This is a genomic window from Vibrio sp. QJM3NY_15, from assembly GCF_057785995.1.
On sequence record NZ_CM173518.1, the window covers coordinates 115344 to 173014 of the forward strand.

Below are 57671 nucleotides of genomic sequence, written 5' to 3' on the forward strand. Positions count from 1 at the left end.
TAAGCCGCTGTTCCAACGTGTGGGTCGTCGTGTTGTTCTCAATGCCGCAGGTAAGCGATATTATCGAAAAGTCGCACCCGCACTGGAACAAGTAATAGAAGCCACAGAAGAACTCGCCAAAACGCCTAACGACCACCGCATCACCCTCAACATGGTGAACTCACTCGCCATGCACTGGTGGATCCCGCGAGTTTCGGAATTCCAAAGCTTTGCTCCCTCTCTTGATATTCGTATATCCACGTTAACGGGCACTTTCGACATAGAACAGGAAGGTGTGGACATCGCGCTCGTACACGGCAAACCGAGCGAGTGGGACCGATATTACAGCGAAAAGCTTGGTGACGATGATCTGGTATTGGTGTGCAGCCCGGCACTATTGAAAAACCAAATGGGATTGAGCGTTGAACAACTGGTGAAACAAAACCCAACCATTGGTGTCTTCAACCCAAGAAGACAGCATGACTGGCAGGTGTGGTGCGACCATTACCAAATACCCATGCCGACGTTCCACAGTAACTTGACGTTCGATGTCTCGATTCAAGCCGTACAAGCTGCCATTCGTTCGCTTGGTGTATTAGTCACTCACCGCTTGTTTGTGAAGGATGACATCAGCCATGGTATGTTGGTCGAAATTAGTGAGCCAGTGGCTAACCCCCATCAAGATTTCTATTTCGTTTGTCCAAAAAACAAATTAAAACAAGAAAGTGTGCTAAAACTGAGAACATGGTTGAGGCATGAATTCACTCGCTCAGAAACAAAACTCAGCGAGTAATCAGTCACCTAGTAACCAATCAACGAGTAACAACTCATCTAGTAACCAACCATCTAACTTACAGAGGCCACTATGATTATTACCACCACACAATCTGTCGAAGGCAAACGCATTGTCGATTACAAAGGAGTTATTGCCGGAGAAGCCATTCTCGGGGTTAACGTATTCAAGGATATGTTTTCAGGTATTCGCGACTTCGTCGGTGGACGTTCTGGCACCTATGAAAAGGAACTGGAGAAAGCACGTAACTACGCATTCAAAGAGCTAGAGCAGAAAGCGATTGAAGCGGGTGCAAACGCAGTGGTTGGTGTCGATATCGATTATGAAGTCTTAGGTACAGGTAATGGCATGTTGATGGTATCAGCCAGCGGCACAGCGGTTGTCGTCGCTTAATCGAATCTGAAATCATGTGATTCAATAAATGCTTATTCCAACCTTCGGTTTGTTTATCACCAGCAGGTTGGAATAACGATAAGCCGTGGCTGAAGCTAATTTAACTCGTTCTGCCTTCTTGCTCAGAGATGATCTCATCAAAAGAGGCAATTCGAGTAAGGAACGCCCCCTTGTCCTTCGGTAATATAGAGCTTGCCAAAGGCAGGTCTGCCTTCATCGCGTCGACCGCCCTTCCACGTACCAACACTTCAAAATGTAAGTGAGGCCCTGTCAAACGGCCTGTTGCACCCGACAACGCAATTTCCTGACCACGCTTAACCTGTTGCCCTTTCTTCACCAAAAAGCGGCTCAAGTGTAAATAACGTGTTTTGTAAACGCTGTTATGCTCTATCACCAGATACTTCCCTGCGTAAGGGTGGTCACGAAGCGCCACAACCCTACCGTCTCCAGTTGAATAAACGGGTGAACCCACAGGTGTTGCGAAATCAGTGCCATTATGTGGTGATATACGCCCTGTCACCGGATGTTTGCGGTACGGATTAAATGGTGAAGTGATTCTTCGGAACTGTTTGTCTATTGGGTATCGGTTAAAAGCTTGCTCAAGGCTATTCCCTTCTCGGTCATAGAAACGTCCATCCGCAGCAAGAAAAGCCGCCACTTCCCTGTTTCGTAACTTGATGGAGACCCCTTGTACTTCTGTCTTACCCGTTAAGTGATCTTCCGTGTATTGCTCTTTAACCAAAACATTAAAGCTGTCGCCAGCTCTGAGATCTTTGGAGAAGTTAATTTTATCTTTCAGCGTTCGAGTGATATTGGCTATCTGGGCACTGGTTAAACCCGCCTTGTAAGCTGACGTGGAAAAACTACCCTGCACCGCACCTGAGTACAGTTTTTCTTTCCATTCCCCTGGAGTCTCTATGAACTGATAACTAAAACTACCGTCATCATTTTCTGTGTAGACAGCCTGCTCAACCAAGCTCTCATGGTAAATCAATTCGACTAGCTGCTTAGATTCACTATCCAACAACAACTCTAGATGATCGCCAGGTTTGATCGTGTCCAGTTTCAGTGATTCTAGATCGGCCTCAAGTATCTTTTGAGCCGTTCCGTAAGGGAGTTTCCAAGAGGTAAATACATTGCTGAGTGTATCCCCAACTTTGACAAAATAATGAACTCTTACCAAAGAACTTGACTCAACGTCTGAACTCGATGGCTTCTCATCAGCCGAAACTGCACCTTGATAAGGTGTAATTTTGATAGCAATGTCTTCTGGTGGTTCAGGCGAAAGAGAAAGATATAAAGCAAGTAAAAATGCGCTGATAGCAGTCACTATCAGGCCAGTGCGGAGGAACTTCATAAAAATACTTAACGGTTATTACAATGAATTTTTAAGATGTTATAACATAACAATTGATTCAATAAAATAAGCGAAATGTAAGAAACCGTTCCGTAAAAACGATTAAAAGCATGGTGAGCGTGCGAAGCTCACCATGTCATTAAATAATTACTCTTCACATAGAGCTTCAAAGCGGTCTAAACCTCTCAACATCTCAAAATCAGGCTCTTCTGCCAGAAGTTCTCTCATTGAACCACTGGCTTCGATAGATCGCTCTAAGTCGTCTATCGCCTGACCTTCTGCACCTAACCTTGCGTAGGCACAAGCACGTTGATACAAAGCGTGAGCATTTTGGTCATCAACTTCTAATACACGGTTACATAAGCTCATTGCCCAGTGGTACTCTTGCATATCCATCGCCGCATCCGCTTTATAAGTGAGCGCCTCTAAGTCCCCCGGACGAACCTTTAAGATCTCATCGTAAATCTCAATTTTTTGCTCAGCCGTCTGTGCGTTTTGCGCTCTTAACCATAAATTATGAATCTCATTGATGATCTCAATCTCTCGATTATTTTCAGAGATGATTCGAGTTTTCCTTTTAAGATCCCTTTCAAGTACATTAAATTTCTTTTCGTACTCTTGAGCGATAGAATTTAATCGCTGGTCAGCCATTTCTTTGGTTGTGTGCTTGAGTTCTTTCAGTGATTGCCACCCGACCAATGCGATAAGTGAAGCAACGCCCGCAATAATGTAGAAGAAATAAGTTACCGTCACGTTGGCGTAGTTCAATGATTTATCCGCAACAGAGAGTTCACGATCAGTCATTTGGATCGTTAAACGTCTTTCGAGATCTTGCTGCTCCATACGTAATTGCTTCAACTCATCCAAGATATAACGTTCCATCAATGGTCTATCTAAATACTCTTGATCTGAGTACTTAACCTCTTCGTTTGCAAAACTCATGGTTGTGAACATTGAGATAACTGAAATCAATAAGATTCGAAGCATTATACATTCCTTATATATTTAGCTTTAAACTAACTGTATCTCGTTATAGGCATACAAGCTAGGAAGTCGGCAAGTTTGCCCTGTCTGTATTGGAATTAACACTCTAAAACATCATTGATAATTATAAAACACCTGAAGCAACATCATTAATTTATAATTAAGGAGAATACGGAGTATTACTGTTCGATATAATTAATTCGCGATGCAAATATACTAATAACTAGTTTTGGGCATCTATTTGAAAATTATTGTTATAACGATCAGAACGAGGTTAATTTGAATAATCCACGATACGATTTACTAAGCCGTGTGCTGCACTGGGTGATGGCTTCTGTGATCATCTATGCAACCGTCGCAGGCTATGTGATGCACTTTGTCACCAGTAAGCCCGAGCTATTTTCTTTCCTGTCAGTGCTCAACATGTCGTTGGCTACTGTCGCTACTCCTTTGTTAGCGATTCGATATATATGGAGTCATTTTAGAGCCACACCACCCATGCCTTCCTCTGTGGCTGCCGGTCAAATATGTCTTGCCAAACTCGCCCACTCACTCATGTATCTCGTTATGTTCATGGTTTTCAGCACCGGTTATTTAATGCTTAAAGAGCCCTATTCATTATTTTGGCTAACAACCGTCGACAACCTAATAACCGACCCTGCAATCAACAGCTTCTTTTTCTATTTACATCGTACCAGTTGTATTGCCCTTGCTTGTTTAATCTTATTGCATATTAGTGCAGCGCTTAAACATCACTTCGTCTCTAAGAATTACGTGTTGAAGATGATGATCTAGGTTTAATAACTCGAACTTTTGAGCACAAACAAAAAAGCCACAGCGTGTAAGCTATGGCTTTATTCAATCTACTTAATTGCTCAGTTTTTTTGAGTATCTAGCATCACTTGCCAATATTCACATTTGGCTAAGAACTCTTTTAAATAGAGCTCTGGATTCTCTAGTTTCTCGCCGCCTTTTACATCAGCGCCAGTCACACGCCAAAAGCCACGAGTGACCAAGTTTCGATGATAAATAAAATCGTTGAGTTCATTAGCCTTCATAGGAAGTTGCTCACCAAACGTATTTTCGTAGTGGCTCAGAGTCGAGGCTTGCTCACTTGGCTTCTCTCTTAAAAAGGTATCCAAGTCCAAGCCTAGTTGATGTTGCGCTTCCTTTGGTAAGGCTTTAGCTAACTTAGAGATCACACTAAACAGAGCCAACTCAACTTTTTGAGACGCTAATAACGCTGCACCGAGAAGCGCATGTTCATTGGAAATATGTTGCTCTGTTGATGAAACTGTTGCTGTTGTCACTGTGTTAACCTCAAATAATCATAACGGGTGTTACTGAACTGGATAGAGTCTTTTCATTACGCTGAATCTTATTCTTGGAATTAAAAAGAATCTTTTAGCTAAGCAGAGTCTTGCAGTTAAGCAGAGTCTTTTAGCAGAACACGTTCAGCATCAATAATGGTGAAGCCCGATGCGTCTTCATTCTTCTCGACTTGCACTAAACCTTTAAAACCGATTTGCGACAACTTCTTCGCAAGCTGATCCGGCGCGGTTTCAAACACTACATTCATAAAAGGCAAAGATTCAGCATCAACAAAACCATGCTCGTTAAACAGTTCCATTGCTTGAGATAAATGGTCTGAGTCGGTTAATTCAATAATTTCTACAACTTCTTCCAACAACATCTTCGATTCCATATTCGCCAGAAAGTGACTGACACAAGCAAGTTCGTCTTGCTCGCATACATTCCGATGCCCTAAGACACCCCTTTAGTAGTAAGGAGATCATAACATATTAATAATCGTAAAATATGTTTATTTTCCCTAAGCCACTGGGGATAACAGAAAAGAATAGAAACTGATTAAGCATAATCAGCAGCAATTTATCTCATCGAAAACGGTAAGTATGACTTGATATGATTAGGCTACCGTAGCTTGAGAATCGCTCGTTTCTACAATCGATTCTTGCAACAAACCGGCATAAATACCATTGTGTGCGACCAATTGTTGATGATTGCCTTGTTCAACGATTTCGCCCTTTTCCAGCACCAAAATAGTGTCAGAGTGACGGACGGTACTCAGACGGTGCGCTATCGCAATCACGGTTTTTTCTTTAAAAAGGCGCTGCATCGCTTTTTGGATAAGGTCTTCGGTGATTGAGTCTACTGAGCTAGTTGCCTCATCAAGCATCATCAGCTGCCCACCTTGTGCGACCGCTCTTGCAAACGAAATGAGCTGCGTTTGTCCCACAGATAAATTTGAGCCATTCTTTTCTAAATGGAAATCATAGCTTTGTGGCAATTGCTCAATAAACTTATCGGCGTACACATAGCGCGCTGCTTGTTCAACCTCAGCTCTAGTAAGATGCTCCTTACCCAAAGCAATATTGAACTGAATCGTCTCTTCAAATAAGTGCACATCTTGCATCATCATTGAGAACAAGTGAGCAGAGTCTTCGCTTGAGATTTGTGACAACTCAATGCCATTCAACAAAATGCTGCCTTCATAATCTTGATAAGTTTTAGAGATCAGACGCAGAATCGTCGACTTACCAGAACCCGTTGAACCGACAAGTGCGATTTGATGCCCTTTCCCCAGTACAAAAGAGACATTCTTTAGAACATATGGAGAGTCGTCTTTGTAGCGGAAACTCACATTTTTGAACTCAAGACTGACAAACTTTTCGAGCTGGCTTTTGACTTGATCAGATGGCAATAAGTTACGCCCTTCCTCTTCTGTCGGCTCGACAAAAAGCTCTTCAATATGATCAAAGGCCGCAAACGAGCTTTGAATAGAGGCAATCTGAGAAGTAAAGTCACGAATTGGCACAAACACCTTTTCGAGTGTGTTGATGAATGCGATCAGCACACCCAATGTCAACGCACCTTCAATGACTTGCTCTGAACCGTACCAGATCATAATCGCGATGGTGATTGAAGTGATGCCCGAGATAAACGAGAACAAAATCGCATCGTACTTATTGATCTTCTTTTGAGCTCGCAAAAACTCATCCGTGTAGCCTTGGTATCGTTGCTCGACTTGCTCCTCAGCGCGATACATCTGAACGGTTTTCATGCCAAATAGCACTTCTTGTAGGAAGCCAATACCACGCGCCAGTGTTGAGCGAGTAACCTTATACATCGCGCGGAGACGATTACGCACATAGACCGTCAAGTACATCACGGGAGGCATGATAATCAGCACAATCATAGTCAACTGCCAATCAATGAAGAGCATCATAATAAGCAGAGCAATGGTGTTGATGCTGTCTTTAACCAATCCAACGACAGATTGAATAAACGTCTCGCCTATCGTTTCTAGATCGCTGGTCAGGCGCGAAAGAGTCACACCAATCGGTGTATTATCGAAATAGCTACGAGGCAGTTTAAGCACACGCTCAAACAGTACTGAGCGCATGTCGGTAATTGTGTATTGGCCTGTTTTTCGCAGATTATACGAATAGGTAGTGTCGACCACATAACTGGCAATCAAGACAAGAACTAAATAAAAGACATACTCAAGTAACCCGTCCATATCACCCTTGCTCAAATGCACGTCTATCACTTGAATAATCAACCAAGGGAACAGCAGGCTTGTGATCACCGACAACGGAAGCATCGCAACACCCAGAATTGCTGAGCGTTTGTATTTCTTAGCAAACTTAAAAAAGTGCTTTAGATACTTAACATCAACACCCTTTAACATGCCGCTGCCTCCGTTTCATTCTGTTGTAATTGCCAAGTGTCGTAATAGTAAGCACAGGTTTTTAATAAGGTGTCATGGTCACCTTTCGCGATCACTTTCCCTTCGTTCAGAACAATGATGTCGTCCATATATTCAAGGGCATTAACACGATGCGAAACCACCAGCACAGATTGATTTTTCAATCGATTGAACAGGCCTTCTAAGATCTTTCTTTCCGTTTCATAATCGACTGCTGACAGAACGTTATCCATGATGATTAAATCTGTAGGCTCTAATAAAGCACGCGCAATACTTAGGCGTTGCTTCTGGCCACCCGATAACATGATCCCTTTTTCACCGACTAAGGTTTGATCGCCGTTTTCAAAACGAGTGACGTCATTCGCTAGTTGGCTCAACTCAAGAACTTCATCAACCTGACTCTTTGCGAGTTCAGTATCCAAACTGCCAAAACGAATGTTGTCTTCAATCGTTGCTGAAAACAAATAAGGATCCTGAGTAACCGTTTTGACATAACGGCGTAGATCACTGCGTGAAAAGCTTGTTACGTCTGTTTCCCCGAGAAAAACCGTTCCTTTAGGCACATCTAGATGGTGATTCAAGCAGTTAACCAACGTCGTTTTACCCGAGCCAATTCCTCCTAATACACCGATTTTCTTACCTGCTGGAATATCAAAACTGATGTTATCAAGAATGAGTCGCTCCTCACCTTCGTATTGAAAGCTCAGGTTGCGCACAGAAAATGCCTTTCCCTTGAGGGATTCAACGTCGACTTCAGACAACTTCGCGTCATCCAATTCTGGAACTTGCGCATTAAGAATAGTTTGTGCGCTTTGAATTCCCACTATGCCTCGCTGATAAATGGTCGCGATTCTACCGAGTTGCATCAAAGGCATAGCGAGTAGAACAGAATAAGTCAGGAAAGCGGTTATTTCGCCTAAAGTAAGCTCTTGCCGCATTAGCATAAAGCCACCAAGTCCCAGAATGATGATTTTCATTAAGTCGTTGGCATAATCGAGAACAGGCATGAAGAAGACTTGAATACGAGTGATCTTAAGGCGACATTCAAGCAGTCGCTGATTGAGCTTTTCGGTTTCGGCCTTCACCCAAGGCGACATCTGCTGACTCTTGATCAGATCAATCCCTGATAGGTAACTCATCAACTGAGCAGACAGATTCTGTAAACGCTTCATATGTTCTAAATGCAGTGTCTTCATTCGTTTAAAACCAACTCGGAAAATCACAAAAGCGATTGAGATAGGAATAATCGAATACATCGTAAGCTCTGGCGATATGCGCCACATGTAGAGCGGTGTTAATGACAGTGCCAACAGGGCATTAAAGAACTGCAGAAAGCCCACACCAAACAGCAAGCGAATGCCACTGAGGTCATTATTGATGATGGAGATCAGTCTGCCTGAAGCAAACCTCTGGTGAAAACTGTTAGGTAGACGGTTTAATTTTTGGAGAAGTGTCGTCTTAAGAGCCGCCTCTGTAATCCGCCCAGGGTTAAGCGCATAGATACGAGATAATATACGCACCACAACCATGGCGACCGACATGCCAACCACAATCCAAACATAGGTTTGAAGCTGCTGATGGCCACTTGAGGAAGCATCATCAATCAGATCTATCGCCAATTGGATATAGCGTGGTATTTCAACTTGAAGCCAATTTACGAGAAAAATGAAAACTATCGCCAACAAATAAGAAGTGCGATTCATACGCAAATAGTGGGCAATAAACTGTCTTTTATTCATGGAGTTCTTTCTTTGAGGACGGGTTCGCGGCTGTACCATGGATTCATCAGGAGCTTGGTACATTCTCAGGTTTAAAGGTACACCAAAAAGACATAGTTGACAATATCAACCAAATTTATATTTTAATCGTTCCGTTATTTTTCAAAGCTACAAAAAGAAAATTTGCCGCCAAAATGGCGGCAAATATTTAAGGTTTGTTAAATGATGAGATTTAAAGGACGACGTCTACCTGCCCGTTGTTGATGTCCACTAAACGCTTCACTTCACTTCCCATTGCTGATGGATACCATACTTCTACCCAAACCTTATCAACATGATTTGGAAGAAGCAGTGTCGTTGAAAAATCAATATCCTCATTGATCGGCGTTCTCAACACTTGAGAGGTGTAATCGACAACCTCTCCATTAAAATCAGTGTAGATGCTCATAAAGCCTCGGGAACTCTGTGAACTTGCCACATCAACGCTCACGGTAACTTCCCTTTCAGTCGAAAAATCAAAGCCTTCCGGGATAGAGAGCTCTACCGAACTCAAAGATTGTTGTGCAGGAGCAACGCTAGAGGTAACCGCGCTGCTGCCTCCAGCAGGTGCACTACTTGGTGGAGTCACAGAGCTTGGAGCTGAAGCGCTACTGCTACCACCACCTCCCCCGCCACCACAAGCTGAAAGGAAGACAAGAGACACGCTACTCAGTATTAGTTTGATTGTTTTCATAAATCCTCCTTGATTAGTCTTCTGTTGACCAAGTTTTGTCTGAAGTCGGGTTTTGGTACCAGGTTGGTTTCGCTGAACCTCCTGAGGTCGCCCATTCGGCAAAATCAGGATACGCCTCACTGATATCAATGTACTCTGCCGGGTGGTTCCAAGGAGATGAAATTAATATTCCCCAAGGCATATTTTGCGTAGTTCGATAATATTTATTGCTCGACGGGTCAGAGTCATCCTGCGCAATTCCGTAGAAATCACTAACTAACGTACCGCGAGTTGTCGGTGGGAAATCGGCAGTATGAATCTCTAAGTCTTTACCCGGAGAGCTAGTGAAGCTATCACCATGATACTGACCTTCACCCGGCCCAAAGATGAACGGGTCAAAGCCACTTAACGGCACCAGTGAACTCACTGTTGGCTCACTTCCAGAAGCAAATGGTAGAGAAATGCTGAACGTCATTTGTTCAGACTCCAACGACGGACTACAAGAAGGGTTGGTGCGGTGGAACATACACTCAGCATTGATAGGTAGATCATTTTTTAGATTTAAAGAAGCAACGACGACTAGGTCTCCTCCTGGCGATGCAACTTCTTTGTCTTCCCCAGTAAACGGAGAGATATCAGCGCGAGTTACACCGTTTCTTTGCACTCGAGCGGTTTGAAGATCAATATCTGACTCGTCAAAGCCATTAAGCTTCCAACCTAAACCGTTGCCGTAAGAGGCACCATAGGCCATTATCGTTCCTGTAATGTCCATTCGAAGAACCACATCGTCTTTACTTAGAATGGTCGTGCGGTAATAGACCACAACATCATTTAGATCAAAGTCGCCAACTTCTGGCCAATTATCTTCGAACGCCGCTGTGTAGTAATTTGAATGTTGGATAGTGGTTCCTGGGTCAGTTACATTGAAAACATAATCCTCTACTTCGCCATCGCCTACATAACCATCACTTGGAATGTTCGGGCTACTTGCTAGGCGGAAGCGAGTTTGAACGACACCAACAACTGCATCATCACCAACACGAATCGGAACAACTTGACTACCATCCACTACTGCATGATTTGTTAGTATTTGCTCGTCGTCAGCGAATGCCCCATCCATGTCCCAATCAGCCCACGCTTGAAGATAACCACTTCCCACAACATTTACGTTGATTAGGCTATCCAGCCCTATCTCTAGGTTAGATAACAAAGTAATACCGTCGTCATCATTCCCGCCAATATCCAAATCATCGCCATTTGATGACGTACCGGGTTGTCCATCGGTATCTGCATCAATACTCGCGCCTAGATATAGTATTGAAGAGACCGCGTGCTCAGCACCATTACTTGCCTGCAATGTGCCGTAACTATCAGGAGCGTCTCCGAAATCAGATTCATCGGAGCTTTCAATTGGAGTGGTGAATCCGGAGAGATCCCAGTTGCCATCGAAAGCGGAAAAGATGGGATTTGGGAAACTACTACCGCTTGTCGTCACCGTTTCAAATTGTAGGGTGACAATCGAGGTGTTTTTGAACGTAAATTTAACCGCCCCTGAAGTATCGGTTTCGGAGTAATTTGTACCCGGCCCACTGAACAAAACCGAATCTCCATCTTCGCTTTCCTCAGCGGTTAAGCTCGCGCCTGCAGAACCTGTTTGATAGCTGTAAAAACCTTCACTTTTAAACACACGAACTTGCTCTGATTGAACGGGTTCGCCATCAATGTCATAACCAATCATATCGAACTCTGGAACGGTATAAGGTTCTGAAAACGTGCCAGATAACCCGTCGGTTCCATCATAAAATTCGAACGTATAGATAAGACCCGCTGCGCCAGCAGAATTCGTTTGATAAAGGAAACCAATGTCTCCGTCTGGCTGATCCGGGCCTTCTTTATAATCGGGAGTGTGGAATAAAAACGTAGCATCACCAAAAACTTCACTGGTCACTTTCGCATCTATCGTTTTTCCATTGTGTGTGCCCACATTCAAAAAATGAATGACCGTGCCATCGTAAGAAGGGCCCGCCCAAGTACTCAAATTTGTTGATTCAATATGGTTAGAAAAGTCTAGATCAACGGACGTTGCATAGAGAGGGGCACTGACTGCCGCTGTGATAAGGGAAATAACCTGTCTGTATTTCATAATAAACCTCTACTTTATCTTCGCTAAGGCGAATTCCTTGAAAAGTACTTGAACTCAAAACGGCAGATTAAATAAACGTGATTCAAACAATTAAATGGTGGAACGAATCAAGTGCTGGTCTATTAGTGTTGATGCCGAGTAAACAAGCTGCATATTCAATAAAGCAAAAGGGAAGCCAAGTTTTCGAGCAAGTGAAAGATAAGGATAAGAACATGAAAATAAAGGTTAATTTGTTTTTCTAACTTTTAAAACAGAGGCTGATGAGTCATATGTTCAAAATAGGAATCAATTTGCTCAAATGTTTAGTCAATTTAAAAGCCAATGGTTTGATCTATTCTTTATGCCAACATAAATCGCACGAAACACGAACTAAACTGGGTTCGAAACAGCAACATTCAATTAGATGTATAGAGAGCTGATGGGCACCTAAGAATAAATTAAGCACATAAAAAAACCGCCTAAAAGCACACAGCTTTTAGGCGGTTAGATATCAACTAGATTAACTAGATAAGTTTGAGGTAGAGATGCTTAAAAAATCGAAAGTATCTGCGTCTAAAGCATCTCTTTGGCAATCAAATGCAGTAAGAAGGTTTCACGCTCAATGCTCATGCCCTTTTTAGGGCTCTCAGCCATGGTCTTCTCGTTATGAGCAATTGCGTCATGAATGTTAATCCAAACCGGTTTCATCCCATTTTTCACTTCATAATCTTCGTAAGCCGTTTCACCAAGCTCACGATCGATCTTGCATGAGTAGCAGTAAGAGATCATGTGCATCATATCTGCGTCGTCTTTATACCAAGGACGAAACTCTTCAAAAATGCCGAACGGCTTGATGCTATGAATGTTTTTTGCACCGGTTTCTTCTTCGAGTTCACGAACCATACCAGCAATCACATCTTCACCTTCATCCAAACCACCACCAGGAATGGTGTAATCGTGATAGCGCTCGGTGTACAGCATCAGAATGTTTTCACCATCTAAGACAATTGCACGGGCAGCGTTACGCTTGTATACGGTTTTATTGTCTAGGTGATCGATATCAGGGTGAATTGTGGTTTTTAGATGTCTCATGATTCTGACTGCTCAACTGAATTTGGGCGGCATCATATCATAATAGAGAATAGATTCGAGGCTAAGAACAAGTGACACAACATCAAACACCACGCTCTTTAACCCAGTTTATGCATTGCCTTGAAAGAGTCAGTTCCGCTTCAAAATCCTCAGCTGTCCGTGTACTAACCTCGTAATACCATGGCCTCTCTTAGCTTGATCTAACACCCAAAAAGCAGCTAAACATGAAGAAATATCAACCTATTTCAATATCTTGACCAAATTAGGACAACCTTTTCTGAAATCTAAAATATACTAATTTCATAGAGCTTCTCATTTGGTTCTGTAGAACTTAACGCATTCGATTATAGAGTTATCACGTAGGAGATAAACATGAAAAAAATTGGTTTGATGGCTGTATTTGCCGTTGTATTAGGCGGTTGTGCAAACGACTATGCAGAATATAGCGAAGGCCAACGTGTTTCAGTCGCTAACCCAGCTGCGGTTTATTGTGTTCAGCAAGATGGTGAATTAGATACGGTGACTGAAAACAATCAACGTACCACTTACTGTGTATTCGATGACGGTGAGCGCATTGAACAGTGGGAGTACTACCGCAATAACCACGAGCAAGAAGCTGAAAAGTAATCACTTCGACTGCGAGTTTCTAGCCTCACCGCTGTAAGACCCCGCCCCAAAAATTCTAGTACGTTACGTAAACTGCCTGCCTCAAGGCAGCGGTTTACCGTATACACACACCAATTGAACAGTGTTTTATTACTGACATTTCCATGACATTGTGGAGACACTCGAAACGATAGAATGCCAGCCTGTTACAAAATATTACAAGCCGTATTGATATGAAAAGCCAATCTAAAACCAAAGAACAAACTCATATGTCACTTGAGCTCCCAGAGTTCACGCTGTCGCAATCAACTTCTCAAGTGATCTATAAACGATGCCAGACAGCGTTAGTCGTATTGGCGATCAGCATCGTCGCAAACCTTGCACTTCGAATTGATTTTGTATTGCTAAATGGCAATGTTGGTGAGATCTCAGTAACTGAGATGCTTCAACAGATTCTGCTTGTCGTAGCGTCTGGGTCTTTTGCTTACCTAGCAAGAGAGAAGCGTGAAGTTAAACATGCGGCTCTGCTCATCAGCGCATTCTTCGCGGTGATGTTTATTCGTGAAATGGATTTTTGGTTCGACAAAATAGAGCACGGAGCATGGGTTGTCCCTGCTCTATTGATTGCAGGCAGTGCCATTTTTTACGCAATCAAGAATGGTAAACGAACCATTGATCAGCTTGCGCTTATTCTTGCCTCTCCACATATGAACCTTCTGGTTACTGGCGTGATGCTATTGTTGGTGTTCTCTCGCCTGTTCGGTATGGGCAGCTTTTGGCACAATGTTATGGGCGATGATTATGTTCGCGTGGTTAAAAACATCGCTGAAGAAGGCACAGAGCTTTTAGCTTATTGTTTAATTGCTTTCGCTAGTCTAAAGACAGTTCATGGCATCACGAAAAAGAAATAACCGTTTATCGCCACCAGCGCTGAGTCTTATCTTGCTCTGGGTCTAAATATCGATTTAAGAAAGTCAGGTTTGTGTCTAGTAAAGCTAGATACTCCCTGGCTTTTTCTATATCTGAACCAACTGGAGTTTGAAGAATACAACGCTCCAATACCGGAATGAGTGTATCCACAATATCAAAACGGGGAGATGATTCTATCCAACCTCTCGCTTTCACTAACGCTTCAATAGATAACCTTTCTGGTTCTTGCCTTACGGATTCTAGATCTCGCTCAAAAGACCCTGCCACGACACCTTCGAGATAAACTCGATAAGTGGTCAGTACATCCATGAGCAAAAACAATTGCCCTTGAGGGCCTTGATGAGGATATTGCACCGCCACATGAGCCTCTAACTTACGATCTATTTGCAAATCCACACCAAGCGTGGAACACCTGTCAACAAGCACTTTAAGCAGACCTTGCTCATCCATCAGCGATTGAATCTCGAAAATACGTTGTAAATGGTAGTCATTCGAAACGAAAGTTACTTTGACACTCTGCCCACGAGTAAACAGCCCACTTGCAATCATTTCTGAAGCCAAATTCTGGATGTTCTCGACCGTGTTTGTCGAAAGCTGCTCAAGTAAGATAGCACCTAACATAAACGGAGCTTCACGCTGACTTTCAAGCTTACGAAAATATTGGTGCATTGCATCAGCTTCGGAGGTGTTTTGCCCTTGCGTAACCCCACCACAAAATGCGACCGCAGTTTGCTGGTTCGCTCCCACCATTAAATACTCAACTAAAGCATCAACACGACTGATTCCCTCATCAGTCAATTTATTCTCATTAAGTCGCTTACCCAGCACAATAAGGAGGTGATTAATGCTCATTTTATGTTCAAGTCTCGTTTTAGTGATTAGATGAAGTGAATTATGTATACAATAGTTGTTAACAAAAGTATTTTGAAATTCTTATATGTTGCTCGCAATAATGCTCACTATTCATAGCGACACATAGGTAATGCAAGAATAGACGTGCCGCTTTTAAGCAAAAATAACACGCTCATGCATTTCATTGCTCTACGTTTGCTAACACAAGCCTCAATAAAAGAGACGTTTAAAACAAAGAGCAAGCTCAATCAAAACTGTTTCAACCAAGGTCTGTTTTCACTAAAAAGTGAAACGCACAAAATATAAATTTTATACAGAGTTCGTTCATCGAACCGTCTTCACAGGAAGTTACTATGCTGTCTATTTTTGACATTTACAAAATCGGGGTTGGGCCTTCCAGCTCCCATACAAATGGACCAATGATCGCTGGGTTTAATTTTACCCAAAGAATTGAATCGGTACTTGATAAAGTTACCCGCATTCAAATAGACCTATACGGCTCATTGTCACTAACAGGTATCGGTCATCACACCGATCGTGCAACCCTATTAGGTCTTCTTGGTAACCGCCCTGACACCATCAAAATCACCAGTGCAAATTTAGCAATGCGTAAAGCGATTGAAGACAAGTCGCTATTAGTGAGCGGTAACCATGAAATTCACTTCGACGTAGACAGCGACTTACTGTTTCATAAAACCAACCTACCACTTCACGAAAATGGCATGACTATCTCAGCCTTTAACGCGAATGGTGAACTGTTGGACATGGAAACATACTACTCTATCGGTGGTGGTTTCATTGCAACCGCTGATGAACTGCAAAATGGCAAGCAGGAAGCAGAAACACAAGTTGAATTCCCTTTTACTTCTGCCGACCAATTGCTTGAATTGTCTGAACAACAAGGGCTTAGCCTTGGTGGCTTAATTCTGCGTAATGAAGTGTCTTTCCAAGACATGGATGTAATTGACCAAAAAGCTGACCAAATTTGGAAGGTAATGTCTCTGTGTATGCAGCGTGGTTTTGATACTGAAGGTATTCTTGATGGCGGACTAGAAGTCACTCGTCGAGCGCCAGCTCTTTTGAAAAAGCTGGAAGCGAATGCTTCGATTGAAAATGATCCAATGGAGATCATGGATTGGATTAACCTGTTTGCCTTCGCCGTGAGTGAAGAAAACGCAGCGGGTGGTCAGGTTGTGACATCACCAACTAACGGTGCTGCTGGCGTTATTCCTGCAGTATTGATGTACTACCATCGCTTCATCAAAGAGCTAGACACCAAGCAGTTAAAAGACTTTTTAGCAGTATCTGGCGCTATTGGCATTTTATACAAAACCAACGCTTCAATTTCTGGTGCAGAAGTGGGTTGTCAGGGCGAAGTTGGCGTATCTTCTTCAATGGCAGCAGCTGGCCTAACCGCCCTACGCGGTGGCAGCAACGAGCAAATCTGTATTGCAGCTGAGATCGCAATGGAGCACTCACTTGGCATGACATGTGACCCAATCGGCGGGCTTGTTCAAGTACCGTGTATTGAACGTAATGCAATGGGCGCGATGAAAGCAATCAATGCATCACGTATGGCGCTGAAACGCACCAGCAAGTGCCTTATCTCGTTAGACAAGGTTATCGAAACCATGTACCAAACGGGTAAAGACATGAACAAGAAGTACCGTGAAACATCTTTAGGTGGCTTGGCCGTGATCCACATGGCGCCACCTTGTGAATAACAGACAAGAACACGAGTTCAGAAAGCCCCTGTAGAGATGGCATTCTTGCAAACTTAGTTTTCAACATCAAAACAAAGCCAGCCGCCAAACTGGCTTTTTTATTGGCTAAAACCCAACGGCCAATTGAAAATGGTATTCACTTGAAAAACTTTACAAGATGAGCGTCGATAACTTTCCCTTTATTTGTTCATTACTTAGCCACAAATAAAAATGGTTGAATTTCACACAGCCATGCATCCACTAGCAAAATCTAATATTGCAGATTTCATTCATGAGAAATATCAATGTACTCATAAGAAAAGGTATATCGAGTAAAGTTCTGTTTGGGACAGATGTTTCAGTTTATGTATTGCTATTAATGATATTATAATTGGGTAATTACACTACATATCAACACAAATGTGAGAATAAAATAATGTGGAATAGATTAAACAAATCAATGATGTTCTGCCAAATGATGTTCGGACTTTCGTTCTATGGCGTCATGGTGATCTTGACTCGTTTCTTCCTTGAAGATCTGAACTACAATGAAGCCGATACCATGATGGTTGTTGGTGCTTTCTCTGCAATCGGACCGCTGTTTGCTATCGCAGGTGGCTTCATCGCCGATAAATTTTTAGGCGCATACCGATCTTTGACTATTGCCTTTTTAGGCTTCGCAAGTGGTTATGTTTTACTGGTACTCGGTGCAGCTGCTACCAATGTACCGATGGCATTATGTGGTATCGCTTTAGCAAGTTATGCACGTGGTTTGATGTCCCCTTCTTACCCTAGTCTTTACAAACGCACGTTCAAAACTCAAGAAGATTTTGAAAACTGCTACCCGATTAACTACTCAGTAAACAACATTGGTGCGTTACTAGGCCAATACTTGTTCCCAATGCTAGTGCTTGTTGTTGGTTTCCACGGTGGTTTCCTTCTTTCAGCTGTTCTAGCGGGCGCAGCGCTGTTAATGATGATCTTTGTTCGCAAAGGCCTTGTTGAAGCCAGTGCTGAAATCGATCAACAACCAGTAAGCACTAAGAACTGGGCAGCCTTCCTTGGTCTTTCTGCAGCAATGATTGGCTTGGTATTCTTCATGTTCTCTAACATGGATATTGGCCAAAACATCGTATACGCAATTGGTGGTGCAGCGATCGTCTACTTTGTTTCTTTGATGCTGAAGTCGAAAAAATCAGACATGCTGAAAATGGGCACTATCCTAATCATCACATTCCTGACCACCTGTTTCTTCGTGTACTACGGTCAAATGATGACGTCGATGACAATGGTAGCGATCAACACAATGCGTGGCGACCTATTCGGCTTTATCCCCGTAGCACCTGAAGCTTCAATGGCAATGAACCCACTGTGGTGTATGGTTGCTGGCCCGATCATCGCAGGTATCTTCTCTAACCTAGAAAAGAAAAACATTAACTTCTCAACTGCAACGAAAGTAGGTTTCTCATTCATTCTAACGGCTATCGCTTTCGGTATCCTTACAATGGCCGTAACCACAGTTGGTGATGATGTTCTGATTCGCCCTGAAGTGTTCCTAGCGATTCACTTCTTCCTAGCGTTTGGTGAAGTGATTGTTGGTTCAATGGTTGTAGCCTTCATCCTGTCTGTCGCGCCTAAGCACATCGAGAACTTCTCTGTAAGCCTGTTCTCTGTTGCAATCGCACTGTCAGGTATTGTTGGCGCGGTATTCTCAACGTCTATTGCACTAGAGAAAGGTCAACAAATTACGCAAGAGATCGTACAAACGGTTTACGGCGATTACTTCCAAATGCTGACTGTTCTAGCGGTAGTAATGGTGGGTATCGCAATGGCTGCATCGTTCATTATTCGTAAGATGCTAGAAGCAGCGAAAGCCGCTGAAGAAACGATTGAACTAGAGCAAGCAAACAGCTAATTCTGCTCACGTTAAACAGTTCGAATACATCAGCCCTTTAGTTTTCTAAAGGGCTTTTTTGTCGATATTTTTATTTCTATTGATATCGAGTTCAAGTTACGTTGCGCTTGTGTAAATAAAAGTAAATGATAATTATTAGTATTGAGTGTTTTCTTGTTCACGATTATGATGTGGAAATCAAAATCTAAGAGAGCCTTATATGAGCAAGCCTAGCCCTATCACATTAACTGTTACTCAAACCTCAACTATCACACCACATATGCAACGTATAACGCTGAGTGGTGAAGGGTTAAGTAAATACCCAACTGAATGTGTCGGCGGCTACATCAAACTTTTATTCTCGCCATTGGGCACAACCGACTTAAGCCAACTGAATGACGGTGAGCGCCCAACCATGCGCACTTACACCATTCGTCAGTACAACCCTGCAGAAAACTGGATTGAGGTTGATTTCGTTCGCCACATCACCACAGATTTGCAATGTGGTTTCGCTGCAAGATGGGCAATGAACGCAGAAGTGGGTGACACAATTTCAGTGGCGGGACCTGGTTTGATTCAAGGGCTAAATCTGGAGTCTGATTGGTTCTTCTTAGTCGCAGACATGACCTCGCTCCCTGCGCTTTCTGCAAAAGTAAAATCACTTCCAGAGCACGCAACAGGTCACGCTGTCATTCAGATCAATTCAGCAGCAGACAAGCAAACACTTGAAGTACCTCAAGGGATCAAGGTCACTTGGTTAATTGAAGATGAAACCTCAGAATCCCTTTCACAAACGGTTCGCAATTCAGAATGGTTAGACGGTCAGGTTTCAATTTGGACAGCGTGTGAATTTGAAAGCATGCGCGAGCTGAGACAATACTTCCGAAACGAAAAAGAAGTCGCGAAAGAGAACATCTACATCAGCAGTTATTGGAAGCGTGGCGTCACTGAAGATGGCCACAAAGTATTGAAGCAACAAGATGCTCAAGCTTTAGCGGGTTAAGTCTGTTATTGAATACATCTTTTTGCTAGATAAATAGAAAACGCCCTTAGCGAAGTTCATCTCGTTAAGGGCGTTTTTTCATCTAGCTTAATAAATATGCCTCTGCACAACTCCCAATCGCTCAGGCGATCTTTTAAGTCAGTGAGATAACTAAGCCAGCAATGATAAACATGACGCCTACACCACGTGTAACGTACCACTTTTCCTTTAAAAAGTAGATCCCCATCACTACGCCGAAGATGATACTTACTTGCCTAAGTGCCACAACCAAGCTGACGTTCTCAGTCATGGTCATCGCAAACAACACCAAACCATAGGTCGAAGCCATCATGATGCCAGCAAGTGTTGCTCTTTTACGCAATAACCAAGCATTATGAAATTCGATTCTTTGGTTGGTTACGAATAACCAAACACTCAGCGGAATCACAATCGCCCAAAACTGAATGCCTAGGTAGAAAATCGCAGTGTGTTTGTTAGTAACGGTGGGGGTGCTTAGAGGCTCTAATAATAGAAGCGCCTCTTTATCAATGATGGAATAGCCCGTGGTACCAATAGCGGCAATTAACGCCCACAACACGCCGAGGTTGAGATACGCTTTTAACCTAAGATCTGAAAACTGCTTAAGTGGTACAAACAAGCAGCCTAAGGTTATTAAAGTGAACCCAATCCATTGATTCGGCGACAATTCATAGCCTATCAACACCGTGCCTAAACCCACCATCAACACAGGCAGTGCCCGTGCCATTGGGTAAATCACACCGATATCAGCTTGTTTATAGGCCGCGCCTAACCCAATCAAATAGATGATTTGACAGATCCCACTCAAGAAAACCAGTTGCCAGAATGGAAGTGAGATATTTGATAGTCCTACACTGTGAACATACCAGAGCAAGTAAGGCGTCAATATCGCTGCGGCGGCAAAGCCAGAGGCTAAGAAGAAAGACGAACCCGATCCTTGATTAGATTTACCTAGAACATTCCAACCCGCATGAAGCAAAGCCGAAATAATCACGATTACAATGGCAGAGAATTCCATTTCATTCCTAAATTATTGATGAATTAGCACAACGGCTGACAACAGGTGATAAAAAAGGCCTCCGAATAAGAGACCTTTGATCGTTTCAATTGGGCGAACCTACATAATTGCAGATATGCCAGCATTCTAAATGTATGACTAGCGCTCTAACTGCGCGATTGACTCAATGCTGATCGCATCATGACGCCAATACTCAATATCGCAGTCAATCAAATCACCGTTCTGATTGTAGTTAACACGCTCGACAACCATTGCAGGAGAACCCGAAGTCGCACGCAGTGCTTGCGCTGTTTCGCCCAGCAATGATGTTGTGCTCACACGATAACGTATCTTCTGATACACCACACCAAAGTGCTCTCGGTAGATGTCCGTCAACGATTTGGACAAGTCGTAGTCGAGTAAGTTAGGGAACAGCTCAGGTCGAATATAGTTGGTCACATACACAACAGGCCTGTCTTCAAGGTAACGAACTCTGTCTACTCGATAAACATCCGAAAAAGGTTGCAGCTCAAGAAGCTTAGTGGCCTCCTTGGTTGCTAGCATGCCTTTCGCTGCCACTAATTCTGTTTTCGGCTTACGATTCTGCGACAAAGCCATATTAGTGAAGTTCAGCGTTTGCGTTGGGTCGTAGCGCAGTGGAGCTGGCGATATAAACCAACCACGGCGGTCTTCTCGATAAATACGCCCTTCAGCTTCAAGTGAAGACAGCGCTTCACGCAACGTTACTCGTGTTGTATCAAACGATTCAGCCAGTTTGCGCTCCGCAGGCAGCTTCTGTCGTGGCGTTAACATCCCCGACTCTATCTGCTCTACGATGACGTCTTTGATTTTTACGTATTGCACTTCATTTCCTTTTATTCTTGTTCTTGTCGTCAGCCACTCCTTGGCCAACTGCAATATAAAATGGTTCGCTAGCGCTTGCGCCAAGCTTGGGTGCGCTTCTCAAATAACTTGTTGATTAACATATGAATCAACTTCGCACTTGCCGCCGATATCATGATCATGACGGCCATGGCTGCTGCTGCACCGGTTTGTCCCGCATCGTCCATATTCAGTACTGAAACTGACGCAGGTATCGTATCGGTAGAATACAAGAATACTACCGCAGATGTCGTGGTAAGTGCATTAATAAACAGGTATGTCGCAATATCTAAAATCGCAGGCAAACAAACTGGCACCGTCACCTTAAAGAACAGCTTGTATTGCGGTAGGTTAACCGAAGCCGCCGTCGCTTCTATCTCCTCAGGCAACTGTTTCAATGCGGTTAATGCCGTCATGTGCCCTACCGTGTAATAGTGAACCACGGTGTTGATCACCAAGAACGCCATCGTGCCATACAAGAAGTTGAGTGGATTACTCAAATCATTAAAGTAGAAGATGTACCCCAAACCCAACACCATACCCGGAACGGCCATCGGCACAACACTGAGCATTTGCATTGCTTGACGAACAGGACCAAATGCTCTGCCTTTCTCAATGCAATATGCACCAAGGAAAATCAGTACCGTACCGATAATAGCAGTCCAAGCTCCGAGCGTTAGAGAGTTGAAAAACGGAGTCCAACCATAAGTACTCATTTCTGCGAAGTTGTAGTTATTCAAGGTGAGTGCTTTGTTCCAAGGCCAGAACGTGACCATAGAACCGTATATCGCCATGCCTAGCACGATAACAACAGCAGCAGAGATGATGGTGCAATAGAGTAAACACACACCATCGCGTAGAGTGTTTGGTTCAGGTTGGTACGCGACGGATCGAGTATCAAACAAGCTCTTCTGTTTCTTCTGAACCCAGCGATCCACTGTAAACGCAAGCAATGCAGGCAACAGCAACAAAATACTGGTCACTGCACCCATAGAGAAATTCTGTTGCCCTACCACTTGTTTAAAGATGTCAGTCGATAGAACGTTATAACTGCCACCAATCACCTTTGGCACACCAAAGTCACAAACCACCAGCGTAAATACAACGATCAGAGTGCTGATCAAACCATACTTGGCTGCAGGTAGCGTCACCATGAAGAAGGTTTTAAGCGATGAAGTATTTAGAGCACGGGCCGCCTCATAAAGACGAGCATCAGAGGTTCTTAATGAAGTGGTTAGAATCATCAGGGCATGTGGAAAGGTCCAGAATATCAAGCCAAGTGAAATACCAATCAAGCCGTATACCGAACTTCCCCCTAACACTTCTTTGGCGAGACCTTGGTTGCCAAATAAGAAGATCAAACTGATCGCAGGAAGCAACGACGGAGCTAGAATCGGCGCTGAACCCAACACCTGAAAAAGCCCCTTGAAAGGCATACATGAACGAGTCAACGCATAGGCATAACCAAACGCTAATACACCCACGACAATCGTTACTAACAGCCCAAGCGTAAACGTGTTACCTACCGACTGCCAGAGGCTCTGCGAAGCAAAATACGTTGCGAAATTCTGTAATCCTACAAATTCACCGTCCGCGTTCTGAACACTTTTTTTCAACATTGCCCACAGTGGCATCAGAATGAATAGCGTCATGACCACTGACAAAAAAGCCAGAAGCCCGAATAGGATTACGTTGTCTTTACTTAACCGAGCAAGAAAAGGCGTTAATCGTCGTTGAATTAGCAGCTTAGATTGCATCATTTGAGTCGATTCCATGATTGTTACGCCGCCTCGTCTTTCATCACTTGCAGGCTTTCAGATGGGTAAGCTCTAAGACCTTCTTCATCAAACGCTACGTAACGAATATCACTGCGACGCAGTTTCAATCGATTAAACTCTTTGACTGGCACATCAACGATGATCTCTTTAGCCGTTGAGTCATGCTGCAGCTCGCACTCAACTCGATAGAACGCCCCGAGGAACTCGCTAGATATGATTCTGACGGGTAAAGACTCGTTAAAGCGATCAACAAACTGAATTTGCTCTGGACGCACCGCGATATCAAAACGATCGCCATGCTTTGGTGTCAAATTATCTAAAACTGGCAACGCTAGCATCGACTCTGCAATGCGCATTTTGCCTTTCGCAGCAACAGAAGCTTGAATAAAGTTCATGCTACCAACGAATTCAGCGACAAAGCGGCTGACTGGATTTTGATAGATTTCTTGCGGAGCTCCCACTTGCTCGATAACACCATGATTCATGACCACAATGCGATCGGCCATTGTTAAGGCTTCATCTTGATCATGGGTCACCATGATGGTGGTAATGCCCAGCTTACGCTGCAATTGGCAGATCTCATCGCGCAGGTGTGTCCTTACCTTCGCATCCAATGCAGAGAGCGGTTCATCGAGGAGTAACAAACCTGGAGACAAGGCCAATGCACGAGCGAGAGCCACGCGTTGCTGTTGTCCACCAGACAGTTGATTCGGGTATTTCTGGCCAGATGTTGGTAAACCAATGGTTTCTAACCAAGATTCTACCGCTTCCAGAGCTTCTTTGGTCGACATCCCTTGGTTCTTCAAACCAATTGCGATGTTCTCTTCCACAGTCAGGTTGGGAAATAGAGCATAAGATTGGAATACGATACCAAAATCGCGCTTCTCAGGAGGTAGGAACGTCGTATCCGCTCCATTCTGCTCAATTGAGCCTGAGGTCGGTAAATCCAGCCCTGCAATCGCACGTAGTAGTGTCGTTTTACCGCAGCCAGACGGGCCAAGGAAACAGACGAACTCACCTTTTTCGATCGATAGGGATATGTCTTTTAACGCTGTAAATTGGCCAAATTGCTTTACAACGTTTTCAATATTCAAATAAGTTTGGTTGCTCATACTACAGCACTCTTTAAATGGTATATACCAAATTTAAACTTTGAATATTGCAGTTGAGTGACAAATTTATAGAAGCTAAATGACAGTTATATTGCAGAAATAAAATTCATTTTAGCGGAAGACGATGCAAATTAAACAAATTAGCATTTTCAATAATTTACAGTAATGAGTTCGTCATCCAAAACGTATGTGACGATGAAAGCTAATGGACTTGTCACCGCCAAATATCAATTGATGCGTATGTTTGTATGACTGTTTCTAGTCGCGATTATTCCTAATAGAAATAGTTTCTAATAGCAATATTTTCTAGTAAACACTAAGCTCAGTTCACTGCGCACCAAGGCGTAGATTCGACACGAGTACTTAAACGTTGATGAGGATTAACTAAACGAGGGCGTTCGGCCAGTTCATAGTGTGGTAAATCGTTGATTGAATCACAACCTTGTTGTTGACCACACGCACTATGGTATTCCCTAATCCACTCTTTTAAGCCCACAAATTTTCCATATGGATGGTTAGGAAGACCTAAGATCTTAGCGGCATATTGACCAGACTCTTCCGTTAACTCGATGCCAACTGCATTCGGAATATGGAGTCTTTTCGCTACACATGCAGGAACGAATGAGACAACGGCAGATAGGATAACCATCGGCTGATCTTGTATTTTTTCCGACCAATTCCCCTGTATAACTTGAGGGAAGATTTTGCTCAGAACTTTGCGATCGATACACTCCTCTAATAAAGCACAAACCTCTCGGTGTGTTTTATTGTTAAGTGGACGAGTAGCAAATGTAAGATAAGCCTCTTCATTAAGAATCCCTTGAACATACAACGTCATTAACCGGCGTTCTTCGTTCAAAAAACTAGGATCATTAACCAAACCTTTCTCAACCAAAAATTCGTTCCAAATCATGGCGCTGTCACCATCCATGAGTGTTTCATCTAGATCAAATACATACAGAGGGGTCGTCATATCAATTCTCACTTCAAATCAAATTTAACTTCGAACTCAGCTCTTACTTAAAAACTAACCTTGTTTCAAACCGACTGTTACTTCAAAAAATTACGGCTACTTCCAAAACGACTGTTACTGCCAAACGACTTAGACTTAACTGGCAATGAGCAATCTAAACTACGTATTTACTCCACCTTGTCGGCTTTACCTGCCGCACCCGCGAGCTTTGCCAATTGCTTATCCAGCCACAATGGCGTGTTGCCAGAGTCTTCCGCGTTCTCTTTTCGTCGAACAGCATCTCTAACCATCATTGCCCCAACCCAACGGAATGGCTCTGGTGGGAAATAGCCTCGTGGACCGCTAGTTAAGCCACTACGTGTCCATTCGTTATCATCTCCTAACACCATTGAAGACAAAATTTTGCCTCCCATGCGAGTTTGAGCCACACCATTACCTGAGTAACCGAGGCCATAATAGATGTTGTTTTGGCCTTTTAGATTACCGAAAAATGGCAATCCTGTGACGGATCGGTCTGAACCGCCCGACCAGTTGTAATCGAATTCATTCTGTTCCAGTTTAGGGAACAATTTCTGGAAAGATTGATTGAGGATCGGTAGGTAGTTAGTCGTTTGGTTGAACATGCTTTCAACCTGATTTGCAAACGAGAATTTATTGCCGCCTTTGCCCAACATGAGTCGTCCATCTTCAGTGTCACGGTAGTAATGAACAAAGATGCGTGAGTCCACTACCGCCGCTCCTTTTTCGGGACCAAACTGCCTGAGTTTTTCTGGAATAGGCTTGGTCACTACCATGTCAGACGAGACAACCACAATGCTGCGTTTGAACTCTTTAAAGTGATCGAGCATCCATGCATTGAGCGCTAAGATCACTTTATCGGAAGTTATCGTCCCATCCTTAGTTTGGACGCGAGCTGGTGAGCCGTAATCAAGAGAAGTCATTTCTGTATTTTCGTAAATTTCGACACCCAATTCGATCGCAATGCGGCGCAAGCCTCTCGCCAATAACGCTGGCTGAACGCTACCAGCAGCTTCCGAGTAATAACCTTCAATATGACGATCCGACCCTGCTTTATCAGGCAATGACTGATCGCACTTCTTCCAGCTGTTGATACCCTGCTTGACCAACTCATTAACGACAGGCTCCATTCCGCCCTTTTGAGATTCGTTGGTTGCCGTGTAGTAAGTGCCACTTCTATAAAGATGCGCATCGATTTTATGCTCGTTACAGAAAGCTTCGATCTCGTAAATGACCTTTTCAGATTCCTTAACCAGCCATTTGGCTTGCTCTTTTCCATAGAGCTTTTTCAAGGTTGGATACTTGGTTGACCAAGTCAGCATACAGCCACCGTTCGCACCAGAAGCACCGCTACCACACAAGCCTTTTTCAATCACTACAACATGTTTTCCGGGCTGTTGTTGTTTGATTAAAATCGCCGTCCATAAACCAGTGTAACCACCGCCGACAATGGCGATATCACAGTTAACGTCTTTTTGAAGCGGTTTAGCGGATTCTAGCCCAGCATTGATGCTGCCAAATTCCTGTTCCAATGCTTGCTTGAACCAATATGAGTAGTGCTTTGTCATTTGTTGTACCTTACTTAAAACCTAAAGGTGTAAAACTAAAAAAGGAAGACCGAAGCCTTCCTTTACTGATTCCTAACTTCTAATGAGCTGCATATCTATTGGACTACGTGTCTAATAAACCATGTGTCGAATAAACTCTGTAATCTAATAAGCTCAGTAGATAATTAACTAAGTAGCCAATAAACTAACTAGCTCAGCAGATTAAGATTTTGGCTCTGATTTAGCGTCAAACTTCTCAGACCATGTTTTCAGAACATCTGCACGTTCACTGCCCATACGAGCGAAGTCCATTTTTGCCATGTTCTTCTCTACGTTCGGGAAGTTCTCTGCTTTACCTGTTACATCTTGGTGACCAACAACTGGGTACATTTCGATGTAAAGTTCATTCGCTGCTTTAGAGATAGACCAATCGATAACACGTTGTGCTGCATCTGAAGGCTTAACAAGACCTACCGCTTCAGATTCCCAACCGATACCTTCCGGTGTAATCACAGAAAGTGGCGCGCCTTGAGTCTTCAGCTTCGCGCCGCGGCTCGCCATAGAAATACCGATAGCCACTTCACCCATACCCGCTTGAACACATGGCTTCGAACCGGAGTGCGTGTAATGAGCAATGTTTTGATCTAGCTTCTGCATGTAGTTCCAACCTTGGTCTTCACCCATGTTTTGTAACCAAGCCGAAACCTGCATGTAGCCCGTACCAGAAGACGCTGGGTTTGGCATTGCAATGTGGCCTTTGTAGATAGGCTTCGTTAGGTCATCCCAAGATTTAGGTGCAGGTAGGTTCAATTGCTTAGCAACTACTTCGTTGAAACAAACCGCATTAAAGAATGCGTCATTGCCATACCAAGCTTGAGTAGATTGCGGATCGTTGAGGTTTGAACGCAGTGCTTCTACACCTTGAGGTGTGTAAGGCTTGAGAATGCCCTCTTCTTTAAGCAAAGCCATAGAAGAGCCCGCAAGACCCCATACTACTTCTGCGCGAGGGTTGTTTTTCTCGGCCAATAATTTTGCCGTCATGATCCCAGTTGAATCACGAACCCATTTGATGTTGATATCTGGGTTTTCACTTTCAAACGCGTTTTTGTATTTCGCTAAAATGTCAGTTTCAAAAGCGGTGTAAACCGTCACTTCCTGTGCTGCATAAGCATTACCAGCTAGTAGAGTAACTAATGCTGCAAGTGATCCTTTCATAAAACGGTTTTTCATCATTTTCTCCAGTCAGGCCCGATGCCAAGGTTAGGAATTCCAAGGTTAAAGTTGTTAATGCTAGAAGCTCCATCTAGAGGCTTCTATATCCATCAATTCATTTAGGTTGTTAGCACACATCTTTACATTGGTATGTACCAGATTTCGAGTATTAAGCTAACTGGCTTTTATGACGATTAAATGAACAAAAAATGGCAATTTCAAGATCGGAAAATTTCTAAACACACGTGACAAATTCGAATATGAAGCTTTTGTGAAAATAACGTTTGGGCTATTTACGACCGTTTAAATTGGTTGTTAAAGTAACCGCAAATATTGGTATAGTCCAAAATACAAATCACGAGAATTGAACATGAGAAACGAATACTTACTGCTGACACCGGGTCCTCTATCTACTTCTGAAACCGTTCGCCAAGCGATGCTAAAAGATTGGTGTACTTGGGATGATGAATACAACAAAGACGTTGTTGAAGTGATTCGTAGCAAGCTTGTGACTTTGGCGACTAAGCAGGCGGGATATACAAGTGTATTAATGCAAGGCAGCGGCACCGCTTCAGTTGAAGCAACAATCGGTAGCGTTATCTCTAACAGCGGTAAGCTTCTTGTGGTTGATAACGGTGCGTATGGTGCTCGTATTGCTCAAATCGCAGAATATTTAAACATTCCATGCCATGTCGTTTCCCCAGGTGAAACATCACAGCCTGACTTGAACGAAATGGAAACGGCATTGGCCATGGATTCAGACATTACTCACGTTGCGATTGTGCACTGTGAGACCACCACTGGCATGCTGAATCCAATTGAAGATATTGCCAAATTGGCAAAACAGCACAACAAAACCGTCATTCTTGATGCTATGTCTAGCTTTGGCGGCATCCCGATGGATATTGCTGACTTAGGCATCGACTACATGATCAGCTCGGCAAATAAATGTATTCAAGGCGTACCGGGGTTCGGCTTTGTTATCGCCAAGCAATCGGAACTGGATAAGTGCAAAGGCCAAGCTCGCTCATTGAGCCTTGACCTGTTTGACCAATGGCACTGCATGGAAAGCAACCACGGTAAATGGCGCTTCACGTCTCCGACTCACACGGTACGTGCTTTCTACCAAGCCCTGCTTGAACTGGAACAGGAAGGCGGCATCGAAGCTCGTCATAATCGTTACCAAACCAACCAAACTACATTGGTTGCCGGTATGCGCTCTCTTGGTTTTGAACCTCTGCTAAATGATGACCTTCACTCTCCTATCATCACCTCTTTCTATTCTCCAACTCATAGCGATTACCAATTCAAGGAATTCTATGACCGTTTGAAAGAACAAGGGTTTGTGATTTACCCGGGCAAGGTTTCAAACGCAGACTGCTTCCGAATCGGTAACATCGGTGAAGTTTACCCGTCAGACATTGAGGCTCTCATTGGCGCAGTAGAAAACGCTATGTACTGGGACATCAAATAATGACGACGACCAATCAAGAGCCAATTCTAAAGGCCACACACTTTCGAAGCGAAGGCGATGTGAACACCACGCCAGCGCGTGAGAAATGGAACGAATCGCTAAACGATGATGCGACTCAAGCGATGTTAAAGCGTGACTCTGACGTGTTTCTTCATCAAGCCATGTCTACACCTTGCCTAGACACGCTTGAAGCAGCTGAGGGCATCTACATTCAAGATGCGACTGGCAAGAAGTACATGGACTTTCATGGGAATAATGTTCATCAGCTTGGTTACGGCCACCCACACATCATCAATAAGGTGACTCAACAAATGGCGTCATTGCCGTTTTCACCACGTCGCTTTACCAATGAGACGGCCGTTCAGTGTGCTGAGAAACTCACACAGATCTGCGGTGGTGATTTGAATCGCGTGTTGTTTGCTCCGGGTGGTACATCGGTGATCGGCATGGCACTCAAACTTGCTCGACATGTCACCAACAACTTTAAAGTAGTGTCATTGTGGGACTCATTCCATGGCGCGTCACTGGATGCAATTTCAGTGGGTGGTGAAGCCTGTTTTCGTGAAGGCATGGGGCCGTTAATGGCAGGCGTAGAACGTATCCCACCAGCGGTCTCTTATCGTGGTGCTTTCCCGCTTAATGACTCTTTATCGCTTCGCGGGCAAAGCTCAGGCGATAACAATGAGACTGCATGTGATGTGCATTATGCAGATTACCTTGAGTATGTGATTGAAAAAGAAGGTGGTATTGGAGCCTTCATTGCAGAAGCTGTTCGTAACACCGATGTTCAAGTGCCAAGTAAGGCTTATTGGAAACGTATCCGTGAGATCTGTGACAAACACAACGTCATGTTGATCATTGATGACATCCCAAATGGCATGGGTCGTAGCGGCGAATGGTTTACTCACCAAGCGTTTGATATCGAACCTGACATCTTATGTATCGGTAAAGGCTTTGGCGGCGGCTTGGTTCCAATTGCCGCCATGGTCACCAAAGACAAATACAACACGGCAGCGCAAGTATCATTGGGTCATTACACCCATGAAAAAAGCCCTATCGGTTGCGCGGCAGCACTCGCTACCATGGAAGTGATTGAGCAAGAAAATCTACTTGAAAAAGTGCAAGCAGACAGCGTATTCGTACATGAACAACTGCTTCAAATGAAAGAGAAATACCCAGTCATTGGGGACGTTCGCGGCATCGGCCTGCTCTGGGGGGTGGAATTGGTCACTGACCATATCACCAAAACCCGAGCGTTCGATGAAGCGGAAGCAGTACTTTACCAATGTCTGAACAATGGCCTGAGCTTTAAGGTGTCACAAGGTAACGTGATTCAGTTGAGCCCACCATTGATCATCAGCCGCAGCGAACTAGAAGTCGCTCTGTCTGTATTAGAAAAAGCGATAGCAAAAGTCTGCAAAGACTTTGAGTACCTTTAAACCATCACCTAACCAATAACCTAAAACAATCATTCGTCCCCCAGTACTTTTGAACTGGGAGTGACACAAAAATAGGACATTATTATGAACACAACATCACCTATCCAAGCGGTTATCTTTGACTGGGCTGGCACTATCGTTGATTTTGGATCGTTTGCTCCAACCAGTATTTTTGTAGAAGCATTCAGACAAGGTTTTAACTTTGATATCGACCTAGCAGAAGCGCGTGAACCTATGGGTATCGGCAAATGGGACCACATCCAAGCGGTTGGTCGAATTCCAGCTGTTGACGCTCGTTGGAATGCTCAATTCGGACGCTCGATGACCAGTGAAGACGTTGATGCGATCTACGCGGCATTCATGCCTCTTCAGAAAGCAAAAGTAGCAGACCACGCAGCACCAATTTTAAACGCTATTGAAGTGGTAAATAACCTAAAAGAAAAGAACGTAAAAATAGGCTCTTGTTCTGGTTACCCACGTGAAGTAATGGATGTACTGATCCCAGCTGCAGCAGATTATGGTTATCTTCCTGACAACGTAGTAGCAACGGATGACTTACCGCAAGGCGGTCGCCCCGCTCCATTCATGGCGCTTAAAAACGTCATTGACCTAGGTGTGACGAACGTCGCCGCGTGTGTGAAAGTGGATGACGCTGCACCGGGTATAGATGAAGGCCACAACGCAGGCATGTGGACAGTAGGCCTTGTACTATCAGGCAACGAAGCAGGCTTAACGTATCAAGAATATCTAGATGCTGACGAAGCGACACTTGCAGCTGCGCGAGAAAAAGCAAGCGTGAAGCTAAACAAATCAAACCCGCATTACCTGATCGATACTATTGCCGACTTACCTAGAGTGATTGCAGATATCGAAAAGCGTTTACTTGAAGGTGAACGTCCATAACTCCTGTCACATCCGCAAATCAAGGTCTATAGTCCAATAATCCGTACAAATGAAAATGAAACCTCGTATCGCCTAAAAATGATACGAGGTTTCTTCGTTTCCAATATTTGAGACAACAATTAATTGACAAAAACCTCTGTAAATAGCACCTTAAATATATAATTTTTAACAATTTCATTGACTGCAATACGCAACTAAACTAACAATATAACAACAGTTCCAAGATAGGTTCGACCTGAATCGACGCCTGGAACGATTTACTGTTGCAGTGTCCCAATCAGTACGTCGTCGCTTTAAAGGCTCATTCAGATAACAATAAGAGTTAATCCAAGGATAAGATTATGAAAAAACTGTCAAAAATCATGTGTGCTGTGATAGCTGCTTCAGGTTTCGCTGCTGCTCCCTCAATTGCTTCAACCACGTATGTTGGTGCTAAAGTTGGCATGGGTTGGCTAGATAGCGCTTGTGTAAGCGGTGAGAAGTGTGAAGATGATTCTGTTGCGGGTGGTATTTACGGTGGTTACAACTTTACCGATAACATTGCTCTTGAATTGAATGCAGATTACTTAGGTGATTATGATACCAGCTTTAACAACAACGGAACGCCTAAAGCATACAGTGATTCGATCGTAGCCATTTCTTTAAGCCCAATGTATCGACTAGCGATTAAACAAGAGTTTGATATCTTCTTTAAAGCAGGTCCTGCTTACATCATGCACGATGACGAAGACGACGTTGTATTAGCACTAGGTATCGGTGCTGAGAAACAGCTATCCGACGACTGGGCTCTTCGAGTTGAATATCAATACTTCGATGATTTTGACGATAAGATTATCCAAGACCTTAACTCCAATCTTGTTACCGTTGGTCTAAGCTACAATTTCGGTACAGGTAACACGACAGCGTCAGCCGCAACAGTAGCTTCTGCGGCAGCCGTAACACAGGCTCCATCTGAACCAATTGCAGAACCTGAAGCCGTTGTTGTTGAAGAAGAGACTGTTGTAATTAAAGCGCAAACAGAGAGCTACTCTCAAGAAATGTTTGCAACTAACAGTACAGAGCTGTCTACCGATGGTAAGACTGCGCTAGAGCCATTAGTTGAAGTGCTTAAAACTTACCCTCAATCATCAGTTAATGTTGTTGGTCACACAGATTCAACAGGCGCTGCTGAATACAACATGATGATCTCTAAGAAACGTGCTGCCGCTGTAGCCGCATACATTGAAGAGCAAGGTATTGAAGCAGACCGTATTACGGCTACAGGTGAAGGTGAAGAAAACCCAGTAGCAACAAACGATACTGCTGAAGGTCGTGCACAGAACCGTCGTGTTGACGCAACAATCCCAAGCTTCGAATACCAAGAAGAAGCGCAAATGGAAGAAGTTATTGTAGAAACGGCTGAATAATAGCAGTCAACTCTAACTAAAATAATAAGGGCGGAGCACTTGAAAGTGCTCCGCCCTTTTCTTTATCTGGCTTTACTCATACGCCGTAAGCCGTAAGCCGTAAAAATTAGCCTATCGCCTAGGCACACAATCAAAAGACTAGATGATTTCCCAGCTGTGAGTCATCTCTACGCCAGCGCCTAGCATTAGACATACTGAACAGTATTTCTCTAACGAGTCAGCACATACTTTAGCAACAAGGTCAGGATCAAGATTGTCACCAGACACTTCAAAGTGAATATTAATCACAGTAAAGATTTTTGGTGCCGTTTCACGACGCGTTGTTTCAAGTTTTGCATTACAGCCTGTGATGCTCTGGCCTGCAGATTTCAAACCATCAACCACATCAACAGAGCTACAACCACCAGCGGCCATCAGCACCATCTCCATAGGGCTTGGCGCAGTAGCACCACCGCTTCCATCCATAACAATAGAATGGCCAGATTGAGATTGACCTAGGAATTTAAAGCCTTCGACCCATTTAACTTCTGCTTGCATGTTGTTCCTTAGATGTACGAAAAGCGTCATCATTAACTAGTATTTTATATCAATGCCTACACCCTACTACTGGCGGCATTTATGAGCAAGATTTCTGTTTGAGATATTTATTTCATGAATTGTGCAATTTTTTCCATCTAAAACCTGTCTCTATTCGTACATTCAAAATCGAATGAAAAGAACGTCAAGATGAGGTATCTATGAATAAATTATCTAAAATATTGGTATCACTCGTGGTTGCGCTACCACTGATTTCGCTGTTTGTGAGCCAGACTGGCACTGCCAATACAATGGATAAAACGGCTAACTCAGGTAAGAGCGAAATAGCGACACTGGCTGGTGGTTGTTTTTGGTGTACAGAATCCGATCTGGAGAAGCTGACAGGAGTCTCGGATGTTGTCTCAGGATATTCTGGTGGCGAATTAGAGAATCCAACCTATAAACAAGTTTCATCAGGTAAGTCTGGTCACATCGAAGTGATCAACGTGACTTACAACCCTGATGTGGTTAGCTACGAACAGGTGCTTGACCAATTCTTCAGACACATCGACCCAACTGATGACAAAGGTTCATTCGTTGACAGAGGTCCACAATATCGACCTGCTGTTTTCTATCATAACCAGGAGCAAAAAGACGTCGCTCAGAACTTCATGATGGAAATCGATAAGGCTCAAATCTTTGGTGAACCATTAAAAACAGAACTGATTAAGTTTGAAAAATTCTGGCCAGCAGAGGATTACCATCAAGATTATTACAAGAAGAGCAAGGTTCGTTATAACTACTACCGCTACGCTTCTGGTCGTGATCAGTACCTAGATAAAGTCTTCGGTGATGATAGAAAAGAAAATCCGAAAACGATCCGTCAGATCATCGATGGTAAGAATGCGACAGCCAATGCTAAGACATACAGCAAGCCATCTGATGCGGAGATCAAAGCGTCTCTAACTTCACTGCAATACGATGTTACACAAGACGACGCGACAGAGCGCCCATTTGACAACAAATACTGGGATAACAAGCAAGAAGGTATTTACGTTGATATCGTAACGGGTGAGCCTTTGTTCTCTTCAAAAGACAAATACAAATCAGGTACAGGTTGGCCGAGCTTTACACAGCCAATCAGCGAGGCTTATGTCGTAACGACTACTGACTACAAGCTGCTTTACCCAAGAACAGAGGTTCGCAGTAAATTTGGTGACTCACACCTAGGACATGTATTTAAAGATGGTCCAAAGCCAACAGGTTTACGCTACTGCATGAACTCAGCTGCTATGCGCTTTATCCCTGCAGATAAATTGGCTGAAGAAGGCTACGAAGAATATATTGAAATGTTCGAAGGCTAGATGCTAAGTGCTAAGAAATTAGAGCTACACCTATAACAACAAAGCCAGCATATCGCTTGCTTTGTTGTTACTGACAAAATGTGATTCATTAGCCTGGTAACGTTATTAACCCGTTAACACAGTATCTTCGGGGTATTTCAACAAGGAAGGTTCTGGGCGAGCTAGCATATAAGCCAAGGTCAAGGGACCGATACGTCCAATCACCATAACGACAATCATGATGTATTTACCCGGCTCAGTCAGGTTTGCAGTGAGTCCTGCTGTTAGGCCAACGGTTGCAAAGGCAGAAATCACCTCAAACATCACGCGATCAAACGCTGCCTTTTCAGTAAGCATTAACAAAAACATCGCAGTGGTTAATAACGCCCCACTAACCACAATAATAGCCAACGACTTTGTTACCGCTTGCCAAGTCACGGTGCGCTTAAACATCACGACATGCTTTTTCTGACGCAAGAATGTCCAAGTTGCGACAAACGCAACCGCAAAGGTCGAGACCTTAATACCACCACCAGTGGAAGTCGAACCAGCACCAATCAACATTAGTACTATCATCACCAATAATGCCGGTTGCGTATACTGAGACAAATCGACACTGTTGAAACCAGCGGTACGAGCACTCGCCGATTGGAAAAATGCCGCTAACCACTGACCTTGTATAGAGAGGCCTTCCATCGTTGCTGAGTTATTTCTCTCCAATAACCAAAACATCACCGTACCCACCAACAACAAAGTTGGAGTTGCGGTCAGCATGATCTTAGTGTGCAGATGCAAGTGCTGGAAGCCTTTACGCCAGTTACTCGATAAGTCCCCCACTACCGTGAAGCCTAATCCCCCAAAGATGAATAAACCCGCCAAAGTACAAATCACCAATGGATCATCAACAAAACTCATCATGCTGTCTGAGAACAGCGCGAAACCTGCGTTATTGAATGCAGATATAGCGTGAAAAAGTGCATAAAAGCTTCCCGTTGCCCATCCCATTTCTGGAACCCAACGGAAACAGAGCAATACAAACCCAACAAACTCCGCCACCAACGCAAAGATGATGATCTTCTTAACTAATTTACGGAGATTAATCTTACGATCTTGACCCAACGCTTCCTTCGCCAATGCTTGTTGCTTGAGACTTAATCGAACACCAAACATATAGAGCAGCACTGCAGACAGTGTCATCTGCCCTAAACCGCCGACTTGCATCAAAAACATCAGCAGTATTTTGCCCGCCAGAGTGAAATGTTCACCCGTATCGACAACACCCAAGCCTGTCACACTGATTGCGGATGTGGCAGTAAACAGCGCATCTGTAAAACTAAGTCCGGTTACAGAAAAGACTGGCAGCGTCAACAAGATTGCAGAAGGGATAAGAACACCTAAGAAACTCGTAAGGATAATCTTTGGCTCTGAGCCTTTACGCGGCTTTTTATCTGTCTTGAGCGTGTAGAAAGTACCTTTTCGTTTCAACGAATTCATACGGTTACCTTATTACCAATTACTTATTACCAGTTACCAATTGCGTAGCTTTCTAGACAAGGTCTCTTTCGGCCCAGCGATGATCACCACATCACCGATTTCTAAACTGACATCAAGCTCAGGTGCTTTGGTTAGATTCGGGCCGCGCTTGAAGCCAAGTACTTCAACCCCTACCTCTTTGCACAGCTTTAGGTCGCGAAGTTGCTTACCTAAAAACTTTGAGCCAATAACGATTTCTGTCATCGCTAAGCCACTGCCAAGGTCGATAAATTCGAGAACGCGTCTGTCCAGCATCTTACGAGCAACACGAATACCCATATCTCGCTCCGGCATGATGATATGGTCAGCACCAATCTTAGAGAGGATCTTGCCGTGGAACTTATCATTCGCCTTAACCCAAACTGCTTTTGCTCCAGATTCTTTCACCACCAAAGTCGTTAGAATGCTTGAGTTAACGTCAGAGCCTATCGATACCATCACCATATCGTAATCATCGAGTCTTAACTCTTTCACCGTCTCTTCGCTCGTGCAGTTCGCAACAATCGCTTGTGAAACAAAAGCCGCTGCTTCTTTCACCCGATCTTCATCAATATCGACGGCCAGTACCTGTGCCCCTGAACTTTGCAGCTCTTTGCAAACAGACAGACCAAATCGCCCTAAACCGATAACTGCATATTGTTTGTCGCTCATTTGAAATCCTGTTTAGAAATTTTAATTACACGGGATAGTCAAACCTACATTAGTTTCTATCTCAAAAAAAGTTAGTTCTGCAAGAATAAGGTTATACTATTGTCATAATCGCTTGATTTATAAAGGTAGAGAACAACTCGAGTTTCTGCTAATTTCCAATTCATAATTTCTGCGGCAGCACACACAATGAATGAATTCATAACCCAAGTACAAACCTACATCAACCAGAGCCATAGTGATTGGGCAAACAGCGTCCTATTCATCACTATTGCGAGTTTTCTCGCTTGGGTAGCTTGGCGAATTATCCATAATCGCTTAGAAATTCTGGTTCAGAAAACTCCATTCCACTGGGACGACCTACTGCTAGAGGCTCTAAAAACGCCTGTCAGCACGTTACTTTGGTGTTGGCCTGCTACTGTGTCTATCGGCCTGATCCTTCAAGGCCAGTTTGGCAATGAAATCAACTGGCTAAAAACGCTTAAGCACATACTGATCATCTGTACTTTTGTTTGGTTCACGTTGCGAATGATCAGCAACTCTGAAGCGTATGTCTTAGAACAGAAGACCAGGGACGAAACCACCGTTCAAGCTATCGCGAAAGTCGCTCGCTTGTTCTTTATGGTTATGGGCGGACTGACCATCATGCAAGCGTTTGGGCTCAGCCTTTCCGGCTTACTCACCTTTGGTGGTGTGGGTGGCTTGATCGTCGGTTTGGCAGCTAAAGATTTACTGTCGAATTTCTTTGGCGGAATGATGATTTACTTCGACCGCCCGTTTAAAGTTGGCGATTGGATACGCTCACCCGATCGCCAAATCGAAGGCACAGTAGAACGTATTGGCTGGCGCATGACCATCATTCGCACCTTTGATAAGCGCCCTTTGTACGTACCTAATTCTGTGTTCAGTAACATTGTGGTGGAGAACCCATCAAGAATGTTGAACCGCAGAATCAATGAAACGTTTGGGCTTCGCTATCAAGACGCAAATAAGCTTGCTCTGATTGTGGATGACGTAAAAACTATGCTCGAAACGCACCCAGATATTGATGCCAAGCAAACCTTGATTGTTAACTTTGATAAGTTCGGGCCATCAACGCTCAACTTCTTTATCTACACCTTCACCAAGACGGTTAATTGGGTGAGATACCACGAAGTGAAACAAGATGTTTTATTGCAGGTGTTAGCGATTATTCATAAGCACAATGCTGATATCGCCTTCCCAACACAAACACTCAAGATTGAAGCGCAAGACATCAACGATTCTCAAGGTGTAATGAATTCGAGCCCTGAAGCTCATCGATAAGCCATAAGCGTGGTAACATGGTGTTAGTAACCCTTTACGCCTAATTACCACTTTATGATTTTACCTGTCATTCTAGCTGGCGGCTCCGGAAGCCGCCTCTGGCCATTGTCTCGCGAGCTCTACCCTAAGCAATTCCTCAACATTGCTGGCGAACAATCAATGCTTCAGCAAACGCTTCAACGCTTGCAAGGTCTTGAGGACTATCTAACGGATAGCAAGTGCGCTGCTCCATTCATTATCTGTAATGAAGAACACCGCTTTATTGCCGCGGAACAAGCTCGATCGGCTAACATCCAACATAGTGGTATTCTGCTAGAGCCCGTCGGTCGAAACACGGCTCCAGCCATCGCATTAGCGGCATTACAAGCCTTAGCTAAATCAACCAATAATGCGCAGGATGCATCAGACCCGATCTTATTAGTACTGGCTGCTGATCATCACATCGCTAACACCTCTGAATTCCAACAAGTGATCAGTCGTGGCGTTAATTACGCGGAGCAAGGCAAACTGGTAACATTTGGAATAACCCCTAATGCGCCAGAAACAGGCTACGGTTATATCAAGCAGGGAGAACCTCTTTCCCCTCTCGTTCAAGCTGACTCACGTATTACAAAGCAATCACTCCATCACGCCTATGCCATTGATTGCTTCGTTGAAAAGCCTAATAAAACAACTGCGGAAGAATACATACGTTCAGAACAATACTTATGGAACAGTGGCATGTTCATGTTTAAAGCATCCCGCTACCTTGAAGAACTCTCTCAACACCACCCAGAAATATTAGCGGCTTGTCAGTTAGCTCTTTCAAAGCAAAATACCGACCTCGACTTTATTCGTATCGACGCAGAAGCATTCAAAAATAGCCCAAGTGACTCTATCGATTATGCCGTGATGGAAAAGACCTCACACGCCGCAGTGATCCCGATGGATGTTGGTTGGAATGATATTGGCTCATGGTCTGCTATCTGGGATGTTAGTGATAAGGATGAGCACAACAACGTCATTGAAGGCGATGTGTTAATCGTCGACTCTCAACACAACTACATTCATGCGGAGAATAAGCTTGTCGCGACGGTAGGTGTCGAAAACCTCATTATTGTCGAAACCAAAGATGCAATATTGGTTGCAAACAAAGACAAAGTTCAGGGTGTTAAGTCAATTGTTAGCCAACTGAATCAGGCTGAACGAACGGAGCATGTACATCATCGCGAGGTCTTTAGGCCTTGGGGTAAATACGATGTGATCGATCTAGGTAAGCGTGACAAAGTGAAGCGCATTACAGTCAACGCTGGCCATAGGCTTTCGTTGCAAATGCATCACCATAGAGCGGAACATTGGGTTGTAGTGGCAGGTACTGCGAAAGTAACCAACGATGAGAAAACGTATCTCGTCGAAGAAGATCAATCCACTTACATTCCGCTAGGTCACATCCACAGCCTAGAGAACCCTGGAGACTCACCTCTCGAAATGATCGAAGTACAAACCGGTAGTCATTTAAGTGAAGACGATATCATTCGATATCAAGACAGCTATGGGCGAGATGTTCGAAACCAACAAGCTGATTCATCTCAAAAAAACAAATCGAAATAAAGCGGCGACAATCAAGTGAAACCAACATTAGACCTTAGCTGCTTTAAGAACAACGATATTCGCGGCATCATTGGTGGCCAAATCAATGGCCACTTTGCCTACCTGCTCGGCAAGGCATTTGGAGAATACGTCCTATCTACGACACCTGAAGCCCCATTCGATGGCTTGGCTCATGTAGTGATTGGTCGTGATAACCGAGAGACGTCTCTTTCATTACAAGAAGCCATAACCAAAGGCTTAATCGAGTCTGGGATAGCAGTCATCGACCTAGGTATGACTGGCACTGAAGAGGTCTACTTTGCGACTCGCCACCTTAACGCCATTGGCGGAATCCAAATTACGGCAAGCCATAACCCAATCAATTACAACGGAATGAAATTAGTTGGTTTGGACGCTAGCCCGATAAGTAAAAACAGTGGTTTAGATGAAATCAAACTACGCATTAAAGTATTGAATCAAGAGGTGAACAGTGATTTATCTGTCGGTCATGTACAACCAAATCACTCTAGTCGATCGACCAGCATTCTCGCCCCTTACGTAGATCACCTGCTCACTTATATAAATCCATCCAAACTATCACCGATGAAGGTGGTGGTTAACGCAGGAAACGGGGTTGCAGGACATGTTATCGATGCTTTAGAGGAGCGTTTCAACAAACTCAATGTTCCTGCCACCTTCATCAAGGTACACCATGCCCCTGACGGAAAATTTCCTAATGGCATCCCAAACCCATTGATTAAAGAGAACCAAGTAGCAACTCGAAATGCAGTCTTAGAGCATTCCGCCGATCTAGGTATTGCGTGGGATGGCGATTTCGACCGTTGTTTTTTCTTTGACGAAAAAGGCAATTACATTGAGGGTTACTATATTGTTGGTTTGCTCGCTGAAGCTTTCTTGCTAAAAGAAACGGATGCAACCGTATTGCACGATATGCGTATGACATGGAACACGATTGAAGTCGCCAACAAGCTTGGTGGGAAGGCTATTGCGGTCAAAGCTGGGCATGCGCTCATCAAAGAGAAGATGCGAGAGTTAAACGCGGTGTACGGTGGTGAAATGAGTGCGCACCATTATTTTCGTGATTTTGGGTATTGCGATTCAGGAATGATTCCTTGGCTCTTAGTGATTGAACTAATCTGCGAGACTCAACAATCTCTTCATCAATTGACCAGTTCGAGTATGGGTAGATTCCCTTCTTCGGGAGAGATCAATCGTAAAGTTTCCGACCCAGAACAAGTCATGGCATATGTGTTGTCGCACTATCAAGATAACGCCGTTGAGATCGATCACACAGACGGGCTCAGCATGAATATGGGCACATGGCGCTTCAACTTAAGAAAGTCCAATACAGAGCCACTGATACGTCTCAACGTGGAAACCAAGCAAGATAGAGCTTTGCTGTCACTCAAAGTCGACGAGTTACTGTCTTTTCTCATTTAAGAGTACAAGGTACTTTCCGTTTACGACTAAGAGCCACAAAAAAGCCCTTACTAGCAACGGCTAATAAGGGCTTTGAATTTTCAGTCGCTTAGTCGCTGACTGTAATTAGTCTATTTGTTGCGGCGAGCTTCAACAGCGTCTGCCAACTGGCGAAGTACTGTTTCAGTATCTTCCCAACCAATACATGCATCAGTAACAGATTGGCCGTAAGTTGCAGCTTTACCATCAACAAGATCTTGGCGACCTTCAACAAGGTGAGATTCAATCATCACACCAAAGATAGCTTTATCACCGCCTGAGATTTGAGCACTAACGTCATCAGATACGTTCATTTGACGCTTAAACTGCTTAGAGCTGTTTGCGTGGCTGAAATCAATCATTACCTTTTGTGGAAGGCCTGACGCTGCTAGTTCTTCTTTGATTTTACCTACATGCTCAGCGCTGTAGTTTGGCTCTTTACCGCCACGTAAAATGATATGACAGTCAGGGTTACCCACTGTTTCAATAATTGCTGAGTGTCCGTACTTAGTTACAGATAAGAAGTGGTGCGAAGCACTTGCCGAACGAATAGCGTCTGTTGCGATCTTGATGTTGCCATCAGTACCATTCTTAAAGCCAACTGGGCAAGATAAGCCAGAAGCCAATTCACGGTGAACTTGAGATTCAGTAGTACGCGCGCCGATTGCACCCCAGCTGATTAGATCTGCTACGTATTGAGGTGTGATCATATCTAGGAATTCACTTGCCGTAGGCATTCCCATATCAGTTAGGTCAAGCAATAGCTTACGTCCAAGACGAAGACCATCATTTAGCTTGAACGTATCGTTCATGTACGGGTCATTGATTAGGCCTTTCCAACCAACAGTTGTACGTGGCTTTTCAAAGTAAACACGCATTACGATTTCTAGGTTATCGCCTAGTTCGTCGCGTAGCACTTTCAAACGTTTACCATACTCAAGCGCAGCTTCTGTGTCATGAATAGAACATGGGCCAACAATAACAAGCAAGCGGTCGTCGCTTTCTTCTAGAATATTGTGGATCGCTTTGCGGCTTTCAAAGGTTGTAGAAGAAGCAACTTCTGTCGCTGGAAACTTTTCTAAAACAGCAACAGGTGGTAATAACTCTTTTACTTTGTTAATTCTTACATCATCAGTCTGGAACATTGCTTACTTCTTCCTTTTTTCTATCCTTGAGCTGAATGTACGTTGTCTCACGTAACTTTCTATCAGCACTAATCTTCTTGTTCCCTGTAACTTAACTAGTAAAAACTCTAGTTTCAATCACTAATTGAAAATAAACGCAATTTTTTTTGTGTTTTATATTTAAAACACCCTGTATACCATTATTTACACGCTATCGATTGCGTAATTTATGACAGGTTAAGAACGGTTATACTTCAAGCGTCACCGTACATGTAAAATTATGCAGAACTTGAAAATAAAAAAGCTCACGTGATTAACGTGAGCTTTTAACTAATTACATTCTTTTCAATGGCTTGACAACGCTATCAAGCCCTTCAATTTTTAATGCCAAACACAGCTTGAGTAAGTCACCTAACTCACCAGAGGGAAAACCTTTTTTATCGAACCACAGTAAGTATTCCTCCGGCAGATCGATCAATATACGACCAGCGTATTTACCAAATGGCATTTGCATTCTAGCAAGTTTAATCAGGTTCTGTTTCTCTAGCATTACAGGCTCTTTCTAGGCTTTTTCTATTCTTTGTAGAGTATCACCTAAACGCTCAACCCAATAGTTGATTGCATCTTTGGCATCATCTAGTGAATCAATCATTGTCGAGAAATCTTTATTGCCTGCTTCACGGTCAATGGCTGCAAACAATGGTGTACCCTCTTGAGCATCACTTACCAAGAGCTCAACGCTGGCGCTTCCCACATTGGTGTGCTCTCCGGTCGTGACCTTAGATATGGTAGACATCGCAAGACCAAACGGCAGTACACTACTGGTCACAGCTAAGATGGGGTTGGGGGTTTCAACGTTACTCAAGGCAATGCTTAGGCGCAGCGTATTCCCGGTAGGCTCATCGACAATCGTTTTATGGGGCGATATTTTCTCTTCCAAACGCGCAACCATGTGATCAGTGAGCTCCTGAATGTCTTCCTGCTCTAACGATCCTTCTTTTGCCAGTACAAAAATTTGGTCGATCACCACAGAGTCGTACTCATCGAGTTTGGCTTTCAGGCGCTGTGAATCACGTAACCCTATCCTCGCCCATACAAGATCGACGCCTCCATCAGGTCCGACGCTAAAATCTTCATAGCTGGTGAATTTGGTTGCGGTTTTAATTGGGCCGCCTGCACAACCAAACAAAAAGATGCTGGTTGCAACAAGCAAGAGAAGTTTTAAAGGTGTCATAGCGCACTTCGGTTAAATTTATGAATCCAAACAAGTATGCCATACCCTATGTGAAAAGATTGTAGAAAAAGGGGTTAAAACTCAGAGCTATCTCTAAAATTAGTCATGTTGCACAGTGTGTGCATACTCGACAATCACTTGATTACCTTCAATGTAAGCATTTTGGATCTCGCCATCCACACTCATTCGGCTTTTCAAATACACCACTTTAGGCCCAGATTGGTTGCCTTCTTTGAGTGAAGGGAACACATTCCTAGGTTCTAAATGAAGTAAACGACAAAAGTGGCTAATAAAAGACATCGTTAATGGTGTCTCGCCTCTCAACACTCTAGAGAAATCAAGCTGGTTCATTCCTAGCTTTTTTGAAAACTCCATCTGCGTAATTCGCATTCTCGATTTTTGTGACATCCAAGTTTGATACAGCGCGTCTCTATCTTGTTCTGTGAATTCCATACTGCTTCCTTTATATAACTTATACCAATCAATTGTCCGGCTTTTCATACATGGCGTGTCAGGGTTTGGTTAGTGGAAACCAAAGGTTTGGTTTTGATATGCGCGCAATTGTTGTATAGAACGAAACACAATCACCAAAATCATTCACAAAAACGATTAGAGCAAATACTTTCTTCATTTATATCAATAATTTATACGTTAACGAACTAAACATATAGCAAGTTAATTTGTATTAAGAATTAAAAGTTCGAGATTAGCATTCCACATTTCAATCGATTGATTCGCATTTATAAAACGGGTTGGCTACATTCCGCTTGCTTAAACGCACTTCTGGCAAACTATTTGAAAGAATAGGACGCAAAGCCACCGGTCTGTCGACAAATATTCTGTCTATGATAGCGGGGCCGCCACTTAATAGGATTTAAGTGTCAATGCATGCCCGAGTGTTCTCTTTTTTTGTCGGCCAAATACAGTAAGGACAAATAATGAAACAACTCCCAAAAAAATCACTCATCGCGCTATCGCTACTTAGCGTAAGCGGTGCAAGCTTCGGTCACGGTTATGTTTCGGCATACGATAATGGCGTAGCAGAAAGCCGTGTCGCGCTATGTAAATTCCCAGCGAGTGATACACAAGAGAAAAACACCAACTGTGGTGGTATCCAATACGAGCCACAAAGTGTAGAAGGCCCTGAAGGCTTCCCTGAAGTCGGCCCTGCCGATGGAAAAATCGCCAGTGCGCAATCATCTTTAGCGGCAGCGCTAGACGAGCAGACTGCAGATCGCTGGGTTAAACGTCCTATCAAGTCGGGCTCTCAATATTTTGAGTGGACGTTCACTGCCAACCACGTGACTAACGACTGGAAATACTACATTACTCAACCAGACTGGAACCCAAACCAGCCTTTGGCGCGCAGCTCTTTTGACTTAACACCATTCTGTGTTGTTGAAGGCAATGGGCAACAACCACCTATGCAAGTAAGCCACTTGTGTAATGTTCCAGAGCGCGAAGGTTATCAAGTGATCCTTGCTGTATGGGACGTAGGTGATACTGCGATGGCTTTCTACAACGTTATCGATGTGAAATTTGATGGCGACGGCCCTATCATTCCTGATTGGGATCAAGGCGGTCAAATCAACCCAACTCAAGATCTAAACGTTGGTGATGCTGTCTACACTCGTGTCTTCGATCAATCGGGTGAGAACGGCTTCATACAGCACAGAGCTCGTCATTGAGAGCAACGAGCAAGGCAAAGCAAATAACTGGTCTTACGCGCTTGCCTCTAAGATCAACAAAGAACAAGCGCAAATCAAAGCAGGTCAGCTGAACGACCAAGGCGATTTTGCACCCGTGTACGGCACGAACCCTGTTTACCTAAAAGCCGGTTCAGGCTTTAAGAGCGTCGAGATCGGTTACAAGATTGATACTCCAGAGCCCGAGCATGAGCTAGCAGTGACAGGCCTAGAATCTGAGTACATTATTGATGAAAACCAGCCAACACAGCTTGATCTAACTTTAGAAGCAACTGGCGATGTTCAAGCAGAACTGACGGTGTACAACCATCACCGCGAAGCACTCGCTTCTCAAAAATCAGAACTGGCAGACGGACAAGTTGAAGATGTTCAACTCACTCTGTCTAAATCGGAGGCTGGCCACCACATGCTTGTGGTTGTGACTAAAGATGACCAAGGTAACTTAGTGGATCAAAACACGCTTGATTTCCACCTAATGGACGAGCAAACACCGCCACCCGCTGGCGATTACGACTTCGTATTTCCTGAGAGCATTGAGTCTTACACAGCAGGTACGAAAGTACTGAGCAGCGATGGTGGCGTTTATCAGTGTAAAGAGTTCCCATACTCTGGTTACTGTGTTCAATGGACTCCAACAGCAACTCAATACGAACCAGGTGTTGGTTCACACTGGCAAGATGCTTGGAACAAAGTGGACTAATTACTAGCCAGTCACTTACTTTCTAGTAGGTACGTGCTAGTAATCAGCAAAACAAAAAACGGATGCCTAGAGCATCCGTTTTTTTATTCAGTATAAGTAGAAACACCAGTTATCAAAGTAGAAATATCAGCTATCAAAGTAGAAATATCAGCTATCAAAGTAGATAGTGGTCCGCCAGCAAAGCGACAAACAAGATCATGAGATGATAAATGGAGAATTTAAAAGTCTTCATCGCCATATTAGGCTCATCACGATATTTAAGTACCCAAGCGTGATATACAAACCCGCCGTTTAGCACCAAAGAAGCGCTCAAATATATCCAGCTACTCATACCAACCAACACCGGCAATATACATACGATGCTTAGCAGCAAGGTATAGAGCAGAATCGATGTTTTGGTATAGGCAATACCATGGGTCACAGGCAACATCGGGATGTTCACCTTGGCATATTCGTCACGACGATGAATCGCCAACGCCCAAAAATGCGGAGGCGTCCAGATAAAGATGATCATCACCAACAACCAAGCGTTTGAATGCAGTTCATTGGTGACCGCCGTCCAGCCCAATAACGGCGGCATCGCACCTGCGATCCCTGCAATCACGATGTTTTGCGGCGTAGCCCGCTTCAAGTACATAGTATAAATCACCGCATAGCCTAATAAGCTCGCAAAGGTTAACCAAGCAGTGAGTTGATTAACCCACACCACTAATGTGACAAAGCCAAGCAAACCAATGCCAGCAGCAAAGCTGAACACACGCACACTGCTGAGTTCTCCTGACGGCAAAGGGCGTCGATTTGTGCGAGTCATTTGCCCATCGATCTTTTTGTCGATCAAATGGTTAAATGCCGCTGCCGAGCCTGCCATCAACCCTATTCCGATCATTCCAAACAGAGTTTGCTGTAAAGGTAATCCGTTAGGCACCGCTAAACACATACCAACCAGTGCCGTCAGCAACATCAAAGCCACTACCTTGGGTTTGGTCAGCGTTAAATAGACCTTCCAAGTCGCTTTGTTTTTCGAGGCCAGCTCATTTTTTGGAGCACTTTCTCCGTTGGCTGTTATCTCTTGACTGGCAGCGAGATCTTGACTTAAAGCTGCGCCTTGAACCACCACTCCATGTTGTGTTGATGTTCTAGTGACCATGATTACCTCCTTGTAATACATCGTTCTTCATCAAGTACTCACTCGGTTGACGTTGCCAAACCACAAAGTTTGTAACAACCATGGTGACAAGTAACAGAGCAGCCACCAAATTATGCAAAACGGCTACCGATATCGGTAGGTGAAACCATACATTGCTGATCCCCAAACTGACCTGTGCAAACAACACTATCGCCAAAGTGACAGCCAGCTGTCTTTGCGGTCCTTTTTCAAGCTTCCAAAGCTGATAAACAACCATCAACACCGTAAGTGTGGCAGCGATAGCCCCGAACCGGTGCATGACATGTATAGTTAATCGCGCAGGATATTCCAACACACCAAACTCATAGTTATCATGGCCGTGTTGAGCAAAATCGAAGGCATTCTTGAAATCTAAATAGCTTGTCCAGTTCCCTTCGCAGATAGGTAATTGGGTACACACCAGAGCGGCATAATTAGACGATGTCCATCCACCTAGCAATATCTGCCCAACCACAACGATTAACCCAAACAATGCCCAAGCTTTAAGAGGAGAATGGGAAACAGACTCACCAAAGTGATGTTGGACATTAGACAGACGACAATAGAGTAAACAGAGCAGCGACAGCAGCGTAAACCCGCCCATAAGGTGTGCCATCACCACAACAGGCATCAGCTTTAGAGTAACCGTCCACATACCTAACAGGGCCTGAAAAATCACAGTGGCGGAGATAAGTAGAGGAAGTCCAACGGAGGTAATGTTCTTTTTGATGCACCAAGCGACAACTACAAAGATAAGCAACCCGAGCGAGCCAGCAAAGTAACGATGTATCATCTCTATCCATGCTTTATCTGTTTCAAGAGCTCGTTCTGGGAATTGGAGATTAGCCTCACTGATTGCTGTGGCATTGGATGGCACGGCCAGATTACCATAACATCCTGGCCAATCAGGGCAGCCAAGACCAGCATCCGACAAACGAGTATAAGCACCGAGCACAATAACGGTGAGTGTCAGTAAAATAGTCAGCCTCATGATTACCATGAGTAATTTGGGCGCTCTATTTTGCATCGCTTATCTCCCTATATCGAATCGCTGACAACGCATCATCGCTTCTTCACTAATCCCAACATTTGTCTATTTACTAGGTATTACCACTGGTTAACCCACACGTGATAATTTGAGTAACTTCCTTAGATCGTGGATCATCCCTTTGGATTGGCTAACTAATTGAGACGGTTCAGAAACGCTCTTATACTCCATAACAAGCTGGCCCAGTGGGTCAATAATCACAATCGATGCCGGAGCAAATTCAGCTCTCAGTTGGTCTCCACCAGCAAGAAACTCTAAATCAGGCTTGTTAATGGTTCCCTTCAAAGAAACGCCCTCAGCCACAAACACCACCGCCGTGACTCGCTCTTTGTTCTTACCTAAAGCCAAGTAACTCTGATTAAGGTAGTGTAATTGTTGCTCACATAGGCTTTCGCATTCAGTCGGGGCGATATATCCGACCAACCAACCTTCTTCAGCCACAGGCAACGTGATACCAACATCTTCCAAGGTCACCCTTGGCTCAACGAGTTCTCCGGAATTGGTAACGCCTGCTGTGTACCAATGCTGCTCCAGCACGGTTTTAGCAATAATGGCAGGCAAAGCAAAAATCAGAATCAGCCCTATCAACATCAAACGACCTTTCGAGCGACGCTTCTGCAATAACCGCGTCTCTTCTTCTGTTTTGCTTAAAGCTTGAGGTTTATCCATGTTAGTCCCCTACCTTGGGTGTCCCTTTCATATACCGATAACCAATTAACACCATCAAAAACAGCAATACCCCAGCCATTACAAACCATTGAACTGAGTAACCAAAATGCTTTTCAGATTTCATTGCCGTTGGCCGCCATAGAAACTCATAAGGCCATGACTCTAAGCTCTGCGGTTGAAAAACAAAGGGCATCACCTCTTTCTTTGTGTATTGAGATAGCTCTTCGATATTAAGATTCTGAATGCGTTTCGGTGTCGTTTCTTCTAGACCCAATGTTTGACTCAGAGGGTTAATCGACCGTGTGTACAAACGCCCAGACATCGTGGTTGGTAATACAATGTCGCCTAACTTCGGTAGCTCTCTTCTGTCATTACTCGCCGCAACAAACCCAAGATCGATCAAAATCCGTTTCTCTACGCCTTGCGACTGAATATTGCCCAGCATGTAAATCACATAACCAACGACACCTTGATTGATCTGATTATCTAACAAGAGGACCAAACCGCTTTGTGCTGCCAGAGTGATGTTGACCTTTTGTCCGTTCCAAATCTGGCGGGTTAAGTCGACTTGAGTTTGAGTATTGCCACGTTGCCAGTCGCTGATCACTAACTCCAAATCCTTAGGTGACTTCAGAGCTCTTTCTAGCAATTGTTGTTCATAGCTTAGTTTCTCGTTACCTCGGTCTAACTGCCACAAACCTAACTTGATTAAAATGCCGACTGAAACCACAGTTAAAACAACCGCTACCCAAAAACCTTTACTGCGGAACTTGTGCGCATCATCAATTAATCGGTTTGGAATTATCACTATGGCGTCATCTACCTTTGTGTTGTTATTTAAAGTTGTATTGGTCGCTTTGCTGTTTTTCATCGCTTTCAACTTGATGAAAGGTCTAATCCAAATCGCCTCAGGTAAACACAACGGAAAAAGACTGAGTCACTTCTTGGGTCGTCGTGTAATGCTGTCTGCCATAGTGGTGCTGTTACTTCTGCTTGCTTTGGCTTCTGGAGTCATCACTCCTAACCCTCGTCCTTATTAATTCGGCTTACGCTCAGTGATTATCAGGTTCGTGTTCTCACTAGAGCACGTACACAAACACGAATAGACCCAACCAAACCACATCAACAAAGTGCCAATACCAACTGCCCGCTTGGAACGCAAAATGGTCTTTCGGTGAGAAGTGGTCTTTTGCAACCCTAGCCAGAAGCACAATCAAAAAGATCGTTCCCAAACAGACATGCAAGCCATGGAATCCAGTCAATAAGAAGAAGGTGTTGCCATAAATACCGGATTGAAGTGTAAGCCCCATCTCTTGATAAGCATGAACATACTCTTCCACTTGGAAGAACAGGAAGAACCCAGCCAGCACAATCGTGATTTCTAGCCATACGATCAATGCCATGCGTTTATTTTGTTCAAGACTGATATGTGCCATGTGCAGCGTCACAGAGGAAAGCAGCAGAATGATGGTGTTCTTGAGAGGGATACCTTGCCAAGGCATGGCTTGAGTCGTCACGCCATCAGGGGTGGTTGTTAGCGGCCAAATAGATTGGAACATCGGCCACAACACCTCATGGGTCATCTCGTTGTTTCCTGCCCCACCAATCCATGGCACAGAAATCATCCGAGCGTAGAAAAGCGCGCCAAAGAAAGCGCCGAAGAACATGATTTCAGAGAAAATAAACCAACTCATGCCCTGTCTAAAGGAACGAGATATCTGCTCAGAATAGAGCCCACTCAACGATTCCGTGATGACGTTACTAAACCAACCAGCAAGCATATACAGCAGCACACCAAAGCCAACGAACAGCACCGCTTTCCCAAACACACCACCAGCAGAGTCGGTCTCCATGTGTTGCACCGTTAAGCCCGCGCCAACCGCGACAAGAAACAGAGCAATAGCCCCGACCAGAGGCCAATGACTTTGATGTGGAACGAAATAAACTTCCTTTTTAGAACTCATCGCTCAACTCCTTATGTTGATACTGGTTCTGTAAATCCCTAATTACTTGCGAGTGTCTCAGCTTGAGGCTGACTCTTGTTCAAGCCAACATCACCCGTGATATTAAACAAGGTGTAAGAGAGAGTGAGCGTATGAATCGATTCAGGGATCTCAGGTTCAATGTAGAAAATCAGCCCCATCTCTGCGCTCTTGTGTCCGTCCAGCGGCTGCTGGTTAAAGCAGAAGCACTCCATTTTATTAAAATATGTCGCCCCATTTCCGGGAGACACCGATGGCACCGCTTGCCCAACTAACGAAAGACCCGATAAGTTTTTCGCAATGTAATTCGTTTGAACCACTTCCCCAGGGTGAACCTCTAACACTAGAGTTTCAGGCACAAACTGCCAAGGCATATCTGGCTTAATATGCGACATGAACTCTACTCGAACCGTACGAGAATAATCTGGTTGCATTCCTTGAGGCTGAACCGCTGAAACCGTGTTGGTTTTCCCGTTGATCCCTAAGGCTTCGCACATCACGTCATACAGAGGAACCAGAGCGAAACCAAAGCCAAACATGCCAATCACACTCAGCACCAAGTAGCCCGTCAATTTCTTTGTCGAGCGTTTAGGTAATGACTGGTTATTGCTGTCTTGTTGGTGGTTTTTGTTATCGCTCATACTCGTTACCCTTAATCAATTTTAGGTGGATGAGTAAACGTGTGATGAGGAGCTGGGCTTGGAACCGTCCACTCTAGGCCTTCCGCTCTGTCCCATGGCTTGCTTGGAGCAGGCTCTCCGCCTCTGACACATTTGATCGCCAACCATAGGAAAATCAATTGTGATAAACCAAAGGCGAAGCCACCAATCGAAACGACCTGATTAACATCAGCGAACTGAATCGCGTAGTCAGGGATTCGACGAGGCATGCCCGCTAAACCCAAAAAGTGCATAGGGAAGAAAAGTACATTGACCGATATGACTGATGTCCAGAAATGCCACAAGCTGAGTTTGTGGTCGTACATATGCCCAGTCCATTTCGGCAGCCAATAATAAGCTGCAGCCATGATGGAGAACACAGCCCCCGTCACCAGAACATAATGGAAGTGAGCCACCACAAAGTAAGTATCGTGATATTGGAAATCAGCAGGCACGATAGCGAGCATCAATCCAGATAGCCCACCAATTGTAAACAGAACAATAAAGGCAATCGCAAACAGCATTGGGGTTTCAAACGTCAAAGCCCCTCGCCACATCGTGGCCACCCAGTTGAATACTTTCACCCCAGTGGGCACTGCGATCAACATGGTGCAATACATGAAGAACAACTCTGCAAATACGGGCATCCCGGTGGTAAACATGTGATGCGCCCAAACCAAGAATGACAACAATGCGATACTACAGGTCGCATAAACCATCGAGTGATAACCAAACAGACGTTTGCCACTGAATGCAGGAATGATCGCAGAGATGATACCGAACGAGGGTAAAATCATGATGTACACTTCGGGGTGTCCAAAGAACCAGAATATGTGCTGGAACATCACCGGATCCCCACCACCCGCAGCATCAAAGAAGCTTGTTCCAAAGTATTTATCGGTCAATACCATAGTGACCGCGCCCGCCAGCACGGGCATGACGGCGATAAGCAAGAAAGCCGTAATCAACCAAGTCCACACGAACATAGGAAGCTTGAACCAAGTCATTCCCGGCGCGCGCATATTAACAATGGTGACGATTACGTTAATCGCCCCCATGATCGAACTGATCCCCATAATATGAACGGAGAAAACAAATAGAGCGGTGCTATCTGGGCCGTAAGTTGTAGAAAGCGGCGCGTAGAATGTCCAACCAAAGTTCGGCCCACCTCCTTCCGTAAACAAAGAGCCAATCAAGATCAAAAACGCAAAAGGCAGAATCCAAAAACTGAGGTTATTCATACGGGGTAACGCCATATCCGGCGCGCCAATCATCATCGGGATCATCCAGTTAGCCAAACCCGTAAATGCAGGCATCACGGCACCAAATACCATGATCAAACCGTGTACCGTGGTCATTTGGTTAAAGAAGTCTGGTTCAACGAGCTGCAATCCCGGTTGGAATAGCTCTGCGCGGATCACCATCGCCATCGCGCCGCCCGTTAAAAACATCGCAAAGCTAAACCAAAGGTAAAGGGTGCCTATGTCTTTATGGTTGGTTGAGTACAACCAGCGAGCCCAACCTTTTGGTGCCGCGTGAGAGTCATGATCATCAATGTTGGTATCGGTGTCACCTAAAACGCCTTCGCTTACATGGCTCAACGTTTGCTCGTCAGCGGGAGCCGATTTTACAGGTTTATCGATTGGTGAACTCATAACTGCTCCTTAGCATCACTTTGTGCTTCGTCCGTTGAGCTTTCTGATCCGCCTGATTGTTTAACCTTGTAAGCGTTAATATCTGAAGCCTGAACAACATCACCAGTATCATTACCCCAAGCGTTTCTTTGGTACGTTACAACCGCTGCAATTTCTTTCTCTGTTAACTGGTTATCGAATGCTTGCATCGCCGTGCCTCCACGACCATAGACGATGGTATCGATATGGACATCAACATCACCAAGCGCAACAGGGCTTCCTTTGATAGCTGGAAACGCTCCTGGGATACCTTCACCGTTCACTTGGTGACAAACCGCGCATCGAGTTTTATAAACCTCTTCACCTAATACATTCAACTCGTCTAAAGAAAGTGACGCGTCTAATGCATCTTTCGCCGCTTGCTGTGCGGTTAATTGCAACTCTTTCTGCTCAGCTAACCATGAATCGAATTCTTGCTCTTCCATTGCATGTACCACAATCGGCATGAATCCGTGCGCCCGACCACACAACTCCGCACACTGGCCTCTGTATACACCCGGTTCATCTATTTTGGTCCACGCCTCATTAATAAAGCCGGGAACCGTATCTTTCTTAACCGCAAACGCTGGCACCCACCACGAGTGAATAACATCGTCTGATGTCATCAAGAAGCGGACTTTGCGATTAATCGGCAATACCAATGGCTTGTCCACCTCAAGTAGATAATGAGCGCCTTTGGCCTCTATGCCTTCAATCTCTTTATCGCTGGTTGCAAGTAAGCTAAAGAACTCAACATCTTCACCAAAATAGCTGTAATGCCATTTCCATTGTGAGCCAGTGATTTTGATTGTTAGGTCTGATTGAGAGGTGTCTTCCATCGCTATCAAGGTTTTCGTTGCCGGAATGGCCATAGCGATAAGAATAATGATGGGGATGACGGTCCAAAGAATTTCTACTTTCGTACTTTCGTGGAAATGGGCAGCAACCGCGCCCTTCGACTTTCGATGCCTAAGAATGGAATAGAACATGACGCCAAATACAATGAACGCTATCGCGCAACAGATGTAGAAGATCAACATATGAAGTTCATACACCTGACCGCTAATATCTGTCACCCCACGCGTCATGTTGTATTCGCTACTTGCGCTGACTAGAGGGGAAACAAAAGCGACAACAAAACTATTCAACAGCAACGCTAGCCTGACCAGTAATCTCTTCAAAAGATCTCTCCTCATCCATCCTAATTGGATACTTGCGACCTATGTGTCGTTGTTTGCCTAACGACACTCATTGTTAATCCGACTACACATCAAAGGCTGAATCCCAAGCTACACATTACTTAGCGCTTTAACCTTAATTCGTCAGTTCGCATCACAAAACTATACGAACTTATACGGTTCAAAAACGTTCAAGGTTTTAACCAAAGATTCAAATACGACGAAATTGTTAGTTTTTGTTATATTTATGTAAAAGGCTAGTTAGTGATATCCAATTGTTCAAGGTAAGTTTACTTACTAAACAGTCAATTATTTGAAGTCGCTTGACCCATAAGCCCTTCCTCTTCCCTTGCTGTTGGAATTTATTTTAAATTGAGTTTTACGATTGCCTTAATAGAAATAATAATCAATATCATTTAATTTAAAGCAACAGTAAGTCATCCCGACATTAAAAGGTTTAGTGATTATGCAAGATGCTATGAACTGGTTAGCGAGAGACCCAGATCCAAGAACTCGTGAAGAGCTTCAACATCTCATCGATAAGAAAATGCACGCCGAGCTCGAAGATCGTTTTACACAACGATTAGAATTCGGTACTGCAGGCCTGCGCGGCAAAGTAGGATGCGGCCCAAATAGAATGAACCGTTTGGTGATACAAGAAACAGCGACAGGGCTTGGCCATTATTTAATTGAACATGTCGCTAATGCGGCGATTCGTGGTGTGGTTGTTGGGTATGACGGACGTTTAGATTCTAAACAATTCGCCATAGATACCGCTTCGGTACTGACTGCCTTGGGTATTAAGGTTTATTTGACTGCGAACGTCGCAGCGACACCCATTGTAGCCTTTGGTATTGAACACTTCAACGCAGCAGCCGCTGTCGTTGTGACAGCCAGCCACAACCCAACTGAATATAATGGGTTTAAAGTCTATTGGGAGAATGGTGCTCAAATCATTCCACCACACGATGCGGGCATCGCCGATCAGATTGACGTCGCCTCAACCAAACCAATCCCACTAATCAGCCTCAGTGACGCTGAAAAGCAAGGGAACTTAGTTTGGTTAACCGAGGGTTACTATCAAACCTATCGCGCTGCGATAAATCAAAGCCCTTATGTACGTAACGACATCGATTCAGCGCATACAACCGTGACCTACACGGCAATGCATGGTGTTGGAGCACAAATGGCAGAAGATCTTCTGCACGACGGTGGGTTCCATAAAGTATTCAGTGTGGCGGAACAAAGAGAGCCCGATGGTCACTTCCCGACGGTTAACTTCCCCAACCCAGAAGAAAAAGGCGCGATGGATCTCGTCGTCAATTTAGCGAAAAGTGTCGATGCCGACATCGCTTGCGCCAACGATCCGGATGCAGACCGATTTGCCGTTGCGGTTAGAACCGATGATACAGTTAGAACCGATGAAGCCTCATACAAGATGCTTACTGGCGATCAAGTCGGTGTGTTATTTGCTCATTATTTGCTATCGAAGCCTCATACCAAAAACCAATTAGTTGGCAACAGTATTGTCTCTTCAACCTTGCTCGAAAAAGTCGCCAACTCTCATGGTGCTACCTACTTCCAAACACTGACTGGCTTTAAATGGTTAGCGAATATTGGGATGCAACTGGAAGATGAGGATAATGAATTCTTGTTTGCCTATGAGGAAGCGCTGGGCTACACAATTGGCACTCAAGTGCGCGACAAAGACGGACTTTCTGCACTGGTAGTATTTGCTCAACTTGTTGAAGAGTTGAAGTCTCAAGGTCGAACCGTTTGGGATCTTCTGGCTCAAATTTCGTTGGAACATGGTGTCCATACCAATGCTCAACGCAGTATCGCTCTTGATCCGGATTCACCCTCGATAGGTTCAAAACTTAGATCGGCACAACCTAAAACCATTGGTGGTGTAGCTGTCTCAGTAATTGAAGATCTGCAATCTTCTCTGCGATACATCGTTGGTGGCGATACTGAAACCATTAACTTACCAACGAGTGACGTATTGATTTATCACTTGGAGGATGGCTCTCGAATTATCGTTCGACCTTCTGGCACAGAACCAAAAGTAAAAGTCTATTATGAGACGGTGACGAAGTTTGAGGGTTCAGAAACGTACGATGAAGCTCGTCAACGTGGAGAAGAGTATACAAATAGCTTGATTGAACAACACCAGCAAGAACTCAGTGCTTAAGCGTACAGTTCAGTGTGAGGCTTATATCTGCTGAAATAAACTAGCCGGTGAAACATACAAACCATCAAAACAAAAATGGACGCTCATTCGCGTCCATTTTTCGTTTTATTTACAATGCAACTAGCCGATAAAAGAAGACAGCATCCAAATAGCTAAAACGATGAATACAGCGCCCATCACCTTTTGTTGATACGTACGAAACTTTGCGTTTTCCACAAGAGATTTACCAACCGTACCCACTAAAGCAACCAACAAGAAATTGAATGTCAAACCAAGAACATTCAATAGCAAGCCCAGCATCAACATCTGCTCACCTGAAGTG

The 57671-nt window shown here is 44.1% G+C and carries 51 protein-coding genes, 1 pseudogene and 1 riboswitch (2 of these 53 cut by a window edge); of the genes and pseudogenes, 19 read left to right on the forward strand and 33 right to left on the reverse strand.

Annotated elements, in window-relative coordinates:
- Together AC3CKG_RS16995 and AC3CKG_RS17000 are read left to right on the forward strand one after the other, a co-directional pair.
- Positions 1 to 772: the 3' portion of a LysR substrate-binding domain-containing protein gene (locus AC3CKG_RS16995; RefSeq protein WP_076667939.1), read on the forward strand. The gene continues 143 nt to the left of window position 1, outside the view; the window shows 772 of its 915 coding nt (coding positions 144-915); its start codon lies off the left edge, out of view; its stop codon occupies positions 770 to 772.
- A gap of 72 nt (positions 773 to 844) precedes the next feature.
- Positions 845 to 1165, forward strand: a complete 321-nt coding sequence (locus tag AC3CKG_RS17000) for a heavy metal-binding domain-containing protein (protein ID WP_004730185.1) — start codon at positions 845 to 847, stop codon at positions 1163 to 1165.
- A 100-nt stretch (positions 1166 to 1265) separates the two neighbouring features.
- Here AC3CKG_RS17000 and AC3CKG_RS17005 read toward each other — a convergent pair whose 3' ends face one another.
- Positions 1266 to 2522, reverse strand: a complete 1257-nt coding sequence (locus tag AC3CKG_RS17005; protein ID WP_488529614.1) for a peptidoglycan DD-metalloendopeptidase family protein — start codon at positions 2520 to 2522, stop codon at positions 1266 to 1268.
- A 147-nt stretch (positions 2523 to 2669) separates the two neighbouring features.
- Positions 2670 to 3509 carry a tetratricopeptide repeat protein gene (locus AC3CKG_RS17010; protein WP_017111814.1) on the reverse strand — a complete coding sequence of 280 codons (840 nt, stop codon included), beginning with the start codon at positions 3507 to 3509 and terminating at the stop codon, positions 2670 to 2672.
- A gap of 276 nt (positions 3510 to 3785) precedes the next feature.
- On the opposite strand from AC3CKG_RS17010, the gene AC3CKG_RS17015 reads away from it, so the two are divergent.
- The gene (locus tag AC3CKG_RS17015) at positions 3786 to 4301 is read left to right on the forward strand and encodes a cytochrome b (RefSeq protein ID WP_488529615.1); all 516 of its coding nucleotides are present in this window, start codon (positions 3786 to 3788) and stop codon (positions 4299 to 4301) included.
- Positions 4302 to 4381: 80 nt separating this feature from the next.
- Here AC3CKG_RS17015 and AC3CKG_RS17020 read toward each other — a convergent pair whose 3' ends face one another.
- The 7 genes from AC3CKG_RS17020 to AC3CKG_RS17050 form a co-directional block, all read right to left on the reverse strand.
- Complete coding sequence (locus AC3CKG_RS17020; protein ID WP_488529616.1) at positions 4382 to 4816, reverse strand: hypothetical protein; 435 nt, start codon at positions 4814 to 4816, stop codon at positions 4382 to 4384.
- A gap of 116 nt (positions 4817 to 4932) precedes the next feature.
- Positions 4933 to 5199, reverse strand: a complete 267-nt coding sequence (locus AC3CKG_RS17025; protein ID WP_017111811.1) for a hypothetical protein — start codon at positions 5197 to 5199, stop codon at positions 4933 to 4935.
- Positions 5200 to 5433: 234 nt separating this feature from the next.
- Positions 5434 to 7218, reverse strand: coding sequence for an ABC transporter ATP-binding protein (locus tag AC3CKG_RS17030; protein ID WP_488529617.1), 1785 nt, complete (start codon positions 7216 to 7218; stop codon positions 5434 to 5436).
- Positions 7212 to 8975: an ABC transporter ATP-binding protein gene (locus AC3CKG_RS17035; protein WP_488529618.1), complete on the reverse strand. Its 1764-nt coding sequence runs from the start codon at positions 8973 to 8975 to the stop codon at positions 7212 to 7214. The genes AC3CKG_RS17030 and AC3CKG_RS17035 overlap by 7 nt, the downstream gene beginning before the upstream one ends.
- A 211-nt stretch (positions 8976 to 9186) precedes the next feature.
- Entirely contained in the window at positions 9187 to 9687 is a 501-nt protein-coding gene (locus tag AC3CKG_RS17040) for a hypothetical protein (protein ID WP_102338725.1), read from the reverse strand.
- 13 nt (positions 9688 to 9700) lie between these two features.
- Positions 9701 to 11809: an LruC domain-containing protein gene (locus AC3CKG_RS17045; protein WP_488529619.1), complete on the reverse strand. Its 2109-nt coding sequence runs from the start codon at positions 11807 to 11809 to the stop codon at positions 9701 to 9703.
- 552 nt (positions 11810 to 12361) lie between these two features.
- A complete protein-coding gene (locus AC3CKG_RS17050) occupies positions 12362 to 12880 on the reverse strand; it encodes an NUDIX hydrolase (RefSeq protein WP_102338727.1) in 519 nt (172 codons plus the stop codon).
- 372 nt (positions 12881 to 13252) lie between these two features.
- Between AC3CKG_RS17050 and AC3CKG_RS17055 the strand changes: the two genes are divergently transcribed.
- Positions 13253 to 13507, forward strand: a complete 255-nt coding sequence (locus tag AC3CKG_RS17055; RefSeq protein WP_017105223.1) for a putative hemolysin — start codon at positions 13253 to 13255, stop codon at positions 13505 to 13507.
- 212 nt (positions 13508 to 13719) lie between these two features.
- The gene (locus tag AC3CKG_RS17060) at positions 13720 to 14397 is read left to right on the forward strand and encodes a hypothetical protein (RefSeq protein WP_020477297.1); all 678 of its coding nucleotides are present in this window, start codon (positions 13720 to 13722) and stop codon (positions 14395 to 14397) included.
- A 4-nt stretch (positions 14398 to 14401) separates the two neighbouring features.
- Here AC3CKG_RS17060 and AC3CKG_RS17065 read toward each other — a convergent pair whose 3' ends face one another.
- Positions 14402 to 15268, reverse strand: a complete 867-nt coding sequence (locus AC3CKG_RS17065) for a YdcF family protein (protein ID WP_102326870.1) — start codon at positions 15266 to 15268, stop codon at positions 14402 to 14404.
- Between the two features lie 353 nt (positions 15269 to 15621).
- Between AC3CKG_RS17065 and AC3CKG_RS17070 the strand changes: the two genes are divergently transcribed.
- The 3 genes from AC3CKG_RS17070 to AC3CKG_RS17080 all read left to right on the forward strand — a co-directional run bounded on the left by AC3CKG_RS17070 (position 15622) and on the right by AC3CKG_RS17080 (position 19868).
- On the forward strand, positions 15622 to 16992 hold the full coding sequence (locus AC3CKG_RS17070) for an L-serine ammonia-lyase (protein WP_102326869.1): 1371 nt from the start codon (positions 15622 to 15624) through the stop codon (positions 16990 to 16992).
- Positions 16993 to 17407: 415 nt separating this feature from the next.
- A complete protein-coding gene (locus AC3CKG_RS17075; protein WP_029223660.1) occupies positions 17408 to 18886 on the forward strand; it encodes a peptide MFS transporter in 1479 nt (492 codons plus the stop codon).
- Between the two features lie 199 nt (positions 18887 to 19085).
- On the forward strand, positions 19086 to 19868 hold the full coding sequence (locus AC3CKG_RS17080) for a siderophore-interacting protein (RefSeq protein WP_488529620.1): 783 nt from the start codon (positions 19086 to 19088) through the stop codon (positions 19866 to 19868).
- A gap of 133 nt (positions 19869 to 20001) precedes the next feature.
- On the opposite strand, the gene AC3CKG_RS17085 is transcribed toward AC3CKG_RS17080, so the two are convergent.
- The 7 genes from AC3CKG_RS17085 to AC3CKG_RS17115 form a co-directional block, all read right to left on the reverse strand.
- Positions 20002 to 20904 (reverse strand): EamA family transporter, encoded by a 903-nt coding sequence (locus tag AC3CKG_RS17085; protein ID WP_488529621.1) that lies wholly within the window; start codon positions 20902 to 20904, stop codon positions 20002 to 20004.
- A gap of 138 nt (positions 20905 to 21042) precedes the next feature.
- Positions 21043 to 21747, reverse strand: a complete 705-nt coding sequence (gene phnR / locus AC3CKG_RS17090; protein WP_016789432.1) for a phosphonate utilization transcriptional regulator PhnR — start codon at positions 21745 to 21747, stop codon at positions 21043 to 21045.
- A gap of 68 nt (positions 21748 to 21815) precedes the next feature.
- Positions 21816 to 23525, reverse strand: a complete 1710-nt coding sequence (locus tag AC3CKG_RS17095) for a putative 2-aminoethylphosphonate ABC transporter permease subunit (RefSeq protein ID WP_488529622.1) — start codon at positions 23523 to 23525, stop codon at positions 21816 to 21818.
- A 20-nt stretch (positions 23526 to 23545) separates the two neighbouring features.
- Positions 23546 to 24655 carry a putative 2-aminoethylphosphonate ABC transporter ATP-binding protein gene (locus tag AC3CKG_RS17100; RefSeq protein WP_488529623.1) on the reverse strand — a complete coding sequence of 370 codons (1110 nt, stop codon included), beginning with the start codon at positions 24653 to 24655 and terminating at the stop codon, positions 23546 to 23548.
- Positions 24656 to 24977: 322 nt separating this feature from the next.
- Positions 24978 to 25628 (reverse strand): haloacid dehalogenase-like hydrolase, encoded by a 651-nt coding sequence (locus tag AC3CKG_RS17105; protein WP_102578647.1) that lies wholly within the window; start codon positions 25626 to 25628, stop codon positions 24978 to 24980.
- Between the two features lie 167 nt (positions 25629 to 25795).
- Positions 25796 to 27214 carry an FAD-dependent oxidoreductase gene (locus tag AC3CKG_RS17110; RefSeq protein ID WP_488529624.1) on the reverse strand — a complete coding sequence of 473 codons (1419 nt, stop codon included), beginning with the start codon at positions 27212 to 27214 and terminating at the stop codon, positions 25796 to 25798.
- A gap of 201 nt (positions 27215 to 27415) precedes the next feature.
- Positions 27416 to 28426 carry a putative 2-aminoethylphosphonate ABC transporter substrate-binding protein gene (locus tag AC3CKG_RS17115; protein WP_017094998.1) on the reverse strand — a complete coding sequence of 337 codons (1011 nt, stop codon included), beginning with the start codon at positions 28424 to 28426 and terminating at the stop codon, positions 27416 to 27418.
- A 349-nt stretch (positions 28427 to 28775) separates the two neighbouring features.
- Between AC3CKG_RS17115 and phnW the strand changes: the two genes are divergently transcribed.
- The 4 genes from phnW to AC3CKG_RS17135 all read left to right on the forward strand — a co-directional run bounded on the left by phnW (position 28776) and on the right by AC3CKG_RS17135 (position 33627).
- Positions 28776 to 29879: a 2-aminoethylphosphonate--pyruvate transaminase gene (gene phnW, locus AC3CKG_RS17120; protein ID WP_488529625.1), complete on the forward strand. Its 1104-nt coding sequence runs from the start codon at positions 28776 to 28778 to the stop codon at positions 29877 to 29879.
- A complete protein-coding gene (locus AC3CKG_RS17125) occupies positions 29879 to 31318 on the forward strand; it encodes an aspartate aminotransferase family protein (protein WP_488529626.1) in 1440 nt (479 codons plus the stop codon). Before phnW ends, AC3CKG_RS17125 begins: the two co-directional genes overlap by 1 nt.
- An 84-nt stretch (positions 31319 to 31402) precedes the next feature.
- Positions 31403 to 32221, forward strand: a complete 819-nt coding sequence (gene phnX, locus AC3CKG_RS17130) for a phosphonoacetaldehyde hydrolase (protein ID WP_102282022.1) — start codon at positions 31403 to 31405, stop codon at positions 32219 to 32221.
- A 341-nt stretch (positions 32222 to 32562) separates the two neighbouring features.
- Entirely contained in the window at positions 32563 to 33627 is a 1065-nt protein-coding gene (locus AC3CKG_RS17135; protein ID WP_102282023.1) for an OmpA family protein, read from the forward strand.
- Positions 33628 to 33765: 138 nt separating this feature from the next.
- Here AC3CKG_RS17135 and AC3CKG_RS17140 read toward each other — a convergent pair whose 3' ends face one another.
- Positions 33766 to 34164, reverse strand: coding sequence for an OsmC family protein (locus tag AC3CKG_RS17140; protein ID WP_102298956.1), 399 nt, complete (start codon positions 34162 to 34164; stop codon positions 33766 to 33768).
- A gap of 200 nt (positions 34165 to 34364) precedes the next feature.
- Between AC3CKG_RS17140 and msrB the strand changes: the two genes are divergently transcribed.
- Positions 34365 to 35507, forward strand: coding sequence for a peptide-methionine (R)-S-oxide reductase MsrB (gene msrB / locus AC3CKG_RS17145; protein ID WP_488529627.1), 1143 nt, complete (start codon positions 34365 to 34367; stop codon positions 35505 to 35507).
- 105 nt (positions 35508 to 35612) lie between these two features.
- On the opposite strand, the gene AC3CKG_RS17150 is transcribed toward msrB, so the two are convergent.
- Both AC3CKG_RS17150 and AC3CKG_RS17155 read right to left on the reverse strand, forming a co-directional pair.
- The gene (locus AC3CKG_RS17150; RefSeq protein ID WP_102266262.1) at positions 35613 to 36980 is read right to left on the reverse strand and encodes a TrkH family potassium uptake protein; all 1368 of its coding nucleotides are present in this window, start codon (positions 36978 to 36980) and stop codon (positions 35613 to 35615) included.
- 33 nt (positions 36981 to 37013) lie between these two features.
- Positions 37014 to 37670 carry a potassium channel family protein gene (locus AC3CKG_RS17155; protein WP_099166558.1) on the reverse strand — a complete coding sequence of 219 codons (657 nt, stop codon included), beginning with the start codon at positions 37668 to 37670 and terminating at the stop codon, positions 37014 to 37016.
- Positions 37671 to 37856: 186 nt separating this feature from the next.
- Here AC3CKG_RS17155 and AC3CKG_RS17160 point away from each other — a divergent pair, with 186 nt between their 5' ends.
- Genes AC3CKG_RS17160 through AC3CKG_RS17170 form a run of 3 tightly spaced genes read left to right on the forward strand, consistent with a single transcriptional unit; the run spans position 37857 to position 42002 of the window.
- On the forward strand, positions 37857 to 38972 hold the full coding sequence (locus AC3CKG_RS17160; protein WP_102338745.1) for a mechanosensitive ion channel family protein: 1116 nt from the start codon (positions 37857 to 37859) through the stop codon (positions 38970 to 38972).
- A 54-nt stretch (positions 38973 to 39026) separates the two neighbouring features.
- Positions 39027 to 40562: a mannose-1-phosphate guanylyltransferase/mannose-6-phosphate isomerase gene (locus AC3CKG_RS17165; RefSeq protein ID WP_488529628.1), complete on the forward strand. Its 1536-nt coding sequence runs from the start codon at positions 39027 to 39029 to the stop codon at positions 40560 to 40562.
- 15 nt (positions 40563 to 40577) lie between these two features.
- Positions 40578 to 42002 carry a phosphohexomutase domain-containing protein gene (locus AC3CKG_RS17170; RefSeq protein ID WP_488529629.1) on the forward strand — a complete coding sequence of 475 codons (1425 nt, stop codon included), beginning with the start codon at positions 40578 to 40580 and terminating at the stop codon, positions 42000 to 42002.
- A 110-nt stretch (positions 42003 to 42112) separates the two neighbouring features.
- Here AC3CKG_RS17170 and aroG read toward each other — a convergent pair whose 3' ends face one another.
- The 4 genes from aroG to AC3CKG_RS17190 all read right to left on the reverse strand — a co-directional run bounded on the left by aroG (position 42113) and on the right by AC3CKG_RS17190 (position 44831).
- Entirely contained in the window at positions 42113 to 43165 is a 1053-nt protein-coding gene (gene aroG / locus AC3CKG_RS17175; protein ID WP_017106233.1) for a 3-deoxy-7-phosphoheptulonate synthase AroG, read from the reverse strand.
- Between the two features lie 313 nt (positions 43166 to 43478).
- Entirely contained in the window at positions 43479 to 43694 is a 216-nt protein-coding gene (locus AC3CKG_RS17180; RefSeq protein ID WP_017106234.1) for a DUF3820 family protein, read from the reverse strand.
- Between the two features lie 12 nt (positions 43695 to 43706).
- Positions 43707 to 44378, reverse strand: a complete 672-nt coding sequence (locus tag AC3CKG_RS17185; protein ID WP_488529630.1) for a DUF3313 domain-containing protein — start codon at positions 44376 to 44378, stop codon at positions 43707 to 43709.
- 99 nt (positions 44379 to 44477) lie between these two features.
- Positions 44478 to 44831 carry a hypothetical protein gene (locus tag AC3CKG_RS17190; RefSeq protein ID WP_017106235.1) on the reverse strand — a complete coding sequence of 118 codons (354 nt, stop codon included), beginning with the start codon at positions 44829 to 44831 and terminating at the stop codon, positions 44478 to 44480.
- A 322-nt stretch (positions 44832 to 45153) separates the two neighbouring features.
- A riboswitch (cyclic di-GMP riboswitch) is annotated at positions 45154 to 45243 on the forward strand.
- A gap of 73 nt (positions 45244 to 45316) precedes the next feature.
- Here AC3CKG_RS17190 and gbpA point away from each other — a divergent pair.
- Positions 45317 to 46784, forward strand: a pseudogene (gene gbpA, locus AC3CKG_RS17195) (N-acetylglucosamine-binding protein GbpA).
- A gap of 154 nt (positions 46785 to 46938) precedes the next feature.
- Here the strand turns inward: gbpA and cyoE are convergent.
- From cyoE to AC3CKG_RS17215, 4 genes are all read right to left on the reverse strand, one after another.
- Entirely contained in the window at positions 46939 to 47931 is a 993-nt protein-coding gene (cyoE, locus tag AC3CKG_RS17200; protein WP_488529631.1) for a heme o synthase, read from the reverse strand.
- Positions 47921 to 48976, reverse strand: a complete 1056-nt coding sequence (locus tag AC3CKG_RS17205; RefSeq protein WP_488529632.1) for a COX15/CtaA family protein — start codon at positions 48974 to 48976, stop codon at positions 47921 to 47923. The genes cyoE and AC3CKG_RS17205 overlap by 11 nt, the downstream gene beginning before the upstream one ends.
- Before the next feature lie 90 nt (positions 48977 to 49066).
- Positions 49067 to 49666, reverse strand: coding sequence for a hypothetical protein (locus tag AC3CKG_RS17210; protein ID WP_102541603.1), 600 nt, complete (start codon positions 49664 to 49666; stop codon positions 49067 to 49069).
- Position 49667: 1 nt separating this feature from the next.
- Positions 49668 to 50537 (reverse strand): SURF1 family protein, encoded by an 870-nt coding sequence (locus AC3CKG_RS17215; protein WP_488529633.1) that lies wholly within the window; start codon positions 50535 to 50537, stop codon positions 49668 to 49670.
- Here AC3CKG_RS17215 and AC3CKG_RS17220 point away from each other — a divergent pair.
- Positions 50476 to 50706, forward strand: a complete 231-nt coding sequence (locus AC3CKG_RS17220; RefSeq protein WP_099166549.1) for a DUF2909 family protein — start codon at positions 50476 to 50478, stop codon at positions 50704 to 50706. The genes AC3CKG_RS17215 and AC3CKG_RS17220 overlap by 62 nt on opposite strands.
- 39 nt (positions 50707 to 50745) lie before the next feature.
- Here AC3CKG_RS17220 and AC3CKG_RS17225 read toward each other — a convergent pair whose 3' ends face one another.
- The 4 genes from AC3CKG_RS17225 to coxB are packed head-to-tail and all read right to left on the reverse strand — an operon-like array spanning position 50746 to position 55161.
- A complete protein-coding gene (locus AC3CKG_RS17225) occupies positions 50746 to 51630 on the reverse strand; it encodes a cytochrome c oxidase subunit 3 (RefSeq protein WP_065112748.1) in 885 nt (294 codons plus the stop codon).
- 38 nt (positions 51631 to 51668) lie between these two features.
- A complete protein-coding gene (locus tag AC3CKG_RS17230) occupies positions 51669 to 52289 on the reverse strand; it encodes a cytochrome c oxidase assembly protein (RefSeq protein ID WP_488529634.1) in 621 nt (206 codons plus the stop codon).
- 11 nt (positions 52290 to 52300) lie between these two features.
- Positions 52301 to 53962, reverse strand: a complete 1662-nt coding sequence (ctaD, locus tag AC3CKG_RS17235) for a cytochrome c oxidase subunit I (protein WP_122054252.1) — start codon at positions 53960 to 53962, stop codon at positions 52301 to 52303.
- Entirely contained in the window at positions 53959 to 55161 is a 1203-nt protein-coding gene (gene coxB / locus AC3CKG_RS17240) for a cytochrome c oxidase subunit II (protein ID WP_488529635.1), read from the reverse strand. Before coxB ends, ctaD begins: the two co-directional genes overlap by 4 nt.
- 463 nt (positions 55162 to 55624) lie before the next feature.
- Here coxB and AC3CKG_RS17245 point away from each other — a divergent pair, with 463 nt between their 5' ends.
- On the forward strand, positions 55625 to 57349 hold the full coding sequence (locus AC3CKG_RS17245) for a phospho-sugar mutase (protein WP_488529636.1): 1725 nt from the start codon (positions 55625 to 55627) through the stop codon (positions 57347 to 57349).
- A gap of 120 nt (positions 57350 to 57469) precedes the next feature.
- Here AC3CKG_RS17245 and AC3CKG_RS17250 read toward each other — a convergent pair whose 3' ends face one another.
- Positions 57470 to 57671 carry the end of a LysE family translocator gene (locus AC3CKG_RS17250; protein WP_488529637.1) on the reverse strand. Its footprint extends 428 nt past the window's final position, so 202 of the gene's 630 nt are visible here — the last part of the coding sequence; the start codon falls outside the window, past its right edge; it ends in the stop codon at positions 57470 to 57472.

Bases quoted from the DNA above. Each gene is read 5' to 3' on its own strand.
- AC3CKG_RS17100 (WP_488529623.1), bottom strand. From the start codon at position 24,655: ATGAGCAACCAAACTTATTTGAATATTGAAAACGTTGTAAAGCAATTT.
- AC3CKG_RS17225 (WP_065112748.1), bottom strand. From the start codon at position 51,630: ATGAGTTCTAAAAAGGAAGTTTATTTCGTTCCACATCAAAGTCATTGG.
- AC3CKG_RS17070 (WP_102326869.1), top strand. From the start codon at position 15,622: ATGCTGTCTATTTTTGACATTTACAAAATCGGGGTTGGGCCTTCCAGC.
- AC3CKG_RS17055 (WP_017105223.1), top strand. From the start codon at position 13,253: ATGAAAAAAATTGGTTTGATGGCTGTATTTGCCGTTGTATTAGGCGGT.
- cyoE (WP_488529631.1), bottom strand. From the start codon at position 47,931: ATGGTCACTAGAACATCAACACAACATGGAGTGGTGGTTCAAGGCGCA.
- AC3CKG_RS17135 (WP_102282023.1), top strand. From the start codon at position 32,563: ATGAAAAAACTGTCAAAAATCATGTGTGCTGTGATAGCTGCTTCAGGT.
- AC3CKG_RS17050 (WP_102338727.1), bottom strand. From the start codon at position 12,880: ATGAGACATCTAAAAACCACAATTCACCCTGATATCGATCACCTAGAC.
- AC3CKG_RS17010 (WP_017111814.1), bottom strand. From the start codon at position 3,509: ATGCTTCGAATCTTATTGATTTCAGTTATCTCAATGTTCACAACCATG.
- AC3CKG_RS17205 (WP_488529632.1), bottom strand. From the start codon at position 48,976: ATGCAAAATAGAGCGCCCAAATTACTCATGGTAATCATGAGGCTGACT.
- aroG (WP_017106233.1), bottom strand. From the start codon at position 43,165: ATGTTCCAGACTGATGATGTAAGAATTAACAAAGTAAAAGAGTTATTA.
- AC3CKG_RS17080 (WP_488529620.1), top strand. From the start codon at position 19,086: ATGAGCAAGCCTAGCCCTATCACATTAACTGTTACTCAAACCTCAACT.
- AC3CKG_RS17155 (WP_099166558.1), bottom strand. From the start codon at position 37,670: ATGAGCGACAAACAATATGCAGTTATCGGTTTAGGGCGATTTGGTCTG.
- AC3CKG_RS17060 (WP_020477297.1), top strand. From the start codon at position 13,720: ATGAAAAGCCAATCTAAAACCAAAGAACAAACTCATATGTCACTTGAG.
- AC3CKG_RS17030 (WP_488529617.1), bottom strand. From the start codon at position 7,218: ATGTTAAAGGGTGTTGATGTTAAGTATCTAAAGCACTTTTTTAAGTTT.
- AC3CKG_RS17095 (WP_488529622.1), bottom strand. From the start codon at position 23,525: ATGATGCAATCTAAGCTGCTAATTCAACGACGATTAACGCCTTTTCTT.
- AC3CKG_RS17125 (WP_488529626.1), top strand. From the start codon at position 29,879: ATGACGACGACCAATCAAGAGCCAATTCTAAAGGCCACACACTTTCGA.
- AC3CKG_RS17230 (WP_488529634.1), bottom strand. From the start codon at position 52,289: ATGAGCGATAACAAAAACCACCAACAAGACAGCAATAACCAGTCATTA.
- AC3CKG_RS17000 (WP_004730185.1), top strand. From the start codon at position 845: ATGATTATTACCACCACACAATCTGTCGAAGGCAAACGCATTGTCGAT.
- AC3CKG_RS17025 (WP_017111811.1), bottom strand. From the start codon at position 5,199: ATGTTGTTGGAAGAAGTTGTAGAAATTATTGAATTAACCGACTCAGAC.
- AC3CKG_RS17210 (WP_102541603.1), bottom strand. From the start codon at position 49,666: ATGGATAAACCTCAAGCTTTAAGCAAAACAGAAGAAGAGACGCGGTTA.
- AC3CKG_RS17140 (WP_102298956.1), bottom strand. From the start codon at position 34,164: ATGCAAGCAGAAGTTAAATGGGTCGAAGGCTTTAAATTCCTAGGTCAA.
- AC3CKG_RS17115 (WP_017094998.1), bottom strand. From the start codon at position 28,426: ATGATGAAAAACCGTTTTATGAAAGGATCACTTGCAGCATTAGTTACT.
- AC3CKG_RS17215 (WP_488529633.1), bottom strand. From the start codon at position 50,537: ATGAAAAACAGCAAAGCGACCAATACAACTTTAAATAACAACACAAAG.
- AC3CKG_RS17085 (WP_488529621.1), bottom strand. From the start codon at position 20,904: ATGGAATTCTCTGCCATTGTAATCGTGATTATTTCGGCTTTGCTTCAT.
- AC3CKG_RS17165 (WP_488529628.1), top strand. From the start codon at position 39,027: ATGATTTTACCTGTCATTCTAGCTGGCGGCTCCGGAAGCCGCCTCTGG.
- AC3CKG_RS17220 (WP_099166549.1), top strand. From the start codon at position 50,476: ATGGCGTCATCTACCTTTGTGTTGTTATTTAAAGTTGTATTGGTCGCT.
- AC3CKG_RS17035 (WP_488529618.1), bottom strand. From the start codon at position 8,975: ATGAATAAAAGACAGTTTATTGCCCACTATTTGCGTATGAATCGCACT.
- AC3CKG_RS17160 (WP_102338745.1), top strand. From the start codon at position 37,857: ATGAATGAATTCATAACCCAAGTACAAACCTACATCAACCAGAGCCAT.
- phnX (WP_102282022.1), top strand. From the start codon at position 31,403: ATGAACACAACATCACCTATCCAAGCGGTTATCTTTGACTGGGCTGGC.
- AC3CKG_RS17075 (WP_029223660.1), top strand. From the start codon at position 17,408: ATGTGGAATAGATTAAACAAATCAATGATGTTCTGCCAAATGATGTTC.
- phnW (WP_488529625.1), top strand. From the start codon at position 28,776: ATGAGAAACGAATACTTACTGCTGACACCGGGTCCTCTATCTACTTCT.
- AC3CKG_RS17045 (WP_488529619.1), bottom strand. From the start codon at position 11,809: ATGAAATACAGACAGGTTATTTCCCTTATCACAGCGGCAGTCAGTGCC.
- AC3CKG_RS17185 (WP_488529630.1), bottom strand. From the start codon at position 44,378: ATGACACCTTTAAAACTTCTCTTGCTTGTTGCAACCAGCATCTTTTTG.
- AC3CKG_RS17040 (WP_102338725.1), bottom strand. From the start codon at position 9,687: ATGAAAACAATCAAACTAATACTGAGTAGCGTGTCTCTTGTCTTCCTT.
- AC3CKG_RS17065 (WP_102326870.1), bottom strand. From the start codon at position 15,268: ATGAGCATTAATCACCTCCTTATTGTGCTGGGTAAGCGACTTAATGAG.
- ctaD (WP_122054252.1), bottom strand. From the start codon at position 53,962: ATGAGTTCACCAATCGATAAACCTGTAAAATCGGCTCCCGCTGACGAG.
- AC3CKG_RS17110 (WP_488529624.1), bottom strand. From the start codon at position 27,214: ATGACAAAGCACTACTCATATTGGTTCAAGCAAGCATTGGAACAGGAA.
- AC3CKG_RS17105 (WP_102578647.1), bottom strand. From the start codon at position 25,628: ATGACGACCCCTCTGTATGTATTTGATCTAGATGAAACACTCATGGAT.
- AC3CKG_RS17190 (WP_017106235.1), bottom strand. From the start codon at position 44,831: ATGGAATTCACAGAACAAGATAGAGACGCGCTGTATCAAACTTGGATG.
- AC3CKG_RS17005 (WP_488529614.1), bottom strand. From the start codon at position 2,522: ATGAAGTTCCTCCGCACTGGCCTGATAGTGACTGCTATCAGCGCATTT.
- AC3CKG_RS17245 (WP_488529636.1), top strand. From the start codon at position 55,625: ATGCAAGATGCTATGAACTGGTTAGCGAGAGACCCAGATCCAAGAACT.
- AC3CKG_RS17180 (WP_017106234.1), bottom strand. From the start codon at position 43,694: ATGCTAGAGAAACAGAACCTGATTAAACTTGCTAGAATGCAAATGCCA.
- msrB (WP_488529627.1), top strand. From the start codon at position 34,365: ATGAATAAATTATCTAAAATATTGGTATCACTCGTGGTTGCGCTACCA.
- AC3CKG_RS17150 (WP_102266262.1), bottom strand. From the start codon at position 36,980: ATGAATTCGTTGAAACGAAAAGGTACTTTCTACACGCTCAAGACAGAT.